Raw genomic sequence first — 55967 nt, 5'->3', positions numbered from 1 at the left:
CCTTTGGTGCATAATGCTTATATTTCATACCCGGCGAACGCGGCGTCTCTTTCGGCTGCGTCAGCGCCGCATCGATTTCGACTTCGCCGAGCACCGCCTCGAGCTGCTCGCGCGTGATGCCGCCGGGGCGAAGAATCGTGGGCACCGGCGTCGTGCAATCGACGACGGTCGACTCAAGGCCAATGCCGCAAGGTCCGCCGTCAAGCACGGCGTCAATGCGTCCGGCTAAATCATCGATGACCGCCTGCGCAGTCGTCGGACTCGGACGACCGGACGTATTGGCGCTCGGCGCTGCAATCGGCACACCAGCCAGTTCTATCAGCCGACGCGCCACCGGACAATTCGGCAGCCGGATCGCCACGCTGTCGAGGCCTCCTGTCACCGCATCCGGCACACTGTCGCGCCGCGGCAGGACAAGAGTCAGCGGGCCCGGCCAGAAGGCCGCCATCAGCGCACGGGCGTTGGCATTGATTTCGCGCGCCAGACGCGCCGCGTCTTCCGGCTTTGCGATATGCAGGATCAACGGGTTATCCGACGGACGGCCTTTTGCAAGGTAAATCGCTTTGACCGCCGCGCAGTCGAGACCGTTTGCGCCGAGCCCGTATACCGTCTCGGTCGGGAATGCGACAAGCCGCCCCTCTCTGAGCAGCGCAGCCGCGATTTGCATGATTTCCTCGTCCGGCGCTTCGCGCCGGATCGTCAGATAGCGTGTTTCCATCCCAGCATTCACCCTCTTTCCACCAGCACCACGCGTTCGATGCCGGAGTAATCCAGGCAGATCTCACTCGCCCCCCAGCCCGCTTCCTGCGCCAAACGGGCGACGCTTTTCGCCTGGTGAATTCCGACTTCCAAAGCCAGCAAGCCGCCCTCTGCCAGGTATTTTCGCCCGTCCAGCAGCAAACGCCGATAGCAATCGAGACCATCGACGCCCGCGACAAGCGCCAGCGTCGGTTCGCTGCGGACTTCCGGCTCCAGCGTCGCCATATCCGCTTGCGGGATATAGGGCGGATTGGATACGATCAAGTCAAAGGTTTCGCCGTTCACCGGCTTCAGGAGATCGCCCTCTCTGAATTCCAAACGCTCCGCAACGCCGAGGCGCTGCGCATTCTGCTTTGCAACGGCCAGCGCATCCGGCGATAAGTCCACCGCGACGCCGCTCGCTTCCGGCAATGCTTTCAGTAAACTGATGATAATCGCGCCGCTACCGGTTCCAATGTCAAGCAAGCGCAGTTTTCCTGCGCGCTGCGTCAGTTTTTCCAGTACCGCTCCCACCAAGATCTCCGTGTCGGGGCGCGGGATCAGCACCGCCGGCGTGACAAAAAAATCATAGCCCATGAATTCCTTGCACGACAGAATATAAGCGACCGGTTCCCGTTTGGCCCGGCGCAGCACGGCGGCGCGAAAAGCCGTCAACTCTTCATCCTGCAACGGCTGATCGAAATGAACATAAAGATACAACCGATCCTTGCCTAGGACATGGGAAAGCAGTACTTCCGCATCCAGGCGGGGATTTTCCACCCCTTTGTCCGCAAAGTACTGCCCGGTCCACTGCAAGATAGAACCAATGTTCCATTTTTCCTTGCGCTGCTCCATTCTAGTCCACCTGTTTCATCCGCTCGCTTTGAGCGGCCGTGTTGAGCGCGTCGATCAATTCGTCCAAATCGCCGTTCAGTACGAAATCCAATTTGTGCAGCGTTAGGCCGATGCGATGATCGGTAACGCGTCCCTGAGGAAAATTATAGGTTCGGATCCGTTCACTGCGGTCGCCGGTTCCGACCTGATTCTTGCGCACCTCGGCTTGCTCGGCATGTTGCTCGGCCTGCGCCAGTTCCAACAGTTTTGCGCGCAGAACGCGCATGCATTTTTCTTTATTCTTCAGCTGCGATTTTTCATCCTGGCACTGTACGACGACGCCGGTAGGCAGATGCGTGATCCGCACCGCCGATTCCGTCTTATTGACGTGCTGTCCGCCCGCGCCGCTCGCGCAATAGGTGTCGATGCGCAGATCGTTGTTGTTAATTGCGACATCGACTTCTTCGGCTTCCGGCAATACCGCGACCGTGACCGTCGAAGTGTGGATGCGCCCGCTTGATTCCGTTTCCGGTACCCGTTGCACGCGATGCACGCCGCTTTCAAACTTCAGACGGCTGTAAGCGCCGTCGCCATCGATTTCAAAGACGACTTCTTTAAAGCCGCCGAGATCGGATGCATTGGAGTCAAGCAGTTCCGTCCGCCAGCCCCGATTGTCGGCATAACGCGTATACATGCGAAAGAGATCGCCGGCGAACAAGGCCGCTTCATCACCGCCTGCGCCGCCGCGGATTTCGACGATGACGCTTTTTTCATCATTAGGGTCACGCGGCATCAGGAGAATGCGCATTTCTTCTTCGAGCTGGCTGTTGCGTTCCTTGAGTTCATTCAACTCCGCCTGCGCCATCGAACGCATCTCATCGTCCAGATTCTCATCGAGCATTTCCAAGGTGTCGGCCAGGCCCTTACGCACCTCTTTGTATTCACGAAACTTGACGATGATCGGCGTCATGCGCGAATGCGCCTTGGTATGCTTCTGCCATTCCGTCATATTGGCAATCACGGACGGGTCGCTGATCAGATTTTCCAATTCCAGATAACGGTCTTCAATGACCTGTAATTTGTCTAACATGCTTATGTTACGCTCCTAAACAGCCGTATTCTTAACAATGTTGGCGTCGCCGCTACGCCGAAACCGTTTCTTTTTCCGCCAGCGGCTCCTGTTCCGGCAATACCGCAAGCAGCGCGCGAATCGCGACTTCCACCTGCGCGTCGTCCGGCTGGCGGGTCGTCAGCTTTTGCAGCCACAGTCCGGGCAGAATCACGTAATGTACCCAGGCCGCCTTGCTCGATCCGGCGAAGCGAATGATTTCATACGCAATGCCTGCCACCAACGGCAGCAAAACGACGCGCGTGGCGATGCGCAGCCACAGATCGGGCCAGCCTAAAAAGGCGAACAGGATGATGCTTACCACCATCACGATCAAAAGAAAATTCGTGCCGCAACGCGGATGCAGCGTGCTGAACTTCTGCACCTCTTCCACGGTCAGCGGTACGCCGGCTTCATAGGCATGAATGCTCTTATGTTCGGCGCCGTGATATTCGAACACTCTTTGGATGTCCTTCATGCGCGATATCGCACCGATATAGAGCAAAAAGATGACCAGGCGCAAGATGCCTTCGAACAGATTCAACAGTCGGGGATCCGTAACGGCGCTATGGATATATTTAGCCGCATAGGTCGGTACGATCACAAAGAGCAAGACCGCCAAGCCCAACGCAAATAACATCGTCAAGACGATTTCACGGTTGCTCAGCTCTTCGCCTTCCTCACCGGCCGCCTGGGCAGAAAAAGATAGTGCCTTCATGCCCTGAACCAGTGATTCGCCAAGAATCACAACGCCGCGCAGCATCGGTTTCTTCAGCATGGGATAGCGTTCGCCCAGCGAACGGCTGCTTTCTTCGCGCACGACAATGTTGCCGCTTGGCTCGCGCACCGCAGTCGCCAAGCGTCCCGGACCTTTCATCATCACGCCCTCGATGACGGCTTGGCCGCCAACCAACGGTTTCTTTGCTTCCATAACTACACCTACCTATACGTCCCGGTTATATAAATGTAGCAGAGCATTGCTGCTCTGCTAGCTGGTAGAAATTCTTATTTGCTGTAACGCTTATTGAATTTCTCGATACGACCGCCAACGGAAATAGCACGTTGCTGGCCAGTGTAGAAGGGATGGCACTTGGAGCAAACGTCTACCCGCAGCTCTTTTTTCACGGAACCGGTAACGAATTTATTGCCGCAACCGCAAGTCACTTGCACTTCGTTATAGTCCGGATGAATATTTTCTCTCATTTATCCTGCACCTCACTTTGTCAATCCGCAATACGTTTTATACCCGATTATTATAGCACAGGAGGTCAAGTCGCCGCAACAGTCATTTCACGATTACGGCAAATTATTACTTTCCCATACTCGAACCAATTTTCCCAGATTCAGTATAGCAAAGTCTCAATAATCGGGCAAGCACAGCAGGAAAATTACGGAAAAGCGCGAACATTTTATAATAAGAATCAACAGCATATAAAAAGAGGGGGCGTTCCATCATGGCTGTAAAAAAAATTGTTTTAGCCTTTGAAGGTTCCGAGGGCAGCAAAAAAGCTCTGGAGTGGGCCTTGGAATTCGCCAAACAATCGCAAGCTGAGATTCACGTAGTAACGATACTGGAATCGGTCGGCATGATCAGCCTCGAACCGACCAGCCAGCTCATCGACATGGAAAACATCCGCGAACAATACCTGCAACAACTAAACGAGTCGACCGCCAAGCTTTGCGACGGCTACTCCTGCACCGTCCGCACGAAGGTGCTCGAAGGCAACGCCGCCGATGAGCTGATCAATTACGCTAAACAGCAGCACGCCGATCTGCTGGTCTGCGGTACGCGCGGCCTCGGTAATTTCACCTCGCTCCTGCTCGGCAGCGTCGCGCATAAGCTGGTCACCTACGCCGATATGCCTGTGTTAGTGGTTAAATAGATGGACAAAACGGCCCGACAATCGTCGGGCCGTTTTAGTTTGCTCGTGGCGCACGGCGCTTGGCTATTAGCCCGAAGCTACTAGCCGTCCTGCCCGTTCTGCCATCAGCCGCCCTAGCCAGAGATTGCTCAAAAAGTGCCAGGTGCTAGCTGTACCGAGGACTGCGCAGCGCCGCGTACTGGGAAGTACGCAAGCCAGCGGCCCGCAGGAAAAGCGATGCAGATGGCGCTTTTTCAGCAGTCTCTACTTGTTGAAGAGATTCATCGCCTTATTCATGCCATCCTTCACGATCGCCTCCACCGCTTCCGCGCTGCGCTCGATCGCCGCCGCGATCAGCGGTTGCTCTTCGGCGGTAAAACGGCTTAAAACATAGTCTACGACCTGCCAGCCGGCAGGCGGACGACCGATGCCCATGCGCAGGCGCAAAAAAGAATCCTTGGCCAGATGCTGGAGCAGTGATTCGATGCCGCGATGCCCGCCCGAACCGCCTTTCATCCGCAAGCGAAGCTTTCCGGTCGGCAGATCCATGTCATCGAAAATCACCACGATATCTTCTTCCGCGACCTTATACCAGCGCGCCAGCTCTCCGACTGCCGTGCCGCTGAGATTCATGTACGTCTGCGGCTTTACGAGCAGCACCGCCTCCGAACCAAGGCGATATTCCGCGACTTCCGCGTTGCTTCGTTTTCGCCAGCCGGTAACGTTCCAGCGGCTGGCCAGTTCATCCAGCACCATGAAACCGACATTATGCTTTGTCGCGCTATATTCCTGACCGGGGTTTCCCAATCCCACGATTATCTTCATTGCCAAGCACCCTCCGTTTTTTGTCGCTGCAGTTCATCCACCGTAACAAAACGGTAGCCCTCTTCCTGCAGGCGTTCGATGATGATCCTTGCGGCCGCGACCGATTGCGCGCGCGACGCTTTTGCTTCCAAACCGTCGCCGTCATGCAGCAGGATGATCGAACCATTCTTCACCTTGCTCAGCGTCCGTTCGACGATTGTTTCCACGCCCGGATTGGTCCAGTCGCGGCTCATCACGGACCATTCGACCACTTTCAAATTCCGTTCCTTCATCGCCGCCAGGATCGCCGGATCACGAAAGCCGTGCGGCGGTCGCATCGCCGTCGGCGCATGACCGGTGATCGATTGGATCGCCCGGCTTGTCTGATCCATTTCTGCGGCCAGCTCCCGCGCGTTGAGCTTCAAAAGATCAACGTGATGGTAGGTGTGGCTGCCGACCTGATGGCCTTCGCGCGCCATTCGCTTTAGCAGCTCCGGATGGCGATCGGCATTTTCGCCGACCACGAAAAAGGTTGCCGGCACACGAAACTCGGCCAGCAGATCCAAAACCTCTCCGGTATACGGCGGATACGGTCCATCGTCAAAAGTCAGCGCCACCAGCTTTTCGCCGCCGTCGCCGCGAAACACGACCGGACCCAATATTTCATTGTCCGGCAGCACCGCGGTCAGCGTCAACGCACCGCCGACCACCAAGCCGCAGAGCGCTACCGTAACGCCAAGACGCGTCGGACGGCGCAAGAGACGAAAATAATCGATCAGCAGCGCCGCGACGACAACCAGCGTAATCAAGCCCAGCATATTAACGAGGCGCAGTTTCAGATCCCACATGCTTATCCGCCATCTCTTTCCACATAATTAGCCAATCGCCCTGCGAATCGGCGGTTTTGCCGCCAGGGACAAAGCCATTTCGTTCATACAAACGCAGCGCCGCCCGATTTTCCGGCCGCACTTCCAGCCGAACTTTCTTCGCACCCTGACGCTTTTGATAGGCAAGCGCCGTCGTAAGCAATGCCTGGCCGCAGCCCGCGCCGCGCGCCGTTTCGTTAACTGCGATGGACAGTATCCTAGCCCCGGCGCTCTGCCCCGGCGTCAACGCCGAACGGATAAAGCCCAGTTTATTCACTAAAATCAAACGCAGCGGCCAAAGTCCAATCCCGTAATCGCCCTTCAGCCAACGCCATGCCCAGTACAAAACGCCGCCTCGTCCCAACGCGATTCGCCATAGCCGCCCCAAACTGGTCGGCGCGAAACAATAACCAAGCAGCGCACCGTTTTCCGACCAGACGCCGAAGGCAGCCTGCGCTTCGGCGCGACGCACCAGCGAAAAAACATCCTCCATCGCCGCGGCTTTCGGCAGACGGCCACGGCAATGATGCAGGACGCTGGCTGCAAAACAAGCGTTGAACAACGCAGCGACCGCCGGAATATCGCCTTCCGTCAAATTGCGCACGCAAATCGTCATGCCGCCACCTTCTTTCTATATGGGATTATACCACAAAAAAAGAAAAGCAGTCCGAAACAAATCTGCTCCGGACTGCTTTTCCATTCTCGCTTATTTTCCGTCGAACAACAAGCTGACCGATTTTTCGCTGAAGATGCTGAGGATGGCATCGCCGATCAGCGGCGCAATCGAAACAACTTTAATTTTAGGATGTATTTTTTCCGGCGGCAACGGAATGCTGTTGGTAACGATCAGTTCTTTGATCGATGATTTTTCGAGACGTTCGATCGCCGGATGGCTAAGCACCGCATGCGTGCAAGCCGCATAGACTTCTTTGGCGCCAAACTTGACCAGCGAATTCGCGCCCTCGGTCAGCGAGCCCGCGGTATCGACGATATCGTCGACAATCACAGCCGTACGTCCTTCGACGCTGCCGATCAGGTTCATTACTTCCGCGACGCCCGGCATCGGACGGCGCTTTTCGATGATCGCGATCGGCGCATGCAGCAAATCGGCAAGCTGACGCGCACGCGTCACGCCGCCGAGATCCGGTGAGACAACGATCAAATCATCCAGCCGTTTGTTGCGGATATAATCGCCCAGTAACGGCACCGCAGTAAAATGGTCGACCGGAATATCGAAGAAACCTTGGATCTGTCCGGCGTGCAAGTCGATCGTCACAACACGCGATGCGCCGGCGGTGGTCAGCAGATTAGCAATCAATTTTGCGGAAATCGGCTCGCGGCCTCGCGTCTTGCGATCTTGACGCGCATACGCGTAGTAAGGTACCACGGCCGTAACGGTCCGGGCCGAAGCCCGTTTCGCCGCATCAATCATGATCAACAGTTCCATCATGTTGTCATTTACCGGATAACTGGTTGGCTGAACGATGTAAACATCTTTGCCTCGTACGCTTTCATCAATGATGACCTGCGTCTCGCCATTGTTAAAATGACCGACAAAGGCATTTCCGAGTTTCGTCCCCATGTGTTCCGCAATTTCTCTGGCCAACCCCTGATTCGAATTACCGGAAAAAATCCGCAATTTGCTTAGATCCACCAACATACTGCTATTTACCTCCTACGCTTTCTACATCCTACGCTATTTTATTTTAGTAAGCCAAACTAACGACGTTTGGTCCAACCGTCAATATTCGTTTGCCGCGCCCGGGCTACACCAAGCGATTCGGCGGGAACATCCTTGGTAATCGTCGATCCGGCCGCCACATAGGCGCCTTCGCCGACCGTCACCGGTGCGACCAAGTTGGCATTGCAGCCGACAAACGCGCCGTCGGCAATTGTCGTGCGATGCTTCTGCTTACCGTCGTAATTGACGGTCACGCAACCGCAACCCATATTGACGCCCGCCCCCATATCGGCATCGCCGATATAGCTCAGATGCGGAATCTTGCTGCCTTGCCCGATCGAACTGTTTTTCACTTCGACGAAATTGCCGATTTTAACCTTGTCGGCCAGTTTCGTCTGCGGACGCAGATGAACATACGGTCCGGCAATGACGCCGTCGCCAACCCGGCAGTCGTGTCCGTAAAGAAAATGCAGCGTACAGCCGTCGCCGACCGCAACATTTTGCAGCCTGACGTCAGGACCGATCGCACAGTTTTCGCCAATCACCGTCGCGCCTTCGAGCCAGGTATTCGGATAGAGAATCGTATCCCGTCCGACCTGAACCTGCGCGTCGACATAGGTGCTGGCCGGATCCATGACGGTGACGCCGTCATCCATCAGCTGCTCCAGCTTGCGCCGCCGCATGATCTGTTCCGCTTCGGCCAGTTGGCGACGCGAATTGATGCCCATCGTGTCTTGGTGATCATCGGCCACTACCGCCCAGACCAAATCGCCCCGTGCGGCCAATATGCCGATGACGTCGGTTAGGTAATACTCGCCCTGCGCGTTGTCGCAATTGATTTTTCCCAATGCGTCAAGCAAGGCCTTGCAATCGAAACAGTAAATCGCGGAGTTCACTTCGCGAATCGCCGCTTCTTCTTCCGTAGCGTCCTTGCGTTCAACGATCTTGACGACCTGTCCCGCTTCGTTGCGGACAACCCGGCCGTACGCGGCCGCATCATCCGGAATAAAAGTCAGTACCGTCGCCGCAGCGCCTTTCGCTTCATGCTCCTGATGCAGTCGTTTTAAAAGCGCCTCCGTCAAGAGCGGCGTATCGCCCGCCAGTACCATCACCGTACCGCTAAACCCCGCCAAAAGCCCCTGCGCCTGCATCACCGCGTGCCCGGTGCCCAACTGTTCCTGCTGCACAACGCACTGCGCCTGCTCGCCAATCGCCGTTTTGACCTCATCGCCGCCAAAACCGACTACCACGATATTGCGCGAAGCACCCGCCTGTGTCGCAGCATCCATCACCTGTTGCACCATCGGTTTGCCGCCCACTTTGTGCAATACTTTGGGCAGCGCCGATTTCATCCGCGTCCCTTTGCCCGCCGCCAAAATAACGGTCAGCCATTCCGCCATACTTGCATCCCCCTTGCTTTCCACGCCGCGACCGCCGCCTGCCGACGTTGCTTTCCTTCTATTTGCATGCATCTATGCATTGAATTGAGCCAAACTTTTTTCTCTTTCGACACCGCTGCAAGCATTCCTGCCCAAAAGTGAAAGTTCCACTAGGGCGAATTTTCATTAAATTTATTCCGCCAAGGCCGCATCAGGCTGCAACGGACGAATATCGATCGTTTTCTTTTGCTGTTCCACCGCATGCAGCGTTAATAGCGCCAGATAATTCTCAATCAGTTTTTCTTCCGGCTCGATCGTCGCGACCAAAACGCCGATTCCGACAACCCGGCCGCCGACTTCCTGCGCCAGATCCGCCATGCCGCGCGCCGTGCCGCCGGCTTTCATGAAATCGTCAATGATCAAGACCTTGGACCCCGGTTCGATCGCCCGGCGCGGCAACGACATCGTCTGGATGCGTTTTGACGACCCGGTCACATAATTGATATTGACCGACGATCCTTCCGTCACTTTACTGCCGCGCCGCGCTGTCACAAGCGGAATGCCGAAGGCTCTGGCCGTCATGAAAGCCAGCGGAATCCCCTTCGTCTCGACCGTCATGATATAGTCGGGCTGCAAATGCGCAAAGCGGGTGCGAAATATTTCGCCCACCCGCGCCATTCGATCCGCCTGAAAGAGCAAGTCCGTCATATACAAAAAACCGCCCGGAATGATCCGCTCCGGCGCCGACAGCTTCACCGCCAATTCATCGAGAACCGCCTGCATGCGTTCTTTAGAATAGTTAGGCAGATAGCGCACGCCGCCTGCAGCGCCCGGTACGGTTTCCAGGAGTCCCATGCCAAGTTCAGCCAACGCCTGGCGTATCGTGACCATGTCTTCACTCAGCGTTGATTTGGCCGCGCCGAAGGTCTGGCTGAAAGCGCCCAGCGAAAAAAGATGACCGGGCATATCGGTCAGCAGCTTCGTAAGCGCCGCCACCCGTTCCACTCGTCGCAGTTTTTCCATCTTGACTTCCTCCGTTTTCCACAAATCCGAATAATCTCCCCTTAGTGTACCATTTTTATTCAATTTTTTCCGCAAAGATTGCAAATTTGAAGAAAAAAAGTTCACTTAATTTTGCTTTTTCCTCTTAGACAGTCAAAAAGACTGTCGCAAGACAGGTTCGAAACCCCATCTTGAAACAGTCCTTGTTCATTGCCTTGCAGCGTCGACCGTGCGCGCAAAAACATCGCGCACCAACTCCAGATCGCTTGGTTTGTCCACATCGATTCCAACCTGCGGATGCTGTGAATAAATGACAGCGCCGCTAACGCCAAGCAATTGGGCGACACGGTCCTTCACCTTTTCCAGGCTCAGACGGCCGAGAATAAAGCGGACGACAAAGCCCCAGCCAAGAATCCGGCAGAGCTGCAGCGGATTCTTTCGATTGGCGATGATTTTTTCCGCTACCGCGACACAACGCGGCACCACGACCGGATCAACAAGAAACAGATTCCCCCCCGTATAAACGCCATCGGTAAAACGCACATACGTCCGTTTGCTGCCGGGATAATGCGCATCATTCAGCTCGCGGCTGATAATCGGATAATAGACTTCCGCGGCCTGCTGCCGACAAAGACGCAGAAATTCCTGCACCGCTTCCGGCGTCAATAGCGGAATATCGCCCGTAGCCACAATCGCTTTTCGTCCAGGTTCCAATTTCGCCAAACCCAACCGGATCGTTTCGATGATCGAAGCGCCGCCTTCCAGCAGCTTGGCCTTAGGCGGCAGCGGACAAGCTGCCAGCTGGGCCGCCGGGCCGACGACCCAGATTGTTTCGATCTCAGGTACGGCCGCCAACGCCACGGCAACAAAAGAAACCATCGGCTTTCCGGCAATTTCAATCAGCGCCTCATACGGCTGGTCCGAACACCCGCGCAGGGGTCCCTTGTTTTCGCCGCCAGCCAGTATAATGGCATCGTACATAGTCAGTCCTCCGCTATCCTATTGTTCACCATGCTGCCTACGTTCGAGCATGGTCTTTAACAACGTTTGTTCCGCATTGGCCATATGATCATTGGCCAGTTTCCGCGCGACCGAGGCATTACGCTGGCCAAGCGCTTCGACCAGACGCGTATGCTCTTCCAGCATGTCCTTGAGACGGCCCGGATACGACATCGAGAGCGAACGAAAACGCGTCAGCTGTTCGCGTAAATTGTTCACAATGCCAACCAAACGCTCATTGCGCGTCGCTTTATATAAAATATCATGAAATTTGCCGTCCGCTTCGACGATCTTGTCCAAATCGTTCGCTTCGATGCACTCGCCAAAGATGACCAAAAGACGTTCCATCTCTTCCAATTCTTCTTCCGTAATCCGTTCTACCGCCAGTCCGGCTGCCAGTACATCCAGCGCGGTTCTCACTTCATACACCTCATTGACATCCTTGATCGACAAATCGGAAACATACGTACCGCGCCGCGGAATCATGACGACAAAGCCTTCCAATTCCAGCTTGCGAATCGCCTCGCGCACCGGCGTACGGCTGACGCCCAATTCTTCGGCCACCTGAATCTCCATCAGACGTTCGCCCGGTTTCAAGGTGCCCGCGACAATCGCATTGCGCAATGTTTCGCATACCACCTCGCGCAGCGGTTGATAGCTGTCCAGTTTAATCGGCAACAAACGACGTTCTTCCATCTTCGCACCCCACCTTGCTCGTCTTTGTAACAATCACTTCCGCCTGCCAGCGCTTTGCCAATCCGTCCGCCAGCGCTTCGGCCGCCGCCTCATCATCCGCCAGGGCAAACACGGTCGGACCGCTGCCCGACATCAGCACCGCTTTCGCACCACGCTTGGCAAGTTCCGCCTTCACTTCGGCAATCGCAGGATATGCGGCAATCGTAACGCATTCCAGCACATTGCCGACGTTGGCGGCAACCGCCGCAAGATCTTTCGCCGCGAGGGCGGCCAACATGGCTTTCGTGTCCGGATGGCGCAAATCGGCTCTCGCCTGATATTGGCCATAGACCCACGCCGTAGGCACATCGATCGGCAGTTTGACCAACACCACGGCACATTCCGGCATCGCCGTCAGTTCCAGCAGTTCTTCGCCCCGTCCGCGGGCCAGCACCGTGCCGCCGCGCAGGCAAAATGGAATGTCCGAGCCCAGCAACGCGCCGAGCCGTTCCAGTTCGCTCTGCGGCAGATTCAAATTCCAGAGTCGGTTCAAGCCCCACAGGACAGCTGCCGCATCGGCGCTGCCGCCAGCCAGACCGGCCGCCATCGGGATTCTTTTTTGCAAAGCCATGTCGACGCCGAGCTTCACGCCATGTTCCCGCTGCAGCAAACGGGCAGCCCGGTAAGCCAGGTTGCTTTCATCCGCCGGCAGATCGCTGCGATCCACCTGCAAAGAAACCGTGTCATCCTGGCGCAAGGCAAGCTCAATCAAATCCGCCACCTGCAACGACTGCATGACCATCTCCACTTCATGATAACCGTCAGGACGCTTGTAGAGCACATCCAACGTCAGATTGATTTTCGCTTTCGCCAACACTTGCATCTTCATGCCGCATTCACTCACTTATCCATGTGTAATTTATACTGTATTCGCCAGACAGGGCTATTTTGCCTGCCTGCTCTAATTTTTTTCTTAGTTTGCAGCATAGCGGAAGCACTGGCGGCAAATTCGTCACTGAAATCGTTTCCGTTACAGCAGCTTATGCCACTCATTGGCCAAGTCGGCAAATTCCTGCAACGACAGCGTTTCGCCGCGACGCACGCCATCGATTCCGGCGCCGGATAGAATTTTCCCTACGCCTTCACTCGATAAGCCGGTCAGCTTCAATGCATTATTCAATGTCTTGCGACGCTGCCCGAACGCCGATTTTACGACACGGAAAAATAATTTCTCACTTTCCACCTCAACCGGCGGCGCTTTGCGTACCTTGCAGCAAATAACCGCCGACTCCACGGCCGGAGCCGGGATAAACGAACGCGGCGGTACGACGAACAAAAGTTCCGGCTCGGTATAATACTGAACCGCGACCGACAATGCGCCGTAATCCTTGCTGCCCGGTTTTGCCACCATGCGCAGCGCCACTTCCTTTTGCACCATCGTGACAAGGCGTTCGAGCGGCAAGCGGCGTTCCAAGAGCGCCATCACAATCGGCGTCGTGATATAGTACGGCAGATTGGCCACGACCTTATAGCCGCCTTCCCCCATTTCCCGGGCAATATCGACTTTTAAGATATCGCCATGCACGACGCGGATATTCTCGTAGCCTTCCAGCGTCTTTTCAAGAACCGTCAGCAAGCGTTGGTCAAGCTCCACCGCGGTCACCGCCGCGCCGGTTTCCGCCAGCGCCTGCGTCAGCGTTCCGATGCCGGGGCCGATTTCAAGCACCCGGTCGTCCGGGCCGATATCCGCCGCGCCGACAATGCCGTCCACCACCTGGGGATCGATCAAAAAATTCTGGCCCAGTTTCTTGCTGGCCCGAATGTCAAATGTTTTCAATACATGCAAGGTCACTTCCTTGCGCGCTATCATCGGTTGCTTCACTCTGCACCTTCGCCTTCCGCCACGGCTGCGGTAAATTCCGCACGGGCCACCCCATAATGGTTTAATCGCTGCAAAAACGTTTTGGCATTGGCATAACCGATGCCGAGTTTCGCGCCTACTTCCGCGCGACGGCTCGCCGCCGCCGGACTGCCGTTCAGTCCATAGGTCAAGAGATCGGCCCAGTCGAACTCCTCGACCGGCTGCCATTCGCGGTAGCGTACTTTGCGCAGTGCATTGCGGATCGAATCCGGCGATGCCTGCTCGATTCCGATGTCGCCCGGCACCGTCGCTTCTTCCTTCGGTACAAACGCGTGCTTGGCAAGCGGAAACGCTTTCGTCAGCCAACGACGAATCCGCTCACCTGCGCTGTCCGGATCCGTCAGAATGATCAGGCCGCGCTTCTCATACGCCTGGCGCAGTTGCGCCTGTTCACGCGGCGCCAGACGGAAACCCTGCGTCGCGATGCAGTCGGCATCAACCGCGCGTTTCACCGCTGCAATATCATTTTTTCCTTCTACCACGATAACTTCCTGAATCATGTTCTTCTCACCTATCCCAAAGGCGACGATCCTTTCGGCTGCATCGTCCGCCCAAACTTAGCCCAGCCATCACGTGATTGTAAAAAGTCAAACTGGCCGTCTTATCTATGTTACCAAAAAAAGAAGAGGGAGTATACCCCCCTCTCCTATTCCAGCACGTATACTTTTATCGCCCTACGGCCAAACTGTACCGCCTCGCCGTAATCTTCGACGCATAAATCAATACGATTTCCGATAATTGCGCCGCCGGTATCGGCAGCCAAGGCCACTCCATAACCGGGAATGAAGAGGCGCGTGCCGAGCGGAATTACATTCGGATCCACGGCAACGACACCATGCTGCGCGCGAATGCCCGACGCGGTGATCCCTTCACCGGAACCGTCGGTCGGCAGGTATGCGGTCGCTTCCATCCGCATCACTCTGCTGAATCGTACATCGCCGCGCGAAGTCGCAACCGTTTCGCGGTTGCCGACGCGCAAAACACGCGCCTGCGGAAATTCCTCAACCGTCTCTTTTAAGACTTCCGTACCAAACTCTTCCCCGTCGGCATAAATTTGTTTAAGTGTCACATGACGCCGTCCGGGCTTTCCTTCTTCCTCGACCCGTTCCACCCCTTTTTCCAGGGTCGGGTCCGCCTGCCGAATCACCGGCGCGGCATCCTCAATCTCTTGTTCCATGATCTGTTCACTACGTCCCTTGATGACCACTTGCATGCCCGCCTTGACTGCCGTAGCAGCCGGCGGAATCGTTACGATTTCTTCCTGTTTATAACCTAAACTTTGTGCCAGCTCACCAACCGTAGGTTGGCCGCTGCTTATCGTCTCGCTTTGTCCTTGCCGAACAACCGTCACCGGTACCGCCCGGTGCACCCTGATGGTGGTGCCGTCAGCCACAGCCGTGGTCGACAAGCGGTATTGGTCCTGCGGACCCAGTTCGATATTGGCTTGCGCCAACACATCGCGAGGGTGGTTATGTAATGTTTTTAGCGGTAGCATCGTTCCATCAGCTTCAATCTGCACGTTCTTGTAGGCAAAAGTGAAACCTGTCGCCAACAGTAGGACAGTGAACAGGGCAAGGAACACAGACAGCATTTTGTGTCGGTTAACTTTCATTTGACGCATCTGCAATCTCTCCTTTCGAAGCGTTTTTGGATTATAGCATGCGTCTTTCCAGAGTGTCAAACCAAGCAATCCATGCCGGTAAACAAGCTTCCACGGCTTATTTTATCTGGGCCCGTTCTTTTGTCTCAAAATTATGACAACGACATTGTTATTTTTTTATTTATCTTAAATTATTTTCCGACAATTTAGGCGTATCGCCGCCGCGACAGGCGTCTGAATTTTCAGCATTTTTCGACTTTATATTTATTTAACTTTTTTTCGCAACTTTTTTTACCCCGCCTATTCACTGACATTTACTGGGTTTTGGTTTCGTTTTTTCTTTGTTTATGTAAATAAATGAGAAGACTCGCCAACGAGTCTTCTCATTTAACATAATTATTTAGCTGCAATGCGGAACAATCGCAGCGTGTTTTCTCGCGTCACAGATGCCACTTCTTGCCAGGTTTTCCCTTTGATTTCGGCGATTTTTTCCGCAACATAGCGCACGTAGGCCGGTTCATTTCGTTTGCCGCGATGCGGCTGCGGCGTCAGGTATGGGCAGTCGGTTTCGATCAGCAAGCGTTCCAGCGGAATTTCCTTTACCACCTCGGGTAAAACAGCCGCGTTTTTGTATGTCAGCGGTCCGGCAACCGAAAGGTAAAAGCCCATTTTCAAGAGCTCGCGCGCCATCTCCAAACCGCCGGAGAAACAGTGCAGTACGCCTTGCATTCCCTTCGCTTCCCGTCTCAGGATCTCCATCATGTCGCCGTGCGAATCACGGTTATGGATGATAACCGGCCTGTCGTTTTTTTTCGCCAGTTGAAGCTGGCGCAAAAACACTTCTTTTTGCACTTCCTTCGGCGAAAAATCATAGTAATAATCGAGCCCGATTTCGCCGACCGCGATAACCTTTTTTTCCTGGCGCAACCAGTCTTCCATCTGCGCATAATCGGCTTCCACGGCATCTTTTGCATCATGCGGATGAATCCCCACCGCGGCATAAATAAACGGGTGACGATTAGCCAGTGCAATTGACGCCGCAGACGACTTCATGCAAGCTCCGGCATTGATAATCCCTGAAATTTTTTCGGATTTCGCTCTTTCTATGACATCATCCCTGTCATCGTCAAAACGTTCGTCCGTCAAATGCGCATGTGAATCAAATAGCATCTTTGACAACTCCTCGCTTGGATAAAATAGACGCCTTAACTATATCACAGATAGCCTTAGGGAAAAAGGCGTTTTCCTGCGTCGCAGAAGCGCTTTTTTCGCCTCTTTTTTACGACTTTCTTCTATATAATGTCGTATCGAGAAAAAAGACCCGGGCAAGCGGTTAGAGCCGCTTGTCCCGAGGCCATTCTTTCACGCATTATTTCACCTTGCTGCCGGGCGGCAAGCTCGACTCGACCACCGCCAGTTTTCCGTCACAGGATGCTGCCAAAACCATGCCGCGCGATTCGATGCCGCGAATTTTCGCCGCTTTCAAATTGACGACCATGACAACATGCCGCCCCACCAGATCTTCCGGCGCATAATGCTGCGCGATGCCGGAAACGATCGTTCGCTGTTCTTCGCCCAGATCGACCGTCAGTGTTAAAAGACGATCCGCGCCTTTGACTTTATCGGCCGCCAACACTTTCACTACACGCAGATCGACTTTGGCAAAATCATCGATGCTGATTTCCGCTGCCTGCTCCGGCGCTTTTTCTTTAACGGCCGTTTTTGCCGCCGCAACCGGCGACGTCTTCGCTTCTTCTTCCTTCTTCTCCTCAATACGCGGGAAGATCGGTTCCGGCTTGGCGACTGCTTTGCCGACCGGCAGACCGTCAAAGCGTTTCGCATCATCGAGACTGGCCGCAAAATCGTCGCCCAAGCCCAACTGCTGCCAAATCTTCGGTGCAGTATGCGGCATGAACGGTGAGATTAGTATCGCCACTACACGCAGTATCGCAGCCAGATGGTGAAGCACCGTATGGAGCTGTTCACGCTTCGCTTCCTCTTTCGCCAACGCCCACGGCGCCGTTTCATCAATATATTTATTAGTCCGACCGATCAGCGTCCAGACTAATTTCAACGCCTGGTTAATGTCCATCGCATCCATCGCCGTTTCATATTGCGCGACCGTTGTCTTCGCCAAATCCTGCAGCTGTTTGTCAAACTCGCCGAGTTCGCCGCAAGGCGGCAGGTTTCCGTCGCTAAAACGGCCGATCATGTTCAGGCTGCGATGCAGCAGATTACCAAGATCGTTCGCCAAATCGGCATTGATCCGATTGATCAGCGCTTCGCGCGAAAAATTGCCGTCATTGCCGAGCGTGATTTCGCGCAGGAGGAAATAGCGGATCGCATCCGGGCCGAATTCTTCAATCAAACCGACCGGATCGATCACATTGCCTTTTGATTTTGACATCTTATCGCCTTCGACGACCAGCCAGCCATGTCCATATACTTTTTTCGGCAAAGGCAGGTCGAGCGCCATCAAGATAACCGGCCAGATGATGCTATGGAAGCGAACAATTTCTTTGCCGACCAAGTGAACATCGGCCGGCCAGTATTTTTCAAACTTGCCGTCATCCTGGCCGTAGCCGGCCGCCGTGATGTAGTTGGTCAGCGCGTCAAACCAGACATAGACGACATGTTTGGAATCGAACGGCACCTGGATGCCCCAATCGAACGTAGTACGCGATACGCAAAGGTCTTCCAGCCCCTGTTTAATGAAGTTAATCATTTCATTGCGCCGCGACACCGGCTGAATGAACTCGGGGTTTTCTTCAATAAATTGCAGCAGACGCTCCTGGTATTTTGACATCCGGAAGAAATAACTTTCTTCCTGCACCGTCTCTACGCCGCGTCCGCAGTCCGGGCAATTTCCGTCCTGCAACTGACGCTCCGTCCAGAATGTTTCGCACGGCGTGCAGTATTTCCCTTCATAAGCGGCTTTATAAATGTCGCCCTGATCGTAAATCTTTTGAAAGATCGCTTGCACGACTTTATGATGCCGCTCTTCGGTCGTACGGATGAAATCATCATTCGAAATGCCGAGCTTAAGCCAGAGTTGTTGAAAGGAAGCCACGATGCCGTCGACGTATTCTTTCGGCGTGACATTTCCTTCTGCTGCCTTGCGCTGGATTTTTTGTCCATGCTCATCCGAGCCGGTCAGAAAGAAAACGTCATACCCGGACATGCGACGATAACGCGCCACGGCATCGGCAATCGTCGTGCAATAGGCATGACCAATATGCAACCGGTCACTCGGATAGTAGATAGGCGTTGTAATGTAGTAAGTTTTTTTCTTCACGTGAAAGGACCTCCCCATAAGTTGTTTTTTATTTCGCAGCAAAAAGTTTACATTTTTTTCATTCAACACATTTCGACACAACCACTTGCATTTTACCATTAAATCGTCATTTTCCGCAATTCCTCTCGTTCGCATTCGCGTCGCTTTTTTCCCATTTCAGCATCATAAACAACACTCGTGCACCCAGAAAAAACAATCGCCCACCCCTATACTCACTCGAACCACATGGTAAAAATCCAATTTTTTGGAAAATATAGGTTGACACTCGTTTTGCCTTCTGCTATTATTTAGGTAGATCAATTTTTGTCGAAGCATGTTGTTTGAGAGGAGAATTATCAAGCATGAAATCCACTGGTATTGTTAGAAAAGTCGACGAACTGGGCCGGGTCGTAATTCCTATCGAATTGCGCCGCACGCTTTCCATCGAGGAAAAAGACGCTCTGGAAATCTACGTAGACAGCGATCGTATCATCCTTCGTAAATACGAGCCGTCTTGCGCCTGCACTTTCTGCGGCAACGCCGACGAAGTCACCAACTTCCGCGGTAAAAACGTCTGCAGCGATTGCATGACCGCAATGACCAAACAAACGGTTTAAGATTCTATATTATATTGTAATCGATAGAGGTTGAAAAACCTCTATCTTTTTTTGTCTGCGCTTATTTTTCCGCCAGTACCGCCTGATAAACATCGCGCTTGGACAGACCGAGCTTCAGCGCCACATCCTTCAGCGCCTGCTTGCTGTCGACGCCGAGCGCGACCAGCTTGGCCACTTCCTGCGCCGGAGTGCCGTAGGAGACAGCCTCTTTGAGCGCCGCTTCCGGCGCGCCGGCAAGAACCAGCACGAATTCGCCGCGCGGTTCGCATCGGGTAAAATGCTCCGCCACCTCACCCAAACTGCCGCGAATAAATTCCTCGAATTTTTTCGTCAGTTCACGGCCGGCTGCCGCCTTTCGTTCCGCACCGAACGCAGCAATCATCTCCCGCAAGGTCTGGCGCAGGCGATGCGGCGATTCATAAAAGAGCAGCGTCTGAGGTATCGCCGTCAGCTCTTCCAGTTGTTCGCGCCGTTTCTTCGTCGTCTTCGGCAAGAAACCGACAAACAAGAAACTGGTCGTATCGAGACCGGAGCAGACCAATGCAGTCAGCGCTGCATTCGCACCGGGCAGCGCGGTCACAACAATCCCCTGCTCGATCGCCTCTGCGGCCAGATCGGCGCCCGGATCGGAAATGCCCGGCATGCCCGCATCGCTGACTAAAGCGATGTCTTCGCCCGCCGCAAGACGCTCCAAGAGGCGCGGCCCCTGTTCGGCTTTGTTGTGCTCATGATAGCTTATCAGCGGCGTATGGATGTCAAAATGCGTCAGCAGTTTCCGGCTGTGCCTGGTATCCTCGGCGGCAATCAGCGAAACCTCGCTTAAGACGCGAACCGCCCGGTACGTCATGTCTTCCAGGTTGCCAATCGGCGTTGCACAAAGATATAAAGTTCCCGCCATGTCAGCGTCCGCCTCCTTTGCCCTTATAAAGAACCGGTTCCTGCCGGTAATACGAACGGATCTCTTCACTGTATTCGCCCGCCGCATCATAAATGATCAGCGGCGGTTCGACCGCCAAACCCGGTTTGCCGCTGCGAATTCCTTCTATTAATAGCAGCTTCGGCGCCACGTTTTCGCGTGACTGGACAAAACGCAGCCGCTTCGGTTCAAGCGAAGCTTCGCGCAGCGCAGCGATAACGTCGCATAAGCGGTCGGCGCGGTGCACCATTGCAAAGCGCCCCCGGTCGCCGAGCAGCCAGGCCGCAGAGTTGACCACATCGGTCAGCGTCGCGGTCAATTCGTGGCAGGCGCTGGCGACCGGCGTTTCCCGGTTCAAATAGCCCTGCCCCAGCGGACGATACGGCGGATTCGCAACGACCAGCTGGCTCTCGCCTGCCGGCAGAATTCCGCTTAAGGCACGATAATCCGCCTCGACAACCTGAACAATGTCAGCCAGCTCATTGAGCGTGCTGCTGCGGCGCGCCATGTCTGCCAGACGCGGATGCAATTCAAGCGCCGCCACATGTGCAGCGCCGCGCGCAGCCAAGAGAAAAGCGATGGCCCCGGTACCCGTACCGAGATCCACCGCCCGCACCCCTGACTTCACAGTGGCAAAATGGGCCAGCAAAACGGCATCCATGCCAAAGCAAAAGACCTCCGCATGCTGAATAATTTTCCAGCCGCCGATCAACAGCTCATCCAGCCGTTCACCATCTTGCAAAAACGAAGCATGATCACTCATCTTATTTCTCCACAATTTCATCCCAGGGAATTGTAACGGCGTGACCGGCCGACATTTGCACGGTCGCTGTTTTCTTCCCTTGATTAACTGCCGTTACTTTACCTTCGCCATCCACCGTCGCGACCGGCGCGCCAATCGCAGGCGGCGTCGCCTTTTTTTTGCAGCAGCCTGCATAGGTGTCGCTTTCATATTTCAGGCAGCACATCAGACGGCCGCAAATTCCCGAGATCTTCGTCGGGTTAAGCGACAGGTTCTGTTCCTTCGCCATGCGGATCGAAACCGGTTCGAAATCGCCCAAGAATGTCGAACAGCAGAGCGGGCGACCGCAGCAGCCGATGCCGCCCATCATTTTCGCCTCATCACGTACGCCGATTTGGCGCAGTTCGATGCGCGTCCTGAAGACCGCCGCCAAATCCTTGACCAACTCGCGGAAATCGATACGCCCTTCGGCGGTAAAATAAAAGATGATCTTGTTTACGTCAAACGTGTATTCTACATCGACTAAATTCATATCTAGCTTGTGCACCTTGATCTTTTGCTGGCAGACGGAAAACGCATCCTTTTCTTTCGCCTTGTTGTCCTTGACGCGTTTCGTATCCTGCGCGGTCGCCTTGCGCAGCACCGGCTTGAGCGGCGGTATGATCTGCTCTTCCGAAACTTCGCGCGGACCGATGACCACTTCGCCGTATTCCATCCCTCTGGCCGTTTCGACAATTGCAAACTCTTTTTCTTCCAGCTTGATCGTGCCCGGATCAAAATAATAAATTTTTCCCGCTTGTTTAAAGCGTATGCCTACTACTGTATGCACGCTGCATCCACTCCCGTCATTCCATCAAATCCTCTAACTGAAGCAAGAGACTTTCCGCCGTTAAGCGTAAATTCGCATTCGCCGTTACGGCTCTTTGCGCCTGTCCCACCGCCTGCCAAGCCTTGGCAAGCGTCTCTTCCCGCCATCGCGGCAGTAAGAGCTTCAGCTCACTTTGCCGATCCGCATTAATCAGCAGTCGGCCATCGGCCGTCACCGCCAGCATCATCAGATCACGCAGGCAAAGAGCAAGTCCCGCCAACTGATTCAGGACAAGCGGCCGCTCCGCCTTATCCCATTGCGTCGCCAGCGACCAAGCCGCAACGACGCCATCCTCGCCTAAGCATTTCAACCATTCCAGCGCCGCATCGCGCTCCGCCAAACCTTCCGGTTCGGCCAAGAGCAGCGCCCGTCCCAAGCGGCCACCGCTCAGGCGCGCCGCGGTAATAGCCACGTCCTGCCTTATGCCTCGCGCGGTCAAAACCGTTTCTACCTCCGCAAGCGCCAGCGGATTAAAACTCAGCTGCATGCAGCGCGACAGCACGGTCGGCAGCATCGACTGCTTCGCCGACGTCAGGAGGATAAAAACCGAATCGCCCTCAGGCTCTTCCAATGTTTTCAGCAGACTGTTCGCAGCCGGCGCGGTCATTGTTTCCGCGCCGTCGATGACGACGACGCGGCAACCGCCGCTATAAGGCGCCAGCGCCGTTTCCTTTTGCAGCATGCGGATCTGTTCGATCTTGATGCTGGCCCCGTCCGGCATGATGCGCAGATAATCGGGATGCACGCCGTCTCTCATCTGACGGCAGGAAAGGCAACGTGTACAGGGCGTTTCTGCCGCCTGGCAAAGCAGCGCGGCGGCGAACGTCTCTGCGACCAGCGCTTTGCCGATGCCGCTTGGGCCGCTAAACAAAAAGGCATGGGGTCTGCGCCCAGCCTTCGTCATCGCTTGCAGCCGTTTTATCATTTCGTCATGCCCGATGATATCCTGCCAAGTTTTCGTCATGACATCCCCTTACATGTACAGGTCGACCAGCATGCCGCGAATCGCATCCTGCTTTGCCATGATGTCGAGTTGCTTCTCCTGGCCGGAGCGGACGTCTTCGGTCATGCTCTCGAGCGTCGTATCCACCTTACGAATGATGGTATAGACTTTTTGCCGCCCCTGACGGTCCCAGCCCGCCTGCGACTGCAAAGAATACATGCGTCCGACGGCCTCGCCAACAAAACTGCGCACCAATTCACGATACTTCTTCAGTTCGGCGTAAGTCGGAACCTGGCCCAGACGCTGCCCTTGCTCGTCGATCTTGCTCATCAGAGCGTTCAGACGTTCTTTATAACGGTCGTCCTGCTGTTTCATCAGGTTAGAGGCAAAATGCCCCTGCGTCTGCTCGGCCTTGCCTGCGCTGTCGCGTTCCGGAATCGTCAACGGATTGCCGCTGCCGAGCTTATTAATTTTCATCCCCATGCGGTCGCCCGCCTTTCTCTCCGGCGGCTAAGCTAAAAGCGCGCCTAAAACGCCTTTCAACCTGCATTCGCCTCTCTCTATCCTATATATCGTATAAAACTCCAGATTACTTTGATTATAATTGTTTTATATCAAATTAGCAAACCAAGATGCTGAAAACGCTTGTCCTTGCAGCGCTTTCTCTTCGCCGCCGTTATTCTTCAAAAAGTTCTTTGTCTTTCTTGCGCCGTTCCGCCTGTTTATGAAAGAGATAGCGGATGATGTGTTTGCGCACCCGTTCGTCGACATCGACGAACTCGAGCACGCCGGTCATCTTGTCGTTTTCCGTCTCGGGCGCAATGACTCTGAGCACTTTGCTTTTGAGCGCAACGGCCTGATGCCCCGGAATCAAAAGCAGCACGCCGGCGGAAGAACCTTCGAACAAGGCGTGCGGCAAGACGACGCGCATGCCGCCGGCGCTGAGGTCGCGTGTCAGCGTCGTCAGTTTCTTTCCGGCATCCGGACCATCGGTGACTTCGATCCTTGCTTTTATCGCGATGTTGACCCGGACATATTCTCTGACCTGGACGCGTTTCGCCTCACTGCTCGGCTGAATTTCCCAAAGCGCGATGACATTGTTTTCAACGCGGCGCAACTCGGCCTGAAAAACATAGGCGCAATTGTCGCCCGGCACCTTGAGCGTCAGGCTCCGACCGACGTGCGGCGGCAGATTGAAACCGCGCCGATACGGCGAAGTGATCCAAATCCGCTCTCCTTTGACATCTTCGACGCGGCTGTAATAAATCTCTCGTTTTCCGGTGCGCAGATCCTCTTCAATCACTTCTACTTTCTGCGTGATAAAAACATGTTCCATGCCCGTTATCTCCCATTATCGCTATTTTTTCCCGTTGGCGAAGATTTTCAACAATTCCTCGAGCGCCTCTTCCTGCTGCCCGTCGAAATTGCGCACGATATAATCGCAGTCGGTCGCACAGCGCGAATCCGTTTCTATCTGCTCGAGAATCTCTTTGCGTCTCTCATTATCGAGCGTAGCCGTCAAGCGTTTTTCCAGTTGATACATCGGCACATCGATGAAGACCGTGAGCGCAAACGGATATAAGCGCTTCAACTGCTGCGCACCGTTCCAGTCCAGCGTGACCACGCAATCCTGCGTCGCCGCCTTCTCCACTTCACTGGCGCTCAGGCCAAAGAAAAAGTTCTTATACAAAACGCTCTCCACGATCTGCGCTTTCTTAAACTCGTCCCGTCTGACAAAGTAGTAAGCATCATCCGTTTCGCCGCTTTTACGCGGACGCGTCGTATGCGAACGCAGGCGGACAATGCCGCGTTCGGTCAGTTTCGTTTCTAATGTCGTCTTGCCGCAGCCACTCGGACCCAATAAAATAAGAAGCATTCTGCCACCTCTGCCCTATCCTGAATTTTATCGTTCGCGCTTACGCGCTCTTTTAAGCATTCTATTTTGGCAAATTCGCCGCTTATTCGTTAAATCCTCCTGCGCACGCACGCTTGCTCGGCTTTAAATACTTTACTAATTGCCGCAAAGAAAAAGGCCGCCTTGCCAGAGCAAGACGGCCCAGAGTGAAGACAATTTTAAAAACAACATCCGATAGCACGAAGAAGCGAAGCGGGCCGATCGTATCGGCTCGGTGGAAAGAAAGGAAGAAGAATTTAAAACCTCTTCCTGCCTTCCCTTCTTCGACGCTTCGTGTAAAAACGTCCCACTTGATTTCGTTTTGTCGACAGTCTCGGCCGCCTTGCCAAAACAAGACGGCCTTCCCGTTTACAATATCGCTTTTACATAGCGGTAGACATCCGCGTGAATCGCCTCGATACTGCGCACCGCACCATTTTCTGCGCATGCAACACGCTGCCAGTCGTATTTTTCGGCAATCAGGCCGTACGCCCGGTAACAAGCCTCCAGATACGCTTCATCCAGTTCATGGATATCGGCGCGGTCTTCACTCTCTGCGCGCACTTGACGCAGCGCCAGACTGCAAGTCGGCGGCATGTCAAGAAAGATGACGCTGTCAGGCACCGGCAAACCGAACTTGGTAAACTCCAAATCCCACAGCCAATCGAGAAATTGATCGCGCTCTGCGGCGTCGCGCAGTTTTACCGCCTGGTGCGCCATATTCGATGTGGTGTAGCGGTCGGCGATGATGATGCCGCCTTGCCGGTAAAATTCGCCCCAGTCTTTTTTAAAAGAGGCGTAGCGATCTACCGCATAAAACGTCGATGCGGCATATGGATTCACATCTTCCGCCTGCGCGCCGAATTCGCCGCGCAAGTACATCTTAATGAGCGCCGACGACGAACTGTCATAATCGGGAAACGTGATTGTTCTTACGTTGCGCCCTTCGGCCAAAAGACGCTCATAAAGCCTTTTCGTCTGCGTCGCCTTGCCGCAGCCGTCGCCCGCTTCGATGATAATCAGTGTTCCTTTATCCTTCATTTCAGGCAAACCTGCTTAAAATGCGCCGCCCATTTTTCAAATCGCTGCAGCGTAAGCTCCTGCGCCTGCGTCAACGCCAAGCGTTCTTTGATGATCGCCAGCTTGTCAAGTTGCACGCCCGCTTCCCACTTCGCATAGAACTCCGCCTTGTTTTCCCATTTCGTAAAATGTCTGGACATCGCGATCGCATCAGAAAGCAGCAAGAATTCCAGGCCATGCAGGCGTTCGGCGCGCGGCAGGCATTTGTTCCTGCGCGCCAGTTCACGCATGCAGCGGCGCATCTCGCCGATCAGACCTTTCTTCGCCTTAATCATACCGCGCGAAACATATTCGAGGCCCAAATAACATTTAATCATTCTTCATTCCGCCTTTCTTTTTCCTCTTGCACCACTTTGATCAAGGCAAGATTCTTATCCGCCGCACCGGAGATATGCATGCCGTCTGCTTGAAGACGGCGGCAATAATCGATCATTTCCTGACTGATCCTTTCGCCCGGACACAAGACCGGAATTCCCGGCGGATAAAACGTGATGATCTCCGCACAAACCGCACCGGCCGATTTTTCGAACAGAACGCTATTCGTTTGCGCAAACAGAGCCGCACGCGGCGAGAGGACGCGTTCCGGAACTGGCGGCAGGGACGCTTCGCTCATCAAGCTTGCCTCGCTTTCCCGCGGCCGTCTTTCTGACTGGCATAGCGCCAGGTCACGCAGCGCTTCCGCCAAGGCGCGGACATCCTTTTCGCTGTCGCCAAGCGTGATTAGGAAGAGGATGTTGTCAGCATCCGACAGTTCGACCTGCATCTTATAACGCTGGCGCAGGAGGCGCTCCGCCTCCGCGCCGCTGAGTCCGATGCCGCGCACCGCGACCGTCACCTTGGTCGGATCGAAACTATAAAAGCCGGGCTGACCGATCTTTTCCGCACCAAAACAATACAGCCCCGCAATCGTGTTGATTTCGCGCCGCAGCCACTGCGCCAGTTCGATCGAACGCGCAACCAGTTCGCGCCCTTGCGTCGCCATTTGCATACGCGCGACGTCGAGCGACGCCAGCATCAGATAGTTTGGGCTGGTGGACTGGACCAGCTGCAGCATCGTCTTCAGTTTTTCTACATTTATGCGTCCCTCACGACAATGAACGAGTGAACTTTGCGTCAGTGCGCCGATGATCTTATGCGTACTTTGCGCGCAGATATCGGCTCCGGCATCCAAAGCCTGCAGCGGCAAATGCTCACTGAAGGCCAGATGTGGTCCATGCGCCTCGTCGACCAAAGCGACCATGCCCGCTTCATGCACGAGTTCAATGATCGCGGCCAAGTCCGTCGCCACGCCATAATACGTCGGATTAATCAGCAGCACCGCTTTGGCCTCCGGATGCGTCGTAAGCGCCGCCGCGACGGTTTCTTTCGTCACGCCCATCGCAAGACCCAATTGCCGATCGACTTCCGGTTGGATGAAGACCGGCGTGGCGCCGCTCAATACGATGCCGCCGATGATCGAGCGGTGTGCATTGCGCGGCACGATGATTGTCTCGCCCGGTCCGACCGTCGCCAGAATCATCGCGTAAATTCCGCCGGTCGTACCGTTAATGACAAAAAAGCTGTGATCCGCGCCATAGAGCGCCGCGGTCAGTTCCTGCGCCTCTTTAATGCAGCCGTACGGTTCAAAAAAATCATCCATCTCTTCCATCAGCGCCAGATCAAGTTCCAGCGCCGGACGGCCGATCAGCTCTTCCAATAGCGGATGCATGCCTTTGCCCTGTTTATGGCCCGGCGTGTGAAAAGGCGTCACGCCATCTTCGACATACCGTCGCATAGCCGACAAGAGCGGCGTATCGCTCTGTTTCAGTTGCACCTGCGTTCCCCCTTGTCTTGCTCTCTTTGCTTATTATACTCCAGGCATTCGCGTTGCGCCAGAAGATCAAACTTCCGCTGCATGCTATAGCACGGCGAGCTGCGCGTTATCTTTCGCGTAAAATCGGCAGAAAAAAAGACGCTGCACGCGGCACCGCCTTTCTCAGACGCGAAAATCAAAGGTACTCGTACTCTGCGGCGCTTTGCCCTCCCCTTGCACCCCTTTGTTGGGCGACGCGGCAGCAGTTGGCGGTTCGGGCGCTTTGGCGGATGATAACGCCGCTTTCGCTTTTGTCTCTGTTGCCGGATTCTGCAAGGCGGCAATCATCTCGAGCGCGTTTTGCGCCGCGCCTTTTTCCGCTGGCGCATCCTGTTGCAGCGACTGCGCCAGGAGCGTTTTCTTCTTGCGCTTGCTGCGCCACCAAGTCGCGAGAACGGCCGTCAGCGCAACAACGAACAGCAAGGCGGAGAACAAACCCATGCCGCCGGAGGTTGCTTTTGCGGCAACCGGCTGTACGGTCGGAACTTCCGTCTTGGCCGCAGAATCCCCGGGATATGAAGCAAGCGGCGTATTCTTTTGCGTCTTCTCGCCGCCTTCTTTGCCCTGCGCAGCCTTATCCTGAACCGTCTTGTCCTGAGCGGCTTTATTCGTTTGCTGTTCTTTTAGCGGCGCTGCCGGTTTTGTCTGCGCATCCTGGCTCTTTTCCGGCGGCGCTTCCGTCGATTCTCCGCTTGTCTGCCTGTTCATCGTCGGCGGCGTTGGCGGCGTCGGCTTGGTCGGCGGCGTTGGCCCCTGCATAACGACAGCTCCTTCGCATTCCTATTCGTCTCTTCGTTTCTTTGATGTTCGCCGCGCCCGCGGTAAAATCCTGCCCGCCTTCTCGTAGCGCAGCGTCGGCAAAGCCGCAAAGCTTCTTCTTTTTCCGGCAGGATATCCGCGCATGTACGGCGAATCTACTATGCTAATAAACAATGTAAAGGGAGGGACTTCGCGTGGATTTAGCCGCTCTGTTAGCCGAAAAGAAAAAGAAGGCCGCCGAAAACAATAAAGCCTTCCAAAAGCCGCTGAAACCGGCCGGCGCCAACACCAACCGCCAAATGCCGATGCGCAAAGCGGGTCGGGGTAAATAAAACAAGCCAAAAAGGAGCTGTCTCAAATCTTATTTTGAGACAGCTCCTTTTTATGTCCTTATTTTTTCGCCGGGACAATGGGATGGCCGCCGAATTCGTTGCGCAGCGCGGCTACGACTTTGCCGGAAAAGGCTTCGCTTTGCCTTGTTTGCAAACGTGCGGCGTAAGATGCCGCAATCGTTGCAAAGGGCACGCCTGCGCGCCATGCTTCTTCGATCGCCCAACTGCCGGTACTGCCGCCGCCGACAACGCCGCCGATGCCCGCGAGGCCGGGATCTTTGACCAGCGCGTCATGCAGCAGTTCCATCAGCCAAGAGCGGATCACGCTGCCTTTGTTCCACAGCGCCGTTACTTGCGCCATATTAACATCGTACGGTCCTTCTTCAAGCAGTTCAAAGCCTTCACCGATCGCTTGCAGCATGCCGTATTCGATCGCATTGTGCACCATCTTAACGAAATGACCGCTGCCGCTTGGCCCGATATAGGCGTAGTCGCCCGCCGGGCTGCTCAAAGCCTTGAAAAGCCATTCGCTCTCTTCAAAAGCGCTACGTTCGCCGCCGAGCATCAGACAAAGGCCGCTGCGCGCGCCTTCCAAGCCGCCGCTGCTGCCGCAGTCGAGATAAGAAACGTCTTTTTCCGCAAAGCGCGCCGCACGCCGCACGGCGTCACGGTAAAACGAATTGCCGCCGTCGATGACGATATCGCCCGCCGCCAGACAGTCAAACAGCTGACCCGCTGCAAAACAGACGCTTTCCACCGCCTCACCCGCCGGCAGCATCAGCCAAACGACGCGCGGCTGCGGCAAAAGTCGCACCAGCTCTTTAATCGATGCCGTCGGCGTCGCGCCCTTCGCCGCGAGCGCCGCGACCTGGTCCTGCGCCAAATCGCTGACAACTACCCGATGCCCTTGCTCTACCAAGTGCGCTGCCGCGGCAGCCCCCATTCTACCGAGACCGATGATACCGCACGCGTTCATCCTACCTCCCCCTTTTTATCGCAATATAGCAATGCAGGATGTGAAAAAACGTTTCACATCCTGCATATTCTTTATACAAATCGTCGGCAATGTTTGTTTAGTCGCTGTCGCCTTCAAACATGCTGCCGAGCGCGCCAAGCGCGCCGATCGTGCCCACGCTGCCCAACAGCGCACTGCTGCCGTGACCGCCGTCGGCGCTGGTACCGCGGTTGGCATTGGCCAGAATCCGTCCGGCCAGTCGAGAAAACGGCAGCGATTGCAGCCAGATCTTGCCCGGCCCGCGCAGCGTCGCGAAGAAGAAGCCTTCGCCGCCGAAGAGCGCCGACTTGATGCCGCCGACCTGCTGGATGTCAAACTCTACGCTCGGCTGAAACGCCACGATGCAGCCGGTGTCGACATGCAGCACTTCGCCGGGCTGCAATTCGCGCTCGACGATCGTGCCGCCGGCATGCATGAAGACCATGCCGTCGCCGTCAAGTTTCTCCATGATGAAGCCCTCGCCGCCAAAAAGGCCGGTAAGAATGCGTTTCTGAAAGAAGATACCGATCGATACGCCGCGCGCCGCGCAGAGAAAAGCGTCTTTTTGGCAGATCAAGGTTCCGCCGACCGTTTTCAGATCGACCGGAATGATATTGCCGGGATACGGCGCGGCAAAAGCGACCTTAGCTTTGCCTTGGCCGTTGTTCGTAAACACGGTCATAAAAAGGCTCTCACCGGTCAGCAACCGTTTGCCCGCGCCGAGCAGCTTGTCCATGAAGCCGCCGCTGCCGCTGCTCTTCGAGCCGTCGCCGAAGATCGTATCAAGATCGACCGTCATATCTTTGTACATCATCGAACCGGCTTCCGCGACCGCACTTTCGCCGCGATCGAGTTCGACTTCGACAAACTGCATTTCCGTACCGATAATCTTGTAATCTATCTCATCCGTACGCAGCGCCGCTGTCGCTGCAGGGGGCAGGTTGGATACGCCAGGGAAGGCCAATTCGGAGACTTGCGGAATCGGTTTCCACTCGTCAAACCCTTCCCGCCAGGCAAAACCATTGTTGTTCTGGCGCGCATATTCCTGGGCTTTCGACAGTTCCATCGGCCCATATTGTTTTCCATCATAGCTGATATACCATTGCATCCGGATAGACCTCCTCAAATACAGACATCGTTGTTATTATAAGAGGTGTTCTTGCTTTTTGCCAAAACTCCTGCAAAGATTATTTTAAGCTTCCCAAGTCAGTTGGTCGCCGATTTGGCAGCCATGACGGCAGAGCGCGCCTGCGGCCAATTCGAGCACGGCCTGCGCCTTTTTTTCGCAAACAGTCTGCCACGGCATCACGCTTTCCAGCATCCCGACCACTTTTCCCTCCTGATCGAGAAAGACGACATCGACCGGCAGCGAGAGAAAATAGGTATTGAGGCAATTCGCAGGAACGATCAGCACCGCTTCATCGAGCAGCAATTCGTCCTTGCCGATGAGCCGCTGCAGTCGTTTCCAGAACGTATCCGCAAGATGCAACTGCCGGGCGATTACTTTCCGGCCTTGACTCCGGTTATACAAGCGCATATCGACGGCCTCCTTTCGCTGTAAACACACTCACTTCGCTTTATTGTCAGATTTTTCTGATTTCATTATACCATGCTCTTGCCGCTTCCTCAATCCGGATAAAAGAAAAGAGAGTGTTCCAAGACCTCTCTTGAAACATCTCCCCTATAATTTGAAGCTGACGCGCACCGCGATCCTCGTTCCCTGTCCAGGCGCGGACTTCAGCGTCAGTTCGCCCTTCAAGAGATTCACTCTTTCGCGCATCCCCATCAGACCAAAGCTTTCATTGCCGGAAGCCGCTTCCGCATCGAAGCCCCTGCCGTCGTCTTCCACTACCGCCTGGATGAAATCGCGATGGAATTCGACAAGCACGCGCACCTGCGTCGCCTTCGCATGCTTCTCGACATTGTTGAGCGCTTCCTGAATGATGCGAAAGAGGCCGATTTCGACATAGGCGTCGAGACGGCGTTCTTCGCCGATCACCTGCACCTCGCCGAACAAAGACTGGCGTTCTTTTATATTATCGACAATGCGCCGCACGGTCGGCACCAAACCCAAATCATCGAGCGTCATCGGGCGAAGATCGAAGATGATCTTGCGCGTTTCCTTCAGGCAACCGCGCACCTGCTCGCGCAATACGCCGAGTTCCCTTTTCGAACGTTCGACGTCGACGTCGATCAGGCGCTCGCAGACCTCGGCGCGAAAAACGATGTTCGCCATCGCCTGCGCCGGTCCGTCATGAATCTCACGCGACACGCGCCGCCGCTCTTCTTCCTGCGCCTTGATGATCTTCGCGCCGAATTGCTGCGTCTGCTGCATCGATTCGATCGTATTGACGACGCCGTCCATCTGATTGCCCAGATAGCCAAGCACCGCGCCGACCTGCGTGGTCAGGTCCTCCGCTTTCGCAACTGTGCCCTTAAGCGTTTTCAGGCGTATTTCCAAATCGTCGCGCTGACGGCGCAGATTCTGTTCCTGCTCGCGCGTCACGGCCAACTCCACTTGAAAATTCTTCGCTTCGTCGTACGCTTTTTTTATATCTTCTTCCGCATAGACGCGAAAGTTCCGGCTCACTTCCATCAGCTTAAGACGGGCGCGCCGTTCGCGTTTTTCAACCTCGTCCACTACGAAAATCACGTCAGCCGCTTCCTGTTTCACCCGTTCCAAGTCTTTTTTGACATGCTCCGCCTCGACGCGCGCCGCTTCGTAAATATCGTAGATCCGTTCCTTGCTCTTTTCTACGGCGGCCATCGTGTCCTTGACGATCTTATCGAGCATCTTTATATCCAACGTCTTTTCCGTCTCATCCATTGCCTATGCCACCCTGTTTCCGTCATTTAACAACCCGAGTCATACAAGGATTCGCTGCGCTCAAGCAATCTCCCTGCAAATTTGCCGCTTTCAAACAAGAAATTTTAAAAGAATGCGCGATCGGCCAGCGATCGCGCACTCTTTTTATAGACTGTCTTTAATCTCTTCCCAGGCCAAAATCTGCGTCTTGGCAAAACCGTTGAACGTCGTCGCCGACGCCGAGGTATAAGCGCCGCAGTTCGGCACATAGATCAGATCGTCCATTGCCAGTTTCGGCAGCATCCGATCCTTAAAGAGCACGTCCAGCGAATCGCAGCTCGGTCCGGCGATCGTCGCCGGATAGAGTTCTGCGTCGTCTTTAAACGTAACCAGTTCAAAATCCCAATGGTCGAAAATCACGCCGGAAAAACTGCCGTACAAACCGTCGTCAAGGAAATACCATTCCTGTCCGTTGCGAATCTGGCAACCGATCACGCTCGTAATCAGGTTTTGCGCCGTACCGCAGATGAAGCGGCCCGGTTCAGCCCACAGCTCGGTATCCGGGAACAGCTCGTCAAGCGCCGCACGCAACGTCGCAGCAATGCCGTCAACATCAACCTCATGCTCCAGCGTCGGAATCGGAAAACCGCCGCCGATGTCGAGCGTGCGCAGCGGCATGCCGAGCGCCGCCGCCTGATCAAAAATTTCGCGACAGGCCTTCAGCGCCGTCAGGTAGGCGTCCGGCGTCGTCGACTGACTGCCGACATGAAAGCAAAGTCCCGCCACATCGAGTCCGGCGGCCTTGGCTTTTGTCAGTAGATCAATCGCTTCATCCGGCCGTGCGCCGAATTTGAGGTTCAGATCGACCAGCGCATCGGGATTCACGACGCGTACGCGCAGCAGAACGCTGCCGCCCGGCGCCTCCTTGGCCATCTTGTCGATCTCGCTTTCACTATCAAAGGTAAATCTATTCACACCGGTCCGCCGAGCAGCCGCCAATCCCTGCTTTGTTTTCACAGGATTGGCGTATACGATACGCTCAGGGGCCACGCCCATCTGGGCCAGGGCCATAATTTCGCCGTCGGAGGCTACATCAAAGCAACCGCCGAGCCGCTCTAGGGTCCGGATGATTCTTTCGTCTGGATTGGATTTCATTGCGTAATACAAATTCACGCGCGGCAACCGTTCCTTGAGGAAACGATAATTGGCCTCAATTTGTGCCAGCGATAACACCAGGACTGGCGTGCCGTAGCGCTCCGCAACTTTTCTTACTTCAGTCTCCGTTAATCGAAATTGTCCGTTCATATCCCTCTCCCATCTTCTTATAAAGACTTTTATACCGATATGATTTTACCATACCGTGACCAAAGTGCAATAAAATCTTTTCACCGCACGCGCCTAGCGTGATATCATAGAGGATATCTTTCCGCGAATCGTTTATTTTAAGGAGGTGTCCGTTTTGGATTTATTGGCCTGCAGCCATGTCACGCTGCAACGAAATACGCAAACGATTCTGTCCGACATCACATTCGGCCTGCCGAATGAAAAACGTCTGGCGGTGATGGGCCCATCCGGTTCCGGCAAATCGACGCTCTTGCGCCTGCTTAACCTGATGCTCTCGCCGTCCTCCGGCAATGTCCTCTTTCAGGGCAAAGAAGTGGAGGCGTATCCGCCTTCCTTGCTGCGCCGCTTAGTCGGCTACGTGCCGCAAAAACCTTTTCTCTTCGGCAAGACAGCCGCCGAAGATCTCGCCTATCCACTCCAGCTTTGGAAGGACAAGGCGAAAGACGGCGAGCTGGAAAGCATGCTCGACGCGTTGGCCTTGCCTGCTTCGCTGCTGGAGAAGACGCCAGCGGAACTGTCCGGCGGCGAACAGCAGCGCATCGCTTTGATCCGTTCGCTGCTGGCGCGCCCCAAAGTCTTGCTGCTCGACGAACCGACCTCCGCTTTAGATGAAGAAAACAGCTTGCGTGTCGAAGCGCTGCTCACAGCCAAAGCAGAAGCGGAAGGACTGGCCTGGCTTTGGGTCACACACCAGGCCGAGCAGGCCCGCCGAATCGGGCAGGGGCTCTTGTATCTGAAAGCCGGCCGTTTGATGCGGCTCGGCAAAGTGGACGATGTTTTGGCGGAGGTGACGGTACATGAATGATCTGACACTGGCAATGACCTTTATTCTGGTTCTGATCGCGATGGCGATCTCCTATAAAGAACAGTTGGGTCTGGAAAAGGATCTGATCCTCGGCAGTATCCGCGCCGTGATCCAATTGTTTTTGATCGGCGCGGTACTGAAATTTGTCTTTCAAGTCGACAATCTCTGGTTCACCTCGCTGATTCTCGTCTCGATGGTCCTTAACGCGGCCTGGGTCGCAGCGAAGCGCGGCGCAGGCATCCCGAACGCACTCGCCATCGCTTTCGTTTCGATCGCCAGCGGTCTTGCGATTACGCTGACCTGTCTGCTCTCGGTCGGCGCGCTGCATTACCAGCCGAGCGAAGTCATTCCGGTCAGCGGCATGGTCGTCGGCAATTCGATGGTCGCCACCGGTCTGCTCTTTAAAACGCTGCTGCAGTCTTTCGCGGCGCAGCGCGGCGAAATCGAAGCCAAACTCTGCCTCGGCGCGGGCACGCGCGAAGCGAGTCGCGCGATCGTGCGCAGCAGCATCCGCACCGCCCTCGTCCCGACCGTCGACGGCATGAAGACGCTGGGCCTTGTGCAGCTGCCCGGCATGATGACCGGCCTGATCTTAGCAGGCGCTGATCCGCAGCTTGCCATCCGCTATCAAATCATGGTCGCTTTCATGCTGGCCGGCGCGGTATCGCTTTCTTCCTTCATCGCCAGCTATTGGGCCTGCCGCGGCTTTTTCAATCGCTATATGCAACTCATCTAATATTTATTAAACAAAAATGATTCTTCTTAATTTTTCCGCGTTGTTATTGTATAATGAAAGCAGATCGATCGCAGAGCGAGGTGACATACATGGACAACATTCTTAATTTAATTCAGAGCAACCGCTTGGAATATCATGAAAAACGCAACCAGTTGGCCTACGCCGCCGAATGTTCGCTGCCGTATCCGGCGATCAGCGCTACGGCCAGCAAGCTTTTAGCCGACGGCGTCCTGTGCGACATTTTTGAAGGCCACGCCCCTTACCGGCCGCGCTACATTCTGCCGGATTACGCCCGTTATCTGAAGCAGGGCAGCGAATATCTCGCAATCCAACCGCCAACCGACCTCTATGAGGCGGTCAACGCGCTCTTGATTCTCTACCGCTACGTCCCGTCGATCACCAGTTATCCGGTTTACCTCGGGCAGGTCGACGAACTGCTTGAACCTTTTGCTGCCAGTGTCTCGACTAATGAGCTGGATAAACTGCTGCGCCTTTTTCTGGTGCAGATTGACCGCACCTTGCCCGACGCGTTTGTGCATATGAACATCGGGCCGCGCGATACGCTGATCGGCCGGACACTGCTGCGTCTGGAAAAAGAATTAAAACAGGCGGTTCCTAACCTCTCGCTGAAATACAGCAGCGAAACGCCCGACGAATTCGCCCTCCTGGCGCTCGATACCGCATTGACGGTCGGCAAACCTTATTTCGTCAATCACGAGGCCTTAAGTAAAGAGGTCGATCCCGACTATGGCGTCGCCAGTTGCTACAATACGCTCTTAATCGGCGGCGGCAGCCACACGCTGGTTCGCCTCAACCTGAAAAATCTGGCCGCCAGCGCCGCCAGCCTCGAAGATTTCCTCGCCGACAAACTGCCGCTCGCAGTGCGCGCGTTGGCTGAAGTCATCAACGCGAAAGCGGACTTTCTCGTCGAACAGAGCCGCTTCTTCGAAACGTCCTTCCTGGCCCGCGAAGGCCTGGTCCGTCTTGACCGCTTCACCTCGATGGCCGGCATCTTCGGTCTTTATGAATGCGTAGCGCAGCTAAGCGACGGACAGCGGCTCGGCAGCGACGACCGCGCGCTGGAACTGGCAGAGACGATTCTCAGCGCGACGCGTCGCTTACTTAAAGAACAACCGGCCTCCTATTGCGCCGGCAGCGGCGACGCGCTCGCCTTTCATGCCCAGTCCGGCATCGACAGCGATCAGGACGTCACCGCAGGCGTGCGCATTAGAATCGGCGAAGAGCCGGATCTGATCGAACAACTGCGCACCGCCGCCAGACTGCAGCCCTTCTTCGACGCCGGAGCCAGCGACATTTATCTCTTCGACCAAACTGCGCAGGCGAATCTCTCCGGTCTGCTGCCGCTGGTAAAAGGCGCACTGCGCGAAGGCGTCCGTATCATGGCGCTGAACCGGCAGGACGGAGAACTGGTGCGCATCACCGGTTATCTGGTAAAACGCTGCGACATCGAAAAATATTTCCAAGGCCAGCCGCTGCGTGAAGACACCGTAAAACTCGGCGCGGAAAGCGTGGCGAATAATCGGATTTTAGAGCGCAGGGTACGCAAGTTATAAAAAAATACAAGCCGGAAGCACTGTTGCTTTCGGCTTGTATTTTTTTGCACGAGAACCTATTTCTTTAACAATTTTTCCGCAATCTCAAAACACTCTTGATAACTTCTTTTAAAAACATCAGCACCGAAGCAATAGATAAATATTTTCTGAATGCCGTCCGCTACTTCCTCGATACGATTTGTATCGCTTAGCACCACCATTACTGATGCAATTTCTAACTTATATTCATCAGGAGGGGCATGGCTCAGTAAATTTATAGGATCCCATTCATTAATGATTTCCGTTACTTCTTCTATATTCAAATCAAGAGCCCCCTTCGCCTACTAGCCTAAACAAGTTTATTCTTCTTGTCAGCAGCCATCCCGAATCACTCAATTTTTTGCATTCATATGAACCCTCAATCTCTCTTATTTTCAAGTTTTTTGCCGCTTTTGCCGAAAAATACGCTATATCGCCTAGCATATTTCCCCCAATGGCTAATTTTTCCGGCCTCTCAACAAGACCTTCTATTTCTGTTGCTCCAATTCCATAATACGGCTTAATGCTTTCCACCATATCCGTAAAGATGCTGCACAGTTCGACTACAATTTCAGTCTGTATTGCAGCATTCGCTGCATCCAACACCTCATATCTGTCGACAGAAAAAGAAACCTCTTTCCATTCGCTCTGATTTTCAATAACTGAAACTCTGGCGCTCATACTGTTTGCAAAACGATTGCTATGCAATATGATTGTTGGTGAAAATCCTTTGCCATACGTTTCGATAACTTGTTCTATTTCCTTTTTTTCGATATTTTTAAAAGTTCGCGAATTGCCGAACATCCATATCGGTCCATCAAGCCAATATGTGTATTCGCCTTTTTCAGAGCAATCAATTGTCCACGCTCTTTCTCTCAAACAATTCACGATTTTAATCAAAGCTTCTTCACTTGATAAGTCAGAAAGAAATGCTAAATTTATTTTGGCGCCCACTTTTTCACCTGCCTAATTAATAAACCTTCTTTGTACATCTTTTGATGCCTTACAATAATAGATTTTTTATTTTCAAGACAAATATCATTTTAGCAATATATCTTTCTGAAAGATATTCTAAATCGGTCGCTTCAAGCGCAGAGCATTATAAGCGTTGCATAACGGACAATACATATGCCTCTCAACATCCACTTCGCTCAGCTTCTAACATCTTTAACCATCAATTTACTTTTTCCGCACTCCGGACAGCTGATGTTTTTTGTCGGTTCTACGGCTAGCTGCCGAGCAGCCTCAAGCCACTTTTCACGTTGCTCAAAACTCATCGCTTCTCCTCCGGTTATTCTTAGGCGAGAAATAGGGCTTGCTATAAGCGCAGGTCGAGTGCCAACGGCGTAGCGTTAGCAAGGCCTATTTCTCGCCGTTTTCAGCGAAACAACCTCTCTCATTATATCCCAATTGGCCCTTTAATGGTTTGCTAAATAAAAAGTCGGAACCGCGGTATTAGCACCTCGGTTCCGACTTTTTTACTCTTCTATTTAAATTAAAACCCAGCCTTACGCAACAGTTCAATCGCTTGACGCGGCAAATACACCTTATCCGTTTTCGGCGCATATACGGTGATGCCTGTCATTTCGAGTTTCTGTCCGTTGAATTGGATGATGTTCTTGCTGAGCGGCAGACGGGCGTTTTTGCCGTCCTTGGTTGCTACCAGCACCAGGTTATTTTGATCTTGACGATCCAGGCTGGTCGTCGCGCCGATTTCCTTAAACAGTGCGCCGGCCTCGGCAAAGAGCTTGGCATCGGCCTGATCCAGGTCAAAACCTAAGCTTTCCGCACTGTGGTAGGCGATGCGGGTATTCTCCACCAACCCGGCCGGTTTATTCGGCCCGTAGGCGTAGAGCAAAACATCTTCGCCGGTATGACCGGTGGTCGTCCAGCCGATAATCGAACGCTGGCTGATGATTGGGCCAAGTACAGCAATCAACGTTCCCGGCTTCGCGGCCTGGATCGCCGCAATTTCTTTGTCCGTCAAATCATCGACGCCATAATAGCGGCCGACGATTTCTTGCACCCTCTCTGCCGAGCGGTCTTCACCGAGCATCCGTTCCACGCCTTCCCCTGTCAAACTTGCTTTGCGCAACGGATCGACCAACTGGCCGTACGGCGTCGTAGAATACGTCTTATCGCTTGTTTTGCTGCCGATCGCCATGCCGCCATTGCTATGATCGGCAAAGCAAAGCACCAGCGTATTGGCGTCGCGTTTGGCAAAATCAAGCGCTACCTTGATCGCTTCGGCATACGCCTTCGAATCGCTGATCACGCCGATGGGGTCATTGGAATGGGATGCCCAGTCCACCTTGCTCGCTTCGACGAAAAGGAAGAAGCCTTTGGGATTTTTGCTCAGCACTTCAATCGCCTTGCCTGTCATTTCGGCCAGGCTGGGCTGTTCGGGATGCAGCGCCGCGCGATCCATGTCATAGTCGAGCGCATCCGGCGCAAAGAGTCCCCACAATTTGTCGCCATGGTACTGCTTCATCGCCGTGCGCGACTCGACAAAACCATAACCTTTGCCGCGCAGGACTTCGATCAGGTTTTCGCCGTCCTGTCTTGTGCCGCCCTGCTCTTTCGGCAGCAGATATTTCTTGCCGCCCGACAGAACTACGTCAATATTCAAATAGACCTGCTGTTCGCCGATTTCCTCATAATTGTTGCGATCCGGCCAATGCGCCGAATAACCGGCCGGGCTGGCATGCTGAATGTTGGACGTCGCGACTAAGCCCACGGCCTTGCCCTGCAGCTTCGCGCCTTCCAATACGCTGGCGACCGGCTTGTACTGCAAGTCTTTGGCAACCGGCTGCAAGCCCGGTATCGTCGTTTCCGGCGGCAATACACTGATGAATTTGTCATCGGTCTTATGCCCGGTGGCAAAGGCGCTGGCCGCCGGAGCCGAATCGGTGATGATCGAATTGGCGCAATAGGTTCGCATCGCGCCGACGATGTAAGGATCCTGCGGCAGCAAACCGCCGCCTAAATACCAGCGCGTCAAGGTGGTGTGCGTCGTACCGGTTCCGTCGCTCATCAAAACGATGACGTTCTTTGCCTGTTCCGCCCATGCAGCGCTTGGCATGGCCAAGGCAAGACAAGTTCCCAGCAGCACGCTGGCCAAACTGCGTTGAAGTCTTCTCTTCATCTTTTCCGTCCTCTTTCCCCGCCTCATAAGGCAGATCAAAATTTTTCCGCCCACCGCTCTCTACGGCAGCCTGTCCTTCACCTAAAAAGACTTCTTCTTTCAACGAAAAAAGCCTGCCATTCATTGGATTTTTTTCCAACAATGAAAGAAGAACGGTATCCCGACTTCACATCTTTGCTCACTTGGCAAATTTAACTTGATAATGCCTGCGTTCTTTTGCCCTTCTTAGCCCTATGCTACGCTCACTATTTTAAAAAGACGGACGGGCTTCCGGCCAAGCATGCTCGCAGTTGCCTGCGCCCATCGCCATGCCCAGCATACGCGTCGTCCATGGCGCAATGCTGGTTGGAAACGTCCTGTTTCCAATGCCAATGGGCTTGTCCCCCGCTCCCTGCTCGGCGTCTTCGCCCTAAAGTCTTTTTAAAACAGTGACCGCAGCGGCCTGTTGGGGCGCACGTAAGAGACGTTTACTTTGTTTCCGCCATTTCATCCATTAATTTTAAAAGTTCAGTTACCCTAATACTAATCCTAGTCTGAGAAAAATCATCACAAAATTCCTCCGATACAATGTCAATGATTCTGACTTCCTCAACACTTTGCTTTTGTATTAGATATTGATTTCCTTCGTATTCTCCACATCTAAAATTTTGCCATTCAAGAAACCGATATATTGTTGAAAAAGTTTCTTTGTTTAACTCTGTTTTTAAAAAATTTTCTAATAGTCGATATGAAATTTCATTATTTTTTCTGATAAAGTCATCTTTGTCAAATAACTTATTCAAACTGCATCAATTCCTCACGTAAAATTTTATTAGAAAACAGCCTACCAATGTTCTCCACTTTTTCCGTCTCTGCCTACTACATAATACAGCCGCTTCTCTGCAACGTACAGAGAAACGGCTGTATTCGCTTAACGCTTTACGATATGCATGCTGCCTTGTTCGACGCTGAGGAAGACGTCGTCGCCCGCGGCAAAGACGGTTTTGCCGATCGGATTGTAATCCATCAGCATCAGTTCCTGTCCTTCCACGTCGATCTTATAATCCTGGTACGCGCCCATGAAAACCGAACTGGAAACACGCGCCGCGACTTGGCCGCTGCTTCCGATGTGCAGCGCTTCGGGCCGAAGAATGACTTTGATCTCGTCGCCGACGCTGAGCGGCAATTCGCTGGCCACTTCGAAGAGATGGCCGACGCAGCGAACCGTCACCGCTTTCGGCGCGACGGCCATGACTTCGGCGGGCAGAACATTGGCGACGCCGATGAAATCGGCGACGAACTGGGTCGCCGGCGTGTTGTAAATTTCATAGGGCGTGCCGATCTGCTCGACCACGCCTTTGTTCATTACGATGACGCGATCCGACATGCTCATCGCTTCCGCCTGGTCATGCGTCACATAAATGCTGGTGATGCCGATCTTTTGCTGAATCTTGCGGATTTCGCTGCGCATATAGACGCGCAGTTTGGCGTCGAGATTGGAAAGCGGTTCGTCAAAGAGCAATACCGACGGTTCCATCACGAGCGCCCGCGCCAATGCGATCCGTTGCTGCTGCCCGCCGGAGAGCTGGTTCGGCGCGCGTTCTTCGAGTCCGCTCAGGCCGACCAGCGCAAGAATGGCTTCCACCTTTTCGCGGATCACGGCCGCACTCAGTTTCTTGATTTTCAGACCGTACGCAATGTTCTCAAAGACATTGAGATGCGGAAACAGCGCGTAGCTTTGAAAAACCATCGCGGTGTCACGCTTGTCCGGCGTCTGATTGTTGACCCTTTCCTGGCCGATATAGATATCGCCGCTGCTCGGATTTTCAAAACCGGCGATCATGCGCAGGATCGTCGTCTTGCCGCAGCCGGACGGGCCGAGGAGCGTCATGAATTCGCCGTGCTTGATTTCGAGCGACACGTTGTCGACCGCACGCACCTGCTTGCCGCTGTGGCCGCTATATATTTTTTCCAGATTCTTTACCGTTACGCTTTTAAAGTTGGCGTCTTGCATCCTACCGTCCTCCGCTTCCTTATATTAACCTTGCATGTTCACCTTAATGCCCATCCGGTTGAGCAGCAGTTTCAAAATTCCGGTCACCGCCAAGACAATCACGATCAGCACCGTCGAATACGCGGCCGCGACGCCCAGCCGACCGACGTCGACCTGCGACATAATCGAAACGGTCAGCAGACTATAACTGGCCGAAACGAGGAAGATGACCGCGCTGACCGCCGTCATGCTGCGCACGAAGCTGTAGACCAGTCCGCTGAAGAACGCGTCCTTGATCAGCGGAATCGTCACCGAGCTAAACACCTTGAACGAGTTCGCGCCGAGATCCTGCGCCGCTTCTTCGATCGCCGGGTCGATCTGCTGCAGCGATGCTACGCCCGCGCGGATGCCGACCGGCATGTTGCGGAAGAGGAACGACAAAATAATGATCGTCGCCGTACCGGTCAAAACTAAAGGTTCCTGATTGTAAGCCAGAACGTAGCCCATGCCGACGACCGTGCCGGGGATTGCCATCGAGAGCATCGAGGTGAATTCGATCATGCTGCGCCCCATGAAGCGTTTGCGCACGATCAAAAAGGCGATTACCATGCCCATGATGCCGGTAATCGGCATCGAGAGCAGCGACAGGTATGTCGTATCGAGAATCGGTTTGAGGCCGAGCGACAGCACATAGCTGTAATGTTTCAGCGTCGGCGTGAAGTCGATGCCCCACAAGTTGACGAACGAGCCGTAAGGAATCAGCACATAGAGCAGTAAAATAAAGAGGCTGATCGCAAAGCAGGGCAGCCCGACGACCCAGCGGATCACCGGATCGTCAACCAGTTCGCGTTCACGCGACGGTTTTCCGGTAACGGTGACGTAAGAGCGGCCGCCGACCCAATATTTTTGCACGACGAACATGATGACCGAAATCAGCATCAGCACCGTCGCCAAAGCAGTGCCGCCCTTGATGTCGTAGTTGCCCATCGCCTGCAGGTAAACTTTGGCCGCCAGCACCGTGTAATTGCCGCCGATAACCATTGCGTTGCCGAAGTCGGCGACGGTCTGGATAAAGACGAGCAAAAAGCTGTTCGCAATGCCCGGCGTGACGAGCGGCAGAACGACGGTCTTGAAGATATGCCAACGCGATGCGCCCATGTTGCGGGCCGCCTCTTCGTACGACGGATCGATCTGCTTTAAGAGTCCGGCCAGCACCAGATACGCGGTGGGAAAAAACGCCAGGATTTGCACCGCCGCCAGTCCGGCAAAACCGTAGATGTTGGCGTCTTTGATGCCGAGCAGCGAATAGGTGATGAAACCGCGCTGACCAAAGAGCATGATGAACGCCATCGACAGCGCGAACGGCGGCGACACGATCGGCAAGATCGCCAGGATGCTGAACACTCTTTTAAAACGGATTTTCAAAAATGCGTCGGCATACGCGAAGAGAAAACCGATCGCGGTTGAAATGACGCCGACCACCACGCCCAGCGTCAGCGTATTGCCGAGTACGCGCATGTTTTCCTTTTGTTGAAACACTTCCTGGTAATATTTCAGCGTGAACGCGCCGTCCTTGCCGACAAACCCTTCCACCAGCACTTCATAAATCGGCCAGATGATAAAGATGATTAACGATATAATGACGGTGACAATGGTGGCCAACAGAATCGGATCACGCACAATTTTTTTCATTTCGTCTATCTGACGGTCAACAATACTCATAAACCACCTCTAAACTTTCCGGCGGGGCAATCGTCGATTGTCCCGCCGCCGTTTTGCCGCACGATTTATTTAATGGCATTGCTCCATTTTTCCACCAGTGCGCTTTTGTTTTTACCCGCCCAATCCAGATCGTATTTGATCAGCTTGGTCGCTTTCAATTCGTCAGCCTGTTTCGGCGCCAATGCGTCCGGATTTGTCAGGAACTGATAGGAGCCGACCGTTTGCCCGAGTTCCTGCCCTTTCTTAGACAGTACCCAATCGACGAATTTCTGTGCGGCTTCCTGATCCGGGCCGCCTTTGATCACTGCGACCGAACCGATCTCATAGCCTGTGCCGTCGCTCGGCGCAGTCAGGACAATATCCTTCATGCCTTCTTCGCGGTATTTGATGCCGTCATGTAAAAACGAGATGCCTACCATCGCTTCGCCCTGTCCTGCCATTCGTCCCGGCGCAGTGCCGGATTTCGGATAGGTCTTGACCTGCGCGTTAAGTTTTTTCATGTAATCGAGGCCTTTTTCTTCGCCCATCAGCTGCACGATTGTCGCCAGCATCGTATACGCGGTTCCCGAAGAACCCGGATTCGCCAAAACGATCTGTCCTTTGAATTCCGGTTTCAGCAAATCATCCCAGCTCGCCGGTGCAGCGACATTCTTTTCCGCCAGCAGTTTCTGGTTGGAGACAAAACCGAGATAGCCGACGTAAATGCCGGTCCAGTAGCCGTCCGCATCTTTAAACTGCGCGGGAACCTTGACCGCGTTAGGCGACGCATACTTTTCCAGCAGACCGTCTTCCTTCGCCTGGACAAACGCATCCGCCGGGCCGCCAAACCAGACCGAGGCCTTCGGCGCTCCTTTTTCCGCCTTGATCCGGCCCATGATTTCGCCGGAGCTCATACGCACCGCTTCCACCTTGATGCCGGTTTCCTTTTCAAATTCCTGCACCGCTTTTACCATATGATCTTCCATCAGGCCGCAGTACAGCGTCAGTTTCTGCCCTTTCGCCTCCGGCTTCGCACTTTGCCCGCCACAGCCTGCCAGCAGCGTGGACAGCATCAGCACCGTCAACAGCAGCGCCAGTAATCGGCTTCTCTTTTGCATAATACCAATCCCTCCTCCGAAAATAGCAGCCTACGCCGCTCTCATTTTAAATTATCGCACAGTTTCGAATCCTCAACTATCGGGAAGTTTTTTTACCATTGTCAGGATTATGCGCAAAAAGCATGTAAGAAAACTTCTTACATGCTTTTGCTTACAACATATGATGTTTTACCGCATAGCGGATCATTTCGCTCTTATGCGAGAAATGCAGCTTTTCCATGATCCTCGCCTTATACGTTTCCACCGTTTTGACGCTGAGCGTCAGTTTTTCGGCCACTTCGCTGCAGGAAAAACCGCCAGCCAAAAGTTTCAGCACCTCGCGCTCACGCATGCTCAGCGCCTGATACGGATCCTGTCCGTCATCCGGCGGCGCGCCGTCGGTCAGGAGCAGGCCCAACAACGCCTGTGTGTCCCGCTGGCTTAAATAGATGCGGCCTTCCTGCACCGCCTGAATCGCCTTGAACAATTCGGTATCGACCGAACTTTTTTGAATAAAGGCCATCGCACCGGCTTTCATCACCGCGCGAATATAATTTTCATCTTCATACATCGTCAGAACGATCACCTTAGTCTCAAGACCCAGCGCTTTAATTTCCTGCAGACATTGCATGCCGTCCATCTTTGGCATCGCCAGATCAAGCACCGCTACCTGCGCCTGCGTCTCCTGGATCACGCGCAGCGCCTCGCGCCCGTCGGAGGCTTCGCCGACCACCGCGATTCCCGGCTTCGCTTCGAGCAGCATCCTGAGACCCGCACGCAGCAGGCAATGATCATCCGCCAGTACAACCCGTATCGCTTCCGTCACGTTGCCGATTCCTCCTTCCAATTCGGTACGATCACGCGCAGCAGCGTTCCCGCCTCCGGCGCCGATTCGATCTGAAAACTGCCGCCCAGCAATTTTGTTCGTTCCATCATCCCAAACAAGCCGAGCCGGTTTTCCTGCACCGCTCGTTCCTGCAGCATCGGCGCAAAACCTTTGCCGTCATCGGCAATCGTCAGCAGCACATGATTCGCATGAATCTGCAGCCGGATCTCAACGCTGCGCGCCGCCGCATGCTTTAAAATATTCGTCAGCGCCTCCTGCACGATTCGATACAGCGCCAGCGCAATATGTCCTGTAATCGGATCCTGTCCACCCTGAACGCGAAAGTCGACCGCCAGGCCGTGCAATTCACGAAAACGGCTCAGGTGACGATTCATCGCCGCTGCCAGTCCCAAATCGTCAATCGCGGGCGGACGTAAATCGACCGCCAGATCACGTATGCCGTGCAGCGTGTCCATCGCCAAATCGCGCGCACTGCTGACAATGTTGCGCTGTTGTTCTTCCTGCAGGCTTTCCGCCAGGACGCGCATCGTAACCAAGAGCGTCGTCAGCGCCTGTCCGGTTTCATCGTGCAATTCGCGCGATATCCGGCGTCGCTCCTCTTCCTGAATTTGAATCAGTTGCTTTAAGAGCGTGTTCTTCACTTCTTCCTTGTTCGCAACTGCGGCAAGCAAGCGCTGCCGCTCCGCTTCCGCCTCTTGCAGAGCATGCGTGGCGCGCTGCAAACTCTCGCGTAGCGCTTCGCTTTCCGTATGCGCGTTCTGTCCCTGCACGCGGAACTGCCGCGCCAGCGCATGAAACGGCTTGGCAATCCAGACCGCAAGGCGATCCGCCAGCAGCCAAAGCGCCGTTCCCGCGAGCAGCATCTGCCCGAATAGACGCTGCGACTCCAGCGCATCAAGCGCCCGAAGTGCCTCCCAAGCGGCAATCAAGCCCAAAACAAGCGTCGCGGTCGAAAGCAGCGCCGCCGACAGCATCAGCTGTCCGTACAGACTTTTTTCTCTAAACCACTTCATCTCTTCGCCTCATCGGTTTATCGATTTTTTCTCATTGTAGCGCAGCGGTTCCCTAACACGCCTGCTCTCCGCCTCATCCGGCGAAGAGTTTGGCGTGTGATCTAAATCACATTTCACAAAGCGGCGCAGTATTATACTTTCATAATACGCTTCGCTGCAGCGAAGCAGAAAACAGGTGTATGAATATGACAACGCGCAAGAATCGTTATCGTCGGCTTAATCTGAAACGCATCATCACCTCGTCGCTCGGCGCGACGCTCGGCATCGCCAGCATCGCCTATCTTTCGCTCGCCGCAGGCATGCCTGCTTTAATGCCGCCTCTAGGCGCAACCTGCTTTATCGCCTTCGTCATCCCCGACAGCGCCTTTGCCCGGCCGAAGAGCATCATCGGCGGGCATCTTTTTTCCAGCGCCGTCGGCCTGTTCTTCCTGCATTTGCTCGGGCCAAGTCCGCTTTCCTTCGCACTGGCGACCGGATGCGCGATCGCAGCAATGCAGCTTTTGCGCATCCAACACCCGCCTGCCGCCGCGGATCCGCTTCTAATCTTGCTGCAACCCCCGCTCTCTTTCGATTTTCTACTGATGCCGGTGCTCAGCGGCAGCATCGTTCTGGCCCTGCTCGCCAAACTGTTCCATACGCTAATCGCGCCGCATCGCTACTACCGGATCGGCCTCTTTCATATCGCTAACAGCTGCGTCAAAAGCCAACTTTTCTTGCGCCGACTTACGAAGCAGTCGCGTATTTAAGCCTTAAGCGCAATGACCTTGCCTTGCTTTACTTTAAAAGCCGTCTTTTTTGTAAGACGGCTTTTTGCGCAGACGAAGCCTATTGCGTTTCGCACGTCTGCGCCGCCGCCAGCACCGATTCCAACAGACCGGGAAAGCGTTCTTCCATATCGGCGCGGCGCAGTTGAATGACATGCTGCGTCCCTTCGCGTCCGACCTGGATCAAGCCGGCTTCGCGCAACACGCGAAAGTGATGCGACATCGTCGATTTACTGACGCCGGAAATGAAATCGCTGCAGCTGCAGCGCACCCGTCCGGTCAATTTCGTTACAATCCCGAGGCGCGTCGGATCGCTAAGCGCATAGAGCACCGCAGTCAATTGCAATTCTTCTGTCTTAGGATGATGCATAATTTTCATGCTTGAATTATAACAAACAGGGTAGTATAATGCAAACATCGATAGTTCGATTACAATCAAACTATTTACATTGAACAACAGAAGGGATGATTATTATGGAATTGAAAGAAGCCTTGTATCAGCGTCGCTCTGTCCGTCAGTATACGCAGGAAGTCGTCAGCCGGGAAACAATCGAGGAGTTGCTGGATGCTGCAGTTCAGGCGCCGAGCGCGACAAATTCGCAGCCTTGGGCCTTCGCCGTGCTGCGGGGCGCCGAAGCGCTCGAAAAACATTCGACAGCGGCACGCGCTTTTCTCTTGCCGCATATCAGCGATGATCATCCATTGAGCAAATATAAAGCCGCGCTGGCCAATCCCAAGTTCAATATTTTTTACGGCACAGGCACGCTGGTGCTCATTTTCGCCAAGCCGAACAACATTCACGGCTTTGGCGACTGCTGTCTGGCCGCGCAAAATCTGATGCTCGCCGCGCATGAAAAAGGCCTCGGCAGTTGCTGGATCGGTTTTGCCAGCTATTATCTGAACCAGCCGGAGCAAAAAGCCGCATTCGGCATTCCTGCCGATTATGAGCTGGTTGCGCCGATCATTCTCGGCTATCCTGCATTGCCAAGCGCTGCGATCGCGAAAAAGCCGGCCGAAATCATCGCCTGGAAAGAGTTGGACTAGTTACGCATGAACATCTGCGTGAACCGCATCCTGCCCTGCTCGTTCATTGACGGACCTGGCAGCCGGATGGCTATTTTTCTCCAAGGCTGCAATATGGCCTGCCTCTACTGCCACAACCCGGAGACGCAGCAAAACTGCTGCCACTGCGCCTTGTGCCTGCCGGTCTGCCCGGCAGCGGCGCTGACGCAACAAGAGGGACGAATCGTACACGATCCGGAAAAATGCCTTGGCTGCGACGCATGTTTGGCGGCCTGTCCTCACTTTTCCACACCTAAGGCGCACATACTTTCTCTTGCGACTTTGCTCGAACGCATCAAACGAGCCGCACCGTTCTTATCGGGCATTACCGTCTCGGGCGGCGAATGCACGCTGCAGACAAGCGCACTCGTGCAGCTTTTTACAGAGCTGCATCGTCAAACCAACCTGACTGCCTTTGTCGATACGAACGGTTTGCTGCCGCCGGACGATCTTAGCACGCTCCTGGCAGTAAGCGACGGATTTTGTTTCGATCTCAAAGCCTTCGACGCTGCGCTGCACCAAAAACTGACCGGCGTCGGCAATCAGCTGATCAAAGAAAACTTACGCCGTACGGCGCAGGCGGGCAAACTCTATGAAGTGCGCACGGTACTAATCGAAGGCTATACGGATTCAGCGGAAGAAATCGACGCAATCGGCGCTTGGCTGGCCGGCCTGCCCGGATCTTTCCACTGGAAACTGATTCCGTTTCGTCCGCAGGGCGTGCGCAGCGAACTAAAGAATTTAGCCCCGTTCTCAAACGAACGCTATCAGGAACTGCTCAGCGTAGCGCGAAACCACTTGGGTACGCGCATAACAACAAGTCTTTAAGACTCCTAGATGCTCCAAGCATTGTCGTATCGACAACGCTTGGAGCTTTCTTTTTCTCACCATCTTGTTCGGCGCGATTCTTCGACTACAAATCAGCCCAGTATCTTCTACTGCGCGATAACAGGATTTCTGCTGCGCCTTAGCGAAATGGTAGTATCATCCATTTCTATCAAGGAGGGCACGTTATGGCACATCTCACTTCCCGCTCGGGCTATCACGACTTGGTGACGCGCATTAACAAAATGCCGGAAGGCGCGCCGCCGGACGACCTGCTTTATCAAATCCTGCGCACGCTTTTTTCCGAACAGGATGCCGCCATGCTCGCCCAACTGCCGATGCGTCCGTTCAGCGCCGCACGCGCGGCTAAAATCTGGCGCATTTCAAGCGCCGAAGCCCGCACGCGCCTCGAACGCTTCGCCGATCGCGGACTGATGCTCGATATGCCAGACCCCAAAGACGGACAGATTTTTCTTCTGCCGCCGCCCATGGCCGGTTTTTTTGAGTTTTCTTTGATGCGCATCCGACCGGAACTCGACCAGGGAGCCTTGGCGGAGTTATTCTATCAGTATCTTAATGTGGAAGACGATTTCGTGAAGGCGATGTTCGCTGAAGAGACGCATCTCGGACGCGCCTTCGTGCAGGAACCCGCTTTGCCTGCCGAACTGTCGCTGCACGTGCTCGATTATGAACGGGCCAGTCAGGTCATCGAAAACGCCAGCCATATCGCAATCGGCCTCTGCTATTGCCGGCATAAGATGGAGCATGTCGGTCAGGCCTGCGACGCGCCGCAGGACATCTGCATGAGCTTCAACAATGCGGCCGCCTCTTTGATCAAACACAAGATCGCGCGCGCGGTCGATAAGAGCGAATGCCATGAATTGCTGCATCAGGCTTATGAAGCGAATCTGGTTCAATTCGGCGAAAACGTGCGTGAAAGCGTGAATTTCATCTGCAACTGCTGCGGTTGCTGCTGTGAAGCATTGCTCGGCGCGCGCCGCTTCGCCTTTCTGCACCCGGTGCACACATCGAATTTCATCCCGCACATCCTAAATGAGCGTTGCAGTGGCTGCGGTAAATGCGTTGACATCTGTCCGGTCGAAGCGCTCAGCCTCGTCTCCGCCAACCGAGCCTCCATGCCGCGGGCGCGTTGGGCCAAGCTGCAGGAAGAACTCTGCCTTGGCTGCGGCGTATGTACGCGCGCTTGTCCAAGCAACGCGCTGCACTTAACCGCCCGTGCCAAACGAGTCATCACGCCGCTCAACTCGGCGCACCGCATCGTCAAGATGGCGGTCGAGCGCGGCACACTGCAGAACCTGATCTTCGACAATCACGCATTAACCAGCCACCGCGTAATGTCCGCCATTCTTGGCGCGTTGCTGCGTCTGCCGCCGATCAAACGCACGCTAGCCAGCGACCAGATCCAGTCGCGCTATTTTGAAGCGTTGATCCGTAAACTTGGCGTATAAGCCGAAAAGAGTCCGCCTTGCCGCTGCGCGCGGTAGAGCGGACTCTTTTCTTTTGCTTACAGCTTGCCGCTGCCGATGTCCATGATGGTCCGCGTCAATAAATAGAGGCGCGGCGCGATCGATCCGACTTCGATATATTCTTCCGGCGTATGGTCATTGCCGCCGACGATCCCCATGCCATCAACGGCGATCGAACCGACGATCGCGGCATAATTCGCATCGGAACCGCCGCCGGAGCCTTCGACTTTCAATGCCAGGCCTAATTCATCGGCATAGATCGCCTGCAGGTGCGCGGCCAGTTTATCGGTCCGCTCATTCTTGGCAAACGGCGGCCGGCCTTTGAACAAATCCACTTTCACTTCCGTATCCGCAATGCGCTTTTGGCGGATCAATTGGTTGGCGTCCTTGAGTATCCGGTCGAATTCTTCCGGATACAGCACCCGGACGTCAGCCTGTGCCCATGCATAGTCCGGTATCACATTGACCGGCGTTTTGGTTTTCTCCAACAGCGTCCAGTTCACCGTAGTCATTTTCCCAGCATCGTTCAAATTACTGAGTTGCAAAATCTGATTCGCCAGTTCCACGGTGGCGTTGCGCCCTTTTTCCGGTTCGATTCCGGCATGCGCATTGCGCCCCTTGACTTCGAGCGTCAGTCGACCGATTCCCTTGCGCCAGTTCATGATTGCATCACCGGGAATGCCCGGTTCCACCGAGAGCGTGTACTGATGCTCTTTAGCTGCCGCCATGATCGCGTCGCGTGACATGAGCGAACTCTTCTCTTCATCCGGATTGATCAAAAAGGTGATCTTCTCATAATCAGTGTAGTTCATCTCTTTCAAGAGCGCGAGCGAGTGCAGCGCCAACGTCAGGCCGCCCTTCTCATCGGACACGCCGGGGCCATAAGCCCTTCCGTTTTCCTGCTTGAACGGACGTTTTGCCGCGGTTCCCTCCGCATATACCGTGTCGGCATGCGCAAGAAGCAATATGCTCCCTTTACCGTTGCCGCGCAGCGTCGCCTTGATAATCCGCCCGGCCTGCGGTTTCTCGACTTGCGTCGTTTCCACTTCCGCGCCTAATTGCTGCAAACGTTCGATTAACAAACCCTGGAACTGGTTCAAGCCCGGCTCATAACCGCTGCCGCTGTCAATATTGACAAACTGTTCCAAGTCCTGCAGCACGGCATCCTGTTGCGCGACGCAGCGTTGCTGCAAATCGCTCTGCGGCGTTGCCGCCTGAGCCGGCGTGGCCGCAAGCAAAAATACGACCGCTAAAACCCCAAGCCAACGTTTCCATTTTGTACGCTTTTGCTTTGCCATTGACATCTCTCCTTTTGCACAATCCTCTACTTCTTTTATCTTCTTTGACAAAGATCGGTAAAGACCTGCTCGATTTCAAATAGTTTTCGGTCATTTCCATAAATAGCGTTTAATTTTTAAAAAGAAGAGGCTGTCTCAAATTATTGAGACAGCCTCTTCGCTTAAAACTCGTATTTTTCTTTCAGCATCCTCATCGCTTTCAGCAGGCCTTGGATCTGTTCCTCCGTATGATGGCTGTTCAGCATAATGCGGATCAGCGCCTGATCCGGCTTAACCGCCGGATAACGGAACATCGGCACGGAAAAGCCCATTTCACAAAACTCCTGCCAGATGCGCGCCGCTTTCTCATCTTTGCCGATAAAGACCGACGTAATGTAGCTCGGCGTTTCATTGAGTTGGCAGCCCATCTCGGCCAATGCGTTGCGCAAATCAAGCGCGCGGCGCAGATATTCATCCATGATCGCCGGATTCTGATCCAGTTTCCGCATCACATAGTGAATCGTGCTGGCGGTCGGCGGTTGAATCGCCGCAGTAAAGAGCGACGTTCCCGACAAAACTTCAAAGCCGTGGATGAATTTATCCGGGCCGGAAATAGCGCCGCCTTCCATGCCAATCGCTTTGGAAAAGGAAACCATGATGAACGTAGCGCGTTTCATTTCGGCATATTCTTTAGCAAACGGACGATGTTCCGGTCCATAAATCATGAAGCCGTTAGCGTCATCGACATAGCTGAGCGCTTCGTGCGCCTCGCAAACATCGAGCAGCTTGCCCATCGGCGCAATGCTGCCGTCAGCCGAATAGACGCTTTCAAAGATAACAACGATTTTGCTTGCCTTGCCTTCTAAGCGGTGCAGCACCTTGTCCAGATCCTTCGGATCATTGTGCCGGAAGACAAAGACCTGCTTGCCGAACTTCAGATGCGAGACCGCTTTCCAAAGGCTCCAATGGCTGTCGCGATCCAGAACGAAGATCGTGTCCCGGTTGTCGATGTTGCAGGTCGGGCTGAAGTTGAACTGGCTGCTCATCGCGTTGACGAAACCGATGTTTGCCAGCAGACCGCTGGCAAAGGACAGCGAACGTTCCTTGCCGGTGATCCGGCACAGTTCCTGTTCCATGCCCATGTGCGCCTGACTGACGCCCTGCGTAACGCGCGAGCCGCCAGTCACCAAACCATATTGATCGGCCGCCTGGTGAAAATGCGCCATGACGTCCGCTTCCTGGTGCGTATTTAAAATATTGATGCTGGCAAAGTTGACCATTGTTTGCTCACCATACTGGATGGTCGGACCAACCGGGCTTTGCGTAGTTAATAAATCAAAAAAGAAGCCTTCTTCAACGGCAGCATCAACAAAGGGTTGAAACCCCCAACGCGCCCTTACCTCTTCCCTTGTGTGCGTCGCAACAGATTCTGCGCTCTTTTGGCGATTCGGCATTTAACATATCCCTCTCAATTTCCATATTCCATGCCGCCTGATTATACGCCCGCAATCTTTGGAAATTCTTTAGATTCAGGCATTATTTTCTATTCCGGTGATAATATTTTAAGCCCGATAATTCCGGCGACAATGAGTCCGAGGCAAGCGATACGTCCCGCCTCCCGTGGTTCGCCAAGCAGAATCATGCCCATTATTGCAGTACCGGCTGCGCCGACTCCTGTCCAAACTGCATACGCCGTGCCGATCGGCAGTTCCTTCACAGCAGCTGATAGAAAGTACATGCTCGCGCCCATCGCCGCCAGCGTAAATGCGCTTGGCCCCAAACGGCTAAAGCCTTCCGTATATTTCAAACCGATCGCCCATGCTACCTCAAACACGCCTGCAATCAACAGCCAAATCCATGCCATCTTTTTCGCTTCCTTTCTTCCCGGTGAAAAGTCCTACTCCGTTATATCAGACATCGCCGATGCTGGCAATCTTTTTCTCTGCCAACCGTAACCAAAAATAAGCGAAGCTGTTGAAGATTTATTTTGAAACACATAAGTCGCTGCACGCCTCAGAGTGTGGACAATTGAAAATTTAAATGCGATAACACGAAGAAGCGAAGCGGGCCGATCGCATCGGCCTGGCGGAAAGAAAAGAAGAAGAATAAAAAATTCTTCCAACCTTCCTTTCTTCGACTCTTCGTGTAAAAATACCCCGCTTGCTTTCGTTTTGTCGACAGTCGCAAATCGCTGCACGGCTTAGCATTTAAAACAGTTAAACACGCAACGATTTCCGTGTCGCCTATGCCGCCGGTGCCTCAAATCGTTCTTTTTCAACCGTAACGTCCGGCATAGAAAAAAGCCGCCGCAAATGCGACGACTTTTTTCCTGGATTGGACTTTGACAAACTTGTTTATCATGATCTGCCAGGGTGCTGGCCCGGCAAGAATCAAGCGTTACTTAAATGATGCCGATTGCACGGCAGAGTACGAAAGCAATCACGCCGCCCGCCATCGGTCCGGCAACCGGAACCCAGGAATAGGCCCAGTCCGAGCTGCCTTTGCCGGCGATCGGCAGGATCGCATGCGCGATGCGCGGCCCTAAATCACGCGCCGGATTCAATGCATATCCGGTTGGTCCGCCAAACGACAGACCGACTGCCCATACGGCCATGCCGACCATGTAATTGCCGAAACCGCTTGCAAATCCGTTTGTACCACTGACGAACTTGCTGCCGAACGAAAGCAGGCAGACGAAGAGGATCGTCGAAGCCAGGCATTCGCAAATGAAGTTGGCCGTATAGTTGCGTACCGCAGGGCCAGTAGAAAACACGCCAAGTTTGAGCCCCTTGTCTTCGGTAATGGACCAGTGCGGCAGATAGATCAGCCAGACAAGCAGCGCGCCTGCCGCGCCGCCAAGCGTCTGCGCTGCCATCAGGCCAAGAGCAAGGCCGGGCGTATACGCCCCCATCAACATTTTAAAGAGCGTGACTGCCGGGTTCAAATCCGCCGAATTGCCGGCAGCCAGACCGACCGTCACCCCCATCAGGATCGCCATCGCCCAACCGGTGTAGATGACAATACAGCCGCTGCCGTTGCCTTTTGAATCTTTCAGTAGCACGTTTGCTACCACGCCGCAACCAAATGCAATAAAAATCATCATGCCAAAAAACTCACCAAATACATTAGACACCATCGTTACCTCCTTTTTTCTTTTGCGCTCCGCTCGTTCGCGACGCCCTCCGCGCTTCGCTTGCTTTTTATTATTGCAAGTTCCGTGCCAACTTTTTCCCACAGCAAATTTTTTTATCGTTTCCTGTTTTTTCGCGCTCTGCGGCCATCTTTTTTTCAACTTAGCGCCGCAAACGCATCGCCGCCACCGCCGACCGGTCGGGAATTTTTCCCCGCGGCCGGGAATTTTTCTCGGTCTTATTTTTCCGCAGACAAAAAAGAGCGAGCGACGCGCGTCGCTCGCTCCCTTCAGAACGTAGACGATTTTAAAATAGAATGGGTACGAATATAACACGAAGAAGCGAAGCGGGCCGATGCTATCGGCCCGGCAAAAAGTATGGCAGAATAATAAAATCTTCCCACCTTCCCTTCTTCGACTCTTCGTGTTAAAAAAATCCCGCTTGCTTTCGTTTTCTCGACAATCTCAAGGAAGCGAGCGGCATGCGCCGCTCGCTCCAGACCGTCGACAAAATGCACTTTACGCAAAGCGTAAGGTGCATTTTTCAATTTCAGTTATCCAATTTTCACTGCAAAAACGCAGTTTTTCGAAAAAACGTTGAAAAACAGGCGGTAATATACCCCT

General features: G+C 54.2%; 60 protein-coding genes (1 of these 60 running past the window's edge). 10 read left to right on the top strand and 50 right to left on the bottom strand.

Going from position 1 to position 55967, the window contains the following annotated elements; all coding sequences use genetic code 11:
• The 5 genes from QTL79_RS12010 to rpmE all read right to left on the bottom strand — a co-directional run.
• A protein-coding gene (locus QTL79_RS12010) for an L-threonylcarbamoyladenylate synthase (RefSeq protein ID WP_346355207.1) crosses the window boundary here: on the bottom strand, window positions 1-718 show its 5' portion. 350 nt of this gene lie to the left of the window's left edge; the window shows 718 of its 1068 coding nt (coding positions 1-718); its start codon is at window positions 716-718; the stop codon falls past the left edge of the window.
• An 8-nt stretch (window positions 719-726) separates the two neighbouring features.
• Window positions 727-1593, bottom strand: a complete 867-nt coding sequence (gene prmC, locus QTL79_RS12005) for a peptide chain release factor N(5)-glutamine methyltransferase (protein WP_346355206.1) — start codon at window positions 1591-1593, stop codon at window positions 727-729.
• Between the two features lies 1 nt (window position 1594).
• A complete protein-coding gene (gene prfA, locus QTL79_RS12000; RefSeq protein ID WP_346355205.1) occupies window positions 1595-2662 on the bottom strand; it encodes a peptide chain release factor 1 in 1068 nt (355 codons plus the stop codon).
• Between the two features lie 52 nt (window positions 2663-2714).
• On the bottom strand, window positions 2715-3611 hold the full coding sequence (locus tag QTL79_RS11995) for a DUF1385 domain-containing protein (RefSeq protein ID WP_346355204.1): 897 nt from the start codon (window positions 3609-3611) through the stop codon (window positions 2715-2717).
• Window positions 3612-3685: 74 nt separating this feature from the next.
• Entirely contained in the window at window positions 3686-3883 is a 198-nt protein-coding gene (gene rpmE, locus QTL79_RS11990; protein ID WP_346355203.1) for a 50S ribosomal protein L31, read from the bottom strand.
• 251 nt (window positions 3884-4134) lie between these two features.
• Here rpmE and QTL79_RS11985 point away from each other — a divergent pair, with 251 nt between their 5' ends.
• Window positions 4135-4563 carry a universal stress protein gene (locus QTL79_RS11985; RefSeq protein WP_346355202.1) on the top strand — a complete coding sequence of 143 codons (429 nt, stop codon included), beginning with the start codon at window positions 4135-4137 and terminating at the stop codon, window positions 4561-4563.
• 243 nt (window positions 4564-4806) lie between these two features.
• Here the strand turns inward: QTL79_RS11985 and pth are convergent, their stop codons facing one another.
• The 14 genes from pth to metG all read right to left on the bottom strand — a co-directional run bounded on the left by pth (window position 4807) and on the right by metG (window position 18764).
• Window positions 4807-5367, bottom strand: coding sequence for an aminoacyl-tRNA hydrolase (gene pth / locus QTL79_RS11980; RefSeq protein ID WP_346355201.1), 561 nt, complete (start codon window positions 5365-5367; stop codon window positions 4807-4809).
• Window positions 5364-6194 (bottom strand): polysaccharide deacetylase family protein, encoded by an 831-nt coding sequence (locus QTL79_RS11975; RefSeq protein WP_346355200.1) that lies wholly within the window; start codon window positions 6192-6194, stop codon window positions 5364-5366. Before QTL79_RS11975 ends, pth begins: the two co-directional genes overlap by 4 nt.
• Window positions 6166-6828 carry a GNAT family N-acetyltransferase gene (locus QTL79_RS11970; protein WP_346355199.1) on the bottom strand — a complete coding sequence of 221 codons (663 nt, stop codon included), beginning with the start codon at window positions 6826-6828 and terminating at the stop codon, window positions 6166-6168. The genes QTL79_RS11975 and QTL79_RS11970 overlap by 29 nt, the downstream gene beginning before the upstream one ends.
• A 90-nt stretch (window positions 6829-6918) precedes the next feature.
• Window positions 6919-7872 (bottom strand): ribose-phosphate diphosphokinase, encoded by a 954-nt coding sequence (locus QTL79_RS11965; RefSeq protein WP_428845479.1) that lies wholly within the window; start codon window positions 7870-7872, stop codon window positions 6919-6921.
• A 59-nt stretch (window positions 7873-7931) separates the two neighbouring features.
• Complete coding sequence (gene glmU / locus QTL79_RS11960) at window positions 7932-9293, bottom strand: bifunctional UDP-N-acetylglucosamine diphosphorylase/glucosamine-1-phosphate N-acetyltransferase GlmU (protein WP_346355198.1); 1362 nt, start codon at window positions 9291-9293, stop codon at window positions 7932-7934.
• 171 nt (window positions 9294-9464) lie between these two features.
• On the bottom strand, window positions 9465-10295 hold the full coding sequence (gene purR, locus QTL79_RS11955; protein WP_346355197.1) for a pur operon repressor: 831 nt from the start codon (window positions 10293-10295) through the stop codon (window positions 9465-9467).
• Window positions 10296-10481: 186 nt separating this feature from the next.
• The gene (locus tag QTL79_RS11950; protein WP_346355196.1) at window positions 10482-11255 is read right to left on the bottom strand and encodes a nucleotidyltransferase family protein; all 774 of its coding nucleotides are present in this window, start codon (window positions 11253-11255) and stop codon (window positions 10482-10484) included.
• 18 nt (window positions 11256-11273) lie between these two features.
• A complete protein-coding gene (locus QTL79_RS11945) occupies window positions 11274-11969 on the bottom strand; it encodes a GntR family transcriptional regulator (RefSeq protein WP_346355195.1) in 696 nt (231 codons plus the stop codon).
• Window positions 11941-12837, bottom strand: a complete 897-nt coding sequence (ispE, locus tag QTL79_RS11940) for a 4-(cytidine 5'-diphospho)-2-C-methyl-D-erythritol kinase (protein WP_346355194.1) — start codon at window positions 12835-12837, stop codon at window positions 11941-11943. Before ispE ends, QTL79_RS11945 begins: the two co-directional genes overlap by 29 nt.
• Before the next feature lie 141 nt (window positions 12838-12978).
• Window positions 12979-13830 carry a 16S rRNA (adenine(1518)-N(6)/adenine(1519)-N(6))-dimethyltransferase RsmA gene (rsmA, locus tag QTL79_RS11935; RefSeq protein ID WP_346355193.1) on the bottom strand — a complete coding sequence of 284 codons (852 nt, stop codon included), beginning with the start codon at window positions 13828-13830 and terminating at the stop codon, window positions 12979-12981.
• A complete protein-coding gene (rnmV, locus tag QTL79_RS11930; RefSeq protein ID WP_346355192.1) occupies window positions 13827-14369 on the bottom strand; it encodes a ribonuclease M5 in 543 nt (180 codons plus the stop codon). Before rnmV ends, rsmA begins: the two co-directional genes overlap by 4 nt.
• A 146-nt stretch (window positions 14370-14515) precedes the next feature.
• Entirely contained in the window at window positions 14516-15490 is a 975-nt protein-coding gene (locus QTL79_RS11925) for a resuscitation-promoting factor (protein ID WP_346355191.1), read from the bottom strand.
• Between the two features lie 375 nt (window positions 15491-15865).
• Window positions 15866-16639 carry a TatD family hydrolase gene (locus QTL79_RS11920; protein WP_346355190.1) on the bottom strand — a complete coding sequence of 258 codons (774 nt, stop codon included), beginning with the start codon at window positions 16637-16639 and terminating at the stop codon, window positions 15866-15868.
• Window positions 16640-16838: 199 nt separating this feature from the next.
• Window positions 16839-18764: a methionine--tRNA ligase gene (gene metG / locus QTL79_RS11915; protein ID WP_346355189.1), complete on the bottom strand. Its 1926-nt coding sequence runs from the start codon at window positions 18762-18764 to the stop codon at window positions 16839-16841.
• 341 nt (window positions 18765-19105) lie between these two features.
• Between metG and QTL79_RS11910 the strand changes: the two genes are divergently transcribed.
• On the top strand, window positions 19106-19360 hold the full coding sequence (locus QTL79_RS11910) for an AbrB/MazE/SpoVT family DNA-binding domain-containing protein (protein WP_346355188.1): 255 nt from the start codon (window positions 19106-19108) through the stop codon (window positions 19358-19360).
• Window positions 19361-19421: 61 nt separating this feature from the next.
• Here the strand turns inward: QTL79_RS11910 and rsmI are convergent, their stop codons facing one another.
• The 11 genes from rsmI to QTL79_RS11855 form a co-directional block, all read right to left on the bottom strand.
• Window positions 19422-20258 (bottom strand): 16S rRNA (cytidine(1402)-2'-O)-methyltransferase, encoded by an 837-nt coding sequence (rsmI, locus tag QTL79_RS11905; protein ID WP_346355187.1) that lies wholly within the window; start codon window positions 20256-20258, stop codon window positions 19422-19424.
• Window position 20259: 1 nt separating this feature from the next.
• Window positions 20260-21039, bottom strand: a complete 780-nt coding sequence (locus QTL79_RS11900) for a tRNA1(Val) (adenine(37)-N6)-methyltransferase (RefSeq protein WP_346355186.1) — start codon at window positions 21037-21039, stop codon at window positions 20260-20262.
• Window position 21040: 1 nt separating this feature from the next.
• Window positions 21041-21847, bottom strand: coding sequence for a PSP1 domain-containing protein (locus QTL79_RS11895; RefSeq protein WP_346355185.1), 807 nt, complete (start codon window positions 21845-21847; stop codon window positions 21041-21043).
• Window positions 21848-21863: 16 nt separating this feature from the next.
• Window positions 21864-22850: a DNA polymerase III subunit delta' gene (holB, locus tag QTL79_RS11890; protein WP_346355184.1), complete on the bottom strand. Its 987-nt coding sequence runs from the start codon at window positions 22848-22850 to the stop codon at window positions 21864-21866.
• A gap of 9 nt (window positions 22851-22859) precedes the next feature.
• Entirely contained in the window at window positions 22860-23306 is a 447-nt protein-coding gene (locus QTL79_RS11885) for a YaaR family protein (protein ID WP_346355242.1), read from the bottom strand.
• A gap of 199 nt (window positions 23307-23505) precedes the next feature.
• Entirely contained in the window at window positions 23506-24165 is a 660-nt protein-coding gene (locus QTL79_RS11880; RefSeq protein WP_346355183.1) for a flagellar brake protein, read from the bottom strand.
• A gap of 21 nt (window positions 24166-24186) precedes the next feature.
• A complete protein-coding gene (locus QTL79_RS11875; RefSeq protein ID WP_346355182.1) occupies window positions 24187-24705 on the bottom strand; it encodes a guanylate kinase in 519 nt (172 codons plus the stop codon).
• 387 nt (window positions 24706-25092) lie between these two features.
• Window positions 25093-25764 carry a dTMP kinase gene (locus QTL79_RS11870; protein WP_346355181.1) on the bottom strand — a complete coding sequence of 224 codons (672 nt, stop codon included), beginning with the start codon at window positions 25762-25764 and terminating at the stop codon, window positions 25093-25095.
• The gene (locus QTL79_RS11865; RefSeq protein ID WP_346355180.1) at window positions 25761-26120 is read right to left on the bottom strand and encodes a hypothetical protein; all 360 of its coding nucleotides are present in this window, start codon (window positions 26118-26120) and stop codon (window positions 25761-25763) included. Before QTL79_RS11865 ends, QTL79_RS11870 begins: the two co-directional genes overlap by 4 nt.
• Window positions 26117-27616, bottom strand: coding sequence for an aminotransferase class I/II-fold pyridoxal phosphate-dependent enzyme (locus tag QTL79_RS11860; RefSeq protein WP_346355179.1), 1500 nt, complete (start codon window positions 27614-27616; stop codon window positions 26117-26119). The genes QTL79_RS11865 and QTL79_RS11860 overlap by 4 nt, the downstream gene beginning before the upstream one ends.
• 162 nt (window positions 27617-27778) lie before the next feature.
• Complete coding sequence (locus tag QTL79_RS11855) at window positions 27779-28414, bottom strand: hypothetical protein (protein WP_346355178.1); 636 nt, start codon at window positions 28412-28414, stop codon at window positions 27779-27781.
• Window positions 28415-28608: 194 nt separating this feature from the next.
• On the opposite strand from QTL79_RS11855, the gene QTL79_RS11850 reads away from it, so the two are divergent.
• Window positions 28609-28746, top strand: coding sequence for a hypothetical protein (locus QTL79_RS11850; RefSeq protein ID WP_346355177.1), 138 nt, complete (start codon window positions 28609-28611; stop codon window positions 28744-28746).
• A 58-nt stretch (window positions 28747-28804) separates the two neighbouring features.
• Here QTL79_RS11850 and gnd read toward each other — a convergent pair whose 3' ends face one another.
• From gnd to QTL79_RS11825, 5 genes are all read right to left on the bottom strand, one after another.
• Complete coding sequence (gene gnd, locus QTL79_RS11845) at window positions 28805-29722, bottom strand: phosphogluconate dehydrogenase (NAD(+)-dependent, decarboxylating) (protein WP_346355176.1); 918 nt, start codon at window positions 29720-29722, stop codon at window positions 28805-28807.
• 97 nt (window positions 29723-29819) lie between these two features.
• Entirely contained in the window at window positions 29820-30848 is a 1029-nt protein-coding gene (locus tag QTL79_RS11840; protein WP_346355175.1) for a TIGR00266 family protein, read from the bottom strand.
• 84 nt (window positions 30849-30932) lie between these two features.
• Window positions 30933-31277 carry a DUF192 domain-containing protein gene (locus QTL79_RS11835; RefSeq protein WP_346355174.1) on the bottom strand — a complete coding sequence of 115 codons (345 nt, stop codon included), beginning with the start codon at window positions 31275-31277 and terminating at the stop codon, window positions 30933-30935.
• A gap of 144 nt (window positions 31278-31421) precedes the next feature.
• Window positions 31422-32567, bottom strand: coding sequence for a sensor histidine kinase (locus QTL79_RS11830; protein ID WP_346355173.1), 1146 nt, complete (start codon window positions 32565-32567; stop codon window positions 31422-31424).
• 144 nt (window positions 32568-32711) lie between these two features.
• Window positions 32712-33851 (bottom strand): type III PLP-dependent enzyme, encoded by a 1140-nt coding sequence (locus QTL79_RS11825; protein ID WP_346355172.1) that lies wholly within the window; start codon window positions 33849-33851, stop codon window positions 32712-32714.
• Window positions 33852-34005: 154 nt separating this feature from the next.
• Between QTL79_RS11825 and QTL79_RS11820 the strand changes: the two genes are divergently transcribed.
• The 3 genes from QTL79_RS11820 (at window position 34006) to QTL79_RS11810 (ending at window position 37005) form a co-directional block, all read left to right on the top strand.
• Complete coding sequence (locus tag QTL79_RS11820; protein ID WP_346355171.1) at window positions 34006-34695, top strand: ABC transporter ATP-binding protein; 690 nt, start codon at window positions 34006-34008, stop codon at window positions 34693-34695.
• Window positions 34688-35431: an ABC transporter permease gene (locus QTL79_RS11815; RefSeq protein WP_346355170.1), complete on the top strand. Its 744-nt coding sequence runs from the start codon at window positions 34688-34690 to the stop codon at window positions 35429-35431. Before QTL79_RS11820 ends, QTL79_RS11815 begins: the two co-directional genes overlap by 8 nt.
• Window positions 35432-35520: 89 nt before the next feature.
• A complete protein-coding gene (locus QTL79_RS11810; RefSeq protein ID WP_346355169.1) occupies window positions 35521-37005 on the top strand; it encodes a YjjI family glycine radical enzyme in 1485 nt (494 codons plus the stop codon).
• Between the two features lie 56 nt (window positions 37006-37061).
• On the opposite strand, the gene QTL79_RS11805 is transcribed toward QTL79_RS11810, so the two are convergent.
• From QTL79_RS11805 to QTL79_RS11760, 10 genes are all read right to left on the bottom strand, one after another.
• On the bottom strand, window positions 37062-37307 hold the full coding sequence (locus tag QTL79_RS11805) for a DUF1871 family protein (RefSeq protein WP_346355168.1): 246 nt from the start codon (window positions 37305-37307) through the stop codon (window positions 37062-37064).
• Between the two features lies 1 nt (window position 37308).
• Complete coding sequence (locus QTL79_RS11800; RefSeq protein WP_346355167.1) at window positions 37309-37977, bottom strand: hypothetical protein; 669 nt, start codon at window positions 37975-37977, stop codon at window positions 37309-37311.
• Window positions 37978-38174: 197 nt separating this feature from the next.
• Window positions 38175-38300, bottom strand: coding sequence for a hypothetical protein (locus QTL79_RS11795; protein ID WP_346355166.1), 126 nt, complete (start codon window positions 38298-38300; stop codon window positions 38175-38177).
• A gap of 218 nt (window positions 38301-38518) precedes the next feature.
• Complete coding sequence (locus QTL79_RS11790; RefSeq protein ID WP_346355165.1) at window positions 38519-40168, bottom strand: alkaline phosphatase; 1650 nt, start codon at window positions 40166-40168, stop codon at window positions 38519-38521.
• 467 nt (window positions 40169-40635) lie between these two features.
• A complete protein-coding gene (locus tag QTL79_RS11785) occupies window positions 40636-40950 on the bottom strand; it encodes a hypothetical protein (protein WP_346355164.1) in 315 nt (104 codons plus the stop codon).
• Window positions 40951-41078: 128 nt separating this feature from the next.
• Entirely contained in the window at window positions 41079-42161 is a 1083-nt protein-coding gene (locus QTL79_RS11780; RefSeq protein WP_346355163.1) for an ABC transporter ATP-binding protein, read from the bottom strand.
• Between the two features lie 24 nt (window positions 42162-42185).
• The gene (locus tag QTL79_RS11775; RefSeq protein WP_346355162.1) at window positions 42186-43862 is read right to left on the bottom strand and encodes an ABC transporter permease; all 1677 of its coding nucleotides are present in this window, start codon (window positions 43860-43862) and stop codon (window positions 42186-42188) included.
• A 65-nt stretch (window positions 43863-43927) separates the two neighbouring features.
• Complete coding sequence (locus QTL79_RS11770) at window positions 43928-44959, bottom strand: ABC transporter substrate-binding protein (protein ID WP_346355161.1); 1032 nt, start codon at window positions 44957-44959, stop codon at window positions 43928-43930.
• A 151-nt stretch (window positions 44960-45110) separates the two neighbouring features.
• A complete protein-coding gene (locus QTL79_RS11765; protein ID WP_346355160.1) occupies window positions 45111-45764 on the bottom strand; it encodes a response regulator transcription factor in 654 nt (217 codons plus the stop codon).
• Window positions 45761-46798 carry a sensor histidine kinase gene (locus tag QTL79_RS11760; protein ID WP_346355159.1) on the bottom strand — a complete coding sequence of 346 codons (1038 nt, stop codon included), beginning with the start codon at window positions 46796-46798 and terminating at the stop codon, window positions 45761-45763. The genes QTL79_RS11765 and QTL79_RS11760 overlap by 4 nt, the downstream gene beginning before the upstream one ends.
• A 179-nt stretch (window positions 46799-46977) precedes the next feature.
• Between QTL79_RS11760 and QTL79_RS11755 the strand changes: the two genes are divergently transcribed.
• Window positions 46978-47544: an HPP family protein gene (locus tag QTL79_RS11755; protein ID WP_346355158.1), complete on the top strand. Its 567-nt coding sequence runs from the start codon at window positions 46978-46980 to the stop codon at window positions 47542-47544.
• A gap of 79 nt (window positions 47545-47623) precedes the next feature.
• Here QTL79_RS11755 and QTL79_RS11750 read toward each other — a convergent pair whose 3' ends face one another.
• Window positions 47624-47932, bottom strand: coding sequence for an ArsR/SmtB family transcription factor (locus tag QTL79_RS11750; RefSeq protein ID WP_346355157.1), 309 nt, complete (start codon window positions 47930-47932; stop codon window positions 47624-47626).
• A gap of 104 nt (window positions 47933-48036) precedes the next feature.
• Between QTL79_RS11750 and QTL79_RS11745 the strand changes: the two genes are divergently transcribed.
• From QTL79_RS11745 to QTL79_RS11735, 3 genes are all read left to right on the top strand, one after another.
• Complete coding sequence (locus QTL79_RS11745) at window positions 48037-48606, top strand: nitroreductase family protein (protein WP_346355156.1); 570 nt, start codon at window positions 48037-48039, stop codon at window positions 48604-48606.
• 6 nt (window positions 48607-48612) lie between these two features.
• Complete coding sequence (locus QTL79_RS11740) at window positions 48613-49452, top strand: YjjW family glycine radical enzyme activase (protein ID WP_346355155.1); 840 nt, start codon at window positions 48613-48615, stop codon at window positions 49450-49452.
• A gap of 185 nt (window positions 49453-49637) precedes the next feature.
• Window positions 49638-50918: a 4Fe-4S binding protein gene (locus tag QTL79_RS11735; RefSeq protein WP_346355154.1), complete on the top strand. Its 1281-nt coding sequence runs from the start codon at window positions 49638-49640 to the stop codon at window positions 50916-50918.
• A 56-nt stretch (window positions 50919-50974) separates the two neighbouring features.
• Here the strand turns inward: QTL79_RS11735 and QTL79_RS11730 are convergent, their stop codons facing one another.
• The 4 genes from QTL79_RS11730 to QTL79_RS11715 all read right to left on the bottom strand — a co-directional run bounded on the left by QTL79_RS11730 (window position 50975) and on the right by QTL79_RS11715 (window position 55349).
• Window positions 50975-52234 (bottom strand): glutamate carboxypeptidase, encoded by a 1260-nt coding sequence (locus tag QTL79_RS11730; RefSeq protein WP_346355153.1) that lies wholly within the window; start codon window positions 52232-52234, stop codon window positions 50975-50977.
• A gap of 161 nt (window positions 52235-52395) precedes the next feature.
• The gene (locus tag QTL79_RS11725) at window positions 52396-53667 is read right to left on the bottom strand and encodes an aminotransferase class I/II-fold pyridoxal phosphate-dependent enzyme (RefSeq protein WP_346355152.1); all 1272 of its coding nucleotides are present in this window, start codon (window positions 53665-53667) and stop codon (window positions 52396-52398) included.
• A gap of 89 nt (window positions 53668-53756) precedes the next feature.
• Entirely contained in the window at window positions 53757-54077 is a 321-nt protein-coding gene (sugE, locus tag QTL79_RS11720; RefSeq protein ID WP_346355151.1) for a quaternary ammonium compound efflux SMR transporter SugE, read from the bottom strand.
• A gap of 537 nt (window positions 54078-54614) precedes the next feature.
• The gene (locus QTL79_RS11715) at window positions 54615-55349 is read right to left on the bottom strand and encodes an MIP/aquaporin family protein (protein WP_346355150.1); all 735 of its coding nucleotides are present in this window, start codon (window positions 55347-55349) and stop codon (window positions 54615-54617) included.
• Between the last annotated feature and the right edge of the window lie 618 nt (window positions 55350-55967).

The sequence above is a fragment of the Azotosporobacter soli genome (genome assembly GCF_030542965.1).
GTDB lineage: Bacteria > Bacillota > Negativicutes > SG130 > SG130 > Azotosporobacter > Azotosporobacter soli.
This window is presented reverse-complemented; position numbering and strand designations above follow the sequence as displayed.

What these genes read in the sequence shown, in the direction of transcription:
- QTL79_RS11750 (WP_346355157.1), bottom strand. Translation starts at nt 47,932, where the DNA reads ATGCATCATCCTAAGACAGAAGAATTGCAATTGACTGCGGTGCTCTAT.
- pth (WP_346355201.1), bottom strand. Translation starts at nt 5,367, where the DNA reads ATGAAGATAATCGTGGGATTGGGAAACCCCGGTCAGGAATATAGCGCG.
- QTL79_RS11770 (WP_346355161.1), bottom strand. Translation starts at nt 44,959, where the DNA reads ATGCAAAAGAGAAGCCGATTACTGGCGCTGCTGTTGACGGTGCTGATG.
- QTL79_RS11730 (WP_346355153.1), bottom strand. Translation starts at nt 52,234, where the DNA reads ATGGCAAAGCAAAAGCGTACAAAATGGAAACGTTGGCTTGGGGTTTTA.
- rnmV (WP_346355192.1), bottom strand. Translation starts at nt 14,369, where the DNA reads ATGATTCAGGAAGTTATCGTGGTAGAAGGAAAAAATGATATTGCAGCG.
- QTL79_RS11900 (WP_346355186.1), bottom strand. Translation starts at nt 21,039, where the DNA reads ATGAGTGATCATGCTTCGTTTTTGCAAGATGGTGAACGGCTGGATGAG.
- QTL79_RS11965 (WP_428845479.1), bottom strand. Translation starts at nt 7,872, where the DNA reads ATGTTGGTGGATCTAAGCAAATTGCGGATTTTTTCCGGTAATTCGAAT.
- QTL79_RS11970 (WP_346355199.1), bottom strand. Translation starts at nt 6,828, where the DNA reads ATGACGATTTGCGTGCGCAATTTGACGGAAGGCGATATTCCGGCGGTC.
- purR (WP_346355197.1), bottom strand. Translation starts at nt 10,295, where the DNA reads ATGGAAAAACTGCGACGAGTGGAACGGGTGGCGGCGCTTACGAAGCTG.
- QTL79_RS11885 (WP_346355242.1), bottom strand. Translation starts at nt 23,306, where the DNA reads ATGAAAATTAATAAGCTCGGCAGCGGCAATCCGTTGACGATTCCGGAA.
- glmU (WP_346355198.1), bottom strand. Translation starts at nt 9,293, where the DNA reads ATGGCGGAATGGCTGACCGTTATTTTGGCGGCGGGCAAAGGGACGCGG.
- QTL79_RS11975 (WP_346355200.1), bottom strand. Translation starts at nt 6,194, where the DNA reads ATGTGGGATCTGAAACTGCGCCTCGTTAATATGCTGGGCTTGATTACG.
- QTL79_RS11755 (WP_346355158.1), top strand. Translation starts at nt 46,978, where the DNA reads ATGAATATGACAACGCGCAAGAATCGTTATCGTCGGCTTAATCTGAAA.
- QTL79_RS11835 (WP_346355174.1), bottom strand. Translation starts at nt 31,277, where the DNA reads ATGCGCTTGTATAACCGGAGTCAAGGCCGGAAAGTAATCGCCCGGCAG.
- gnd (WP_346355176.1), bottom strand. Translation starts at nt 29,722, where the DNA reads ATGAACGCGTGCGGTATCATCGGTCTCGGTAGAATGGGGGCTGCCGCG.
- QTL79_RS11740 (WP_346355155.1), top strand. Translation starts at nt 48,613, where the DNA reads ATGAACATCTGCGTGAACCGCATCCTGCCCTGCTCGTTCATTGACGGA.
- QTL79_RS11760 (WP_346355159.1), bottom strand. Translation starts at nt 46,798, where the DNA reads ATGAAGTGGTTTAGAGAAAAAAGTCTGTACGGACAGCTGATGCTGTCG.
- QTL79_RS11725 (WP_346355152.1), bottom strand. Translation starts at nt 53,667, where the DNA reads ATGCCGAATCGCCAAAAGAGCGCAGAATCTGTTGCGACGCACACAAGG.
- QTL79_RS11910 (WP_346355188.1), top strand. Translation starts at nt 19,106, where the DNA reads ATGAAATCCACTGGTATTGTTAGAAAAGTCGACGAACTGGGCCGGGTC.
- QTL79_RS11780 (WP_346355163.1), bottom strand. Translation starts at nt 42,161, where the DNA reads ATGCAAGACGCCAACTTTAAAAGCGTAACGGTAAAGAATCTGGAAAAA.
- QTL79_RS11875 (WP_346355182.1), bottom strand. Translation starts at nt 24,705, where the DNA reads ATGCTTCTTATTTTATTGGGTCCGAGTGGCTGCGGCAAGACGACATTA.
- sugE (WP_346355151.1), bottom strand. Translation starts at nt 54,077, where the DNA reads ATGGCATGGATTTGGCTGTTGATTGCAGGCGTGTTTGAGGTAGCATGG.
- QTL79_RS11815 (WP_346355170.1), top strand. Translation starts at nt 34,688, where the DNA reads ATGAATGATCTGACACTGGCAATGACCTTTATTCTGGTTCTGATCGCG.
- QTL79_RS11985 (WP_346355202.1), top strand. Translation starts at nt 4,135, where the DNA reads ATGGCTGTAAAAAAAATTGTTTTAGCCTTTGAAGGTTCCGAGGGCAGC.
- QTL79_RS11840 (WP_346355175.1), bottom strand. Translation starts at nt 30,848, where the DNA reads ATGCAATGGTATATCAGCTATGATGGAAAACAATATGGGCCGATGGAA.
- prmC (WP_346355206.1), bottom strand. Translation starts at nt 1,593, where the DNA reads ATGGAGCAGCGCAAGGAAAAATGGAACATTGGTTCTATCTTGCAGTGG.
- QTL79_RS11880 (WP_346355183.1), bottom strand. Translation starts at nt 24,165, where the DNA reads ATGGAACATGTTTTTATCACGCAGAAAGTAGAAGTGATTGAAGAGGAT.
- QTL79_RS11925 (WP_346355191.1), bottom strand. Translation starts at nt 15,490, where the DNA reads ATGCGTCAAATGAAAGTTAACCGACACAAAATGCTGTCTGTGTTCCTT.
- QTL79_RS11870 (WP_346355181.1), bottom strand. Translation starts at nt 25,764, where the DNA reads ATGAAGGATAAAGGAACACTGATTATCATCGAAGCGGGCGACGGCTGC.
- rsmI (WP_346355187.1), bottom strand. Translation starts at nt 20,258, where the DNA reads ATGGCGGGAACTTTATATCTTTGTGCAACGCCGATTGGCAACCTGGAA.
- QTL79_RS11790 (WP_346355165.1), bottom strand. Translation starts at nt 40,168, where the DNA reads ATGAAGAGAAGACTTCAACGCAGTTTGGCCAGCGTGCTGCTGGGAACT.
- QTL79_RS11945 (WP_346355195.1), bottom strand. Translation starts at nt 11,969, where the DNA reads ATGGAAGAACGTCGTTTGTTGCCGATTAAACTGGACAGCTATCAACCG.
- rpmE (WP_346355203.1), bottom strand. Translation starts at nt 3,883, where the DNA reads ATGAGAGAAAATATTCATCCGGACTATAACGAAGTGCAAGTGACTTGC.
- ispE (WP_346355194.1), bottom strand. Translation starts at nt 12,837, where the DNA reads ATGAAGATGCAAGTGTTGGCGAAAGCGAAAATCAATCTGACGTTGGAT.
- holB (WP_346355184.1), bottom strand. Translation starts at nt 22,850, where the DNA reads ATGACGAAAACTTGGCAGGATATCATCGGGCATGACGAAATGATAAAA.
- QTL79_RS11825 (WP_346355172.1), bottom strand. Translation starts at nt 33,851, where the DNA reads ATGAACGGACAATTTCGATTAACGGAGACTGAAGTAAGAAAAGTTGCG.
- QTL79_RS11810 (WP_346355169.1), top strand. Translation starts at nt 35,521, where the DNA reads ATGGACAACATTCTTAATTTAATTCAGAGCAACCGCTTGGAATATCAT.
- QTL79_RS11995 (WP_346355204.1), bottom strand. Translation starts at nt 3,611, where the DNA reads ATGGAAGCAAAGAAACCGTTGGTTGGCGGCCAAGCCGTCATCGAGGGC.
- QTL79_RS11775 (WP_346355162.1), bottom strand. Translation starts at nt 43,862, where the DNA reads ATGAGTATTGTTGACCGTCAGATAGACGAAATGAAAAAAATTGTGCGT.
- QTL79_RS11865 (WP_346355180.1), bottom strand. Translation starts at nt 26,120, where the DNA reads ATGATTAAATGTTATTTGGGCCTCGAATATGTTTCGCGCGGTATGATT.
- QTL79_RS11745 (WP_346355156.1), top strand. Translation starts at nt 48,037, where the DNA reads ATGGAATTGAAAGAAGCCTTGTATCAGCGTCGCTCTGTCCGTCAGTAT.
- QTL79_RS11715 (WP_346355150.1), bottom strand. Translation starts at nt 55,349, where the DNA reads ATGGTGTCTAATGTATTTGGTGAGTTTTTTGGCATGATGATTTTTATT.
- QTL79_RS11920 (WP_346355190.1), bottom strand. Translation starts at nt 16,639, where the DNA reads ATGCTATTTGATTCACATGCGCATTTGACGGACGAACGTTTTGACGAT.
- prfA (WP_346355205.1), bottom strand. Translation starts at nt 2,662, where the DNA reads ATGTTAGACAAATTACAGGTCATTGAAGACCGTTATCTGGAATTGGAA.
- QTL79_RS11950 (WP_346355196.1), bottom strand. Translation starts at nt 11,255, where the DNA reads ATGTACGATGCCATTATACTGGCTGGCGGCGAAAACAAGGGACCCCTG.
- QTL79_RS11855 (WP_346355178.1), bottom strand. Translation starts at nt 28,414, where the DNA reads ATGCAGGGGCCAACGCCGCCGACCAAGCCGACGCCGCCAACGCCGCCG.
- QTL79_RS11735 (WP_346355154.1), top strand. Translation starts at nt 49,638, where the DNA reads ATGGCACATCTCACTTCCCGCTCGGGCTATCACGACTTGGTGACGCGC.
- QTL79_RS11795 (WP_346355166.1), bottom strand. Translation starts at nt 38,300, where the DNA reads ATGAGTTTTGAGCAACGTGAAAAGTGGCTTGAGGCTGCTCGGCAGCTA.
- QTL79_RS11830 (WP_346355173.1), bottom strand. Translation starts at nt 32,567, where the DNA reads ATGGATGAGACGGAAAAGACGTTGGATATAAAGATGCTCGATAAGATC.